General features: G+C 63.4%; 60 protein-coding genes (2 of these 60 running past the window's edge). 51 read left to right on the top strand and 9 right to left on the bottom strand.

Annotated elements, in window-relative coordinates:
- From E4T66_RS18060 to E4T66_RS18080, 4 genes are all read left to right on the top strand, one after another.
- A protein-coding gene (locus E4T66_RS18060; protein WP_136850879.1) for a UvrD-helicase domain-containing protein crosses the window boundary here: on the top strand, nt 1–1,400 show its final stretch. It extends 1,936 nt beyond the left edge of the window; only the last 1,400 of its 3,336 coding nucleotides appear in the window; its start codon lies beyond the left edge, outside the window; the stop codon is at nt 1,398–1,400.
- 542 nt (nt 1,401–1,942) lie between these two features.
- Entirely contained in the window at nt 1,943–2,458 is a 516-nt protein-coding gene (locus E4T66_RS18065) for a hypothetical protein (protein WP_211243016.1), read from the top strand.
- A gap of 469 nt (nt 2,459–2,927) precedes the next feature.
- Entirely contained in the window at nt 2,928–3,551 is a 624-nt protein-coding gene (locus E4T66_RS18075) for a hypothetical protein (protein WP_367396776.1), read from the top strand.
- A gap of 108 nt (nt 3,552–3,659) precedes the next feature.
- Nucleotides 3,660–4,055: a hypothetical protein gene (locus E4T66_RS18080; RefSeq protein ID WP_211243017.1), complete on the top strand. Its 396-nt coding sequence runs from the start codon at nt 3,660–3,662 to the stop codon at nt 4,053–4,055.
- Between the two features lie 205 nt (nt 4,056–4,260).
- Here E4T66_RS18080 and E4T66_RS18085 read toward each other — a convergent pair whose 3' ends face one another.
- Nucleotides 4,261–5,106, bottom strand: a complete 846-nt coding sequence (locus E4T66_RS18085; RefSeq protein ID WP_136850887.1) for a DNA-binding protein — start codon at nt 5,104–5,106, stop codon at nt 4,261–4,263.
- 226 nt (nt 5,107–5,332) lie between these two features.
- Here E4T66_RS18085 and E4T66_RS18090 point away from each other — a divergent pair, with 226 nt between their 5' ends.
- From E4T66_RS18090 to E4T66_RS18100, 3 genes are all read left to right on the top strand, one after another.
- Nucleotides 5,333–6,160, top strand: a complete 828-nt coding sequence (locus tag E4T66_RS18090) for an ATP-binding protein (RefSeq protein ID WP_136850889.1) — start codon at nt 5,333–5,335, stop codon at nt 6,158–6,160.
- 213 nt (nt 6,161–6,373) lie between these two features.
- On the top strand, nt 6,374–6,871 hold the full coding sequence (locus E4T66_RS18095) for a hypothetical protein (protein ID WP_136850891.1): 498 nt from the start codon (nt 6,374–6,376) through the stop codon (nt 6,869–6,871).
- A gap of 152 nt (nt 6,872–7,023) precedes the next feature.
- On the top strand, nt 7,024–7,425 hold the full coding sequence (locus E4T66_RS18100) for a hypothetical protein (protein ID WP_136850893.1): 402 nt from the start codon (nt 7,024–7,026) through the stop codon (nt 7,423–7,425).
- Between the two features lie 271 nt (nt 7,426–7,696).
- Here E4T66_RS18100 and E4T66_RS18105 read toward each other — a convergent pair whose 3' ends face one another.
- From E4T66_RS18105 to E4T66_RS18120, 4 genes are all read right to left on the bottom strand, one after another.
- Nucleotides 7,697–7,975: a hypothetical protein gene (locus tag E4T66_RS18105; RefSeq protein ID WP_136850895.1), complete on the bottom strand. Its 279-nt coding sequence runs from the start codon at nt 7,973–7,975 to the stop codon at nt 7,697–7,699.
- A complete protein-coding gene (locus tag E4T66_RS18110; RefSeq protein ID WP_136850897.1) occupies nt 7,972–8,532 on the bottom strand; it encodes a hypothetical protein in 561 nt (186 codons plus the stop codon). The genes E4T66_RS18105 and E4T66_RS18110 overlap by 4 nt, the downstream gene beginning before the upstream one ends.
- The gene (locus E4T66_RS18115) at nt 8,529–9,332 is read right to left on the bottom strand and encodes a hypothetical protein (protein ID WP_136850899.1); all 804 of its coding nucleotides are present in this window, start codon (nt 9,330–9,332) and stop codon (nt 8,529–8,531) included. Before E4T66_RS18115 ends, E4T66_RS18110 begins: the two co-directional genes overlap by 4 nt.
- Nucleotides 9,333–9,412: 80 nt before the next feature.
- Nucleotides 9,413–10,168: a hypothetical protein gene (locus E4T66_RS18120; protein WP_211243018.1), complete on the bottom strand. Its 756-nt coding sequence runs from the start codon at nt 10,166–10,168 to the stop codon at nt 9,413–9,415.
- Between the two features lie 1,267 nt (nt 10,169–11,435).
- On the opposite strand from E4T66_RS18120, the gene E4T66_RS18125 reads away from it, so the two are divergent.
- From E4T66_RS18125 to E4T66_RS18135, 3 genes are all read left to right on the top strand, one after another.
- Nucleotides 11,436–11,684 carry a hypothetical protein gene (locus tag E4T66_RS18125; protein ID WP_136850904.1) on the top strand — a complete coding sequence of 83 codons (249 nt, stop codon included), beginning with the start codon at nt 11,436–11,438 and terminating at the stop codon, nt 11,682–11,684.
- Nucleotides 11,685–12,123: 439 nt separating this feature from the next.
- Nucleotides 12,124–13,506 (top strand): RNA-guided endonuclease InsQ/TnpB family protein, encoded by a 1,383-nt coding sequence (locus tag E4T66_RS18130; RefSeq protein WP_136850906.1) that lies wholly within the window; start codon nt 12,124–12,126, stop codon nt 13,504–13,506.
- A 2-nt stretch (nt 13,507–13,508) separates the two neighbouring features.
- Complete coding sequence (locus E4T66_RS18135) at nt 13,509–14,609, top strand: FtsH/Yme1/Tma family ATP-dependent metallopeptidase (protein WP_169577705.1); 1,101 nt, start codon at nt 13,509–13,511, stop codon at nt 14,607–14,609.
- Between the two features lie 53 nt (nt 14,610–14,662).
- On the opposite strand, the gene E4T66_RS18140 is transcribed toward E4T66_RS18135, so the two are convergent.
- On the bottom strand, nt 14,663–14,926 hold the full coding sequence (locus E4T66_RS18140) for a DUF6471 domain-containing protein (RefSeq protein WP_136850910.1): 264 nt from the start codon (nt 14,924–14,926) through the stop codon (nt 14,663–14,665).
- Nucleotides 14,927–15,106: 180 nt separating this feature from the next.
- Between E4T66_RS18140 and E4T66_RS18145 the strand changes: the two genes are divergently transcribed.
- The 24 genes from E4T66_RS18145 to E4T66_RS18260 all read left to right on the top strand — a co-directional run bounded on the left by E4T66_RS18145 (nt 15,107) and on the right by E4T66_RS18260 (nt 38,057).
- On the top strand, nt 15,107–16,273 hold the full coding sequence (locus E4T66_RS18145; protein WP_136850912.1) for a cell surface protein: 1,167 nt from the start codon (nt 15,107–15,109) through the stop codon (nt 16,271–16,273).
- 115 nt (nt 16,274–16,388) lie between these two features.
- Entirely contained in the window at nt 16,389–17,132 is a 744-nt protein-coding gene (locus tag E4T66_RS18150) for an OB-fold-containig protein (protein WP_136850914.1), read from the top strand.
- 3 nt (nt 17,133–17,135) lie between these two features.
- Nucleotides 17,136–18,812, top strand: coding sequence for a flotillin family protein (locus tag E4T66_RS18155; RefSeq protein WP_136850916.1), 1,677 nt, complete (start codon nt 17,136–17,138; stop codon nt 18,810–18,812).
- A gap of 73 nt (nt 18,813–18,885) precedes the next feature.
- Nucleotides 18,886–20,343, top strand: coding sequence for a DUF6384 family protein (locus E4T66_RS18160; RefSeq protein ID WP_136850918.1), 1,458 nt, complete (start codon nt 18,886–18,888; stop codon nt 20,341–20,343).
- A 3-nt stretch (nt 20,344–20,346) separates the two neighbouring features.
- Entirely contained in the window at nt 20,347–21,735 is a 1,389-nt protein-coding gene (locus E4T66_RS18165; protein WP_136850920.1) for a hypothetical protein, read from the top strand.
- A gap of 235 nt (nt 21,736–21,970) precedes the next feature.
- Nucleotides 21,971–22,351, top strand: a complete 381-nt coding sequence (locus tag E4T66_RS18170) for a hypothetical protein (protein ID WP_136850922.1) — start codon at nt 21,971–21,973, stop codon at nt 22,349–22,351.
- A gap of 73 nt (nt 22,352–22,424) precedes the next feature.
- Nucleotides 22,425–23,063, top strand: coding sequence for a hypothetical protein (locus E4T66_RS18175; protein WP_211243019.1), 639 nt, complete (start codon nt 22,425–22,427; stop codon nt 23,061–23,063).
- 170 nt (nt 23,064–23,233) lie between these two features.
- Nucleotides 23,234–23,818, top strand: a complete 585-nt coding sequence (locus E4T66_RS18180) for a hypothetical protein (RefSeq protein ID WP_169577706.1) — start codon at nt 23,234–23,236, stop codon at nt 23,816–23,818.
- A 414-nt stretch (nt 23,819–24,232) separates the two neighbouring features.
- Nucleotides 24,233–24,724, top strand: coding sequence for a hypothetical protein (locus E4T66_RS18185; protein ID WP_136850928.1), 492 nt, complete (start codon nt 24,233–24,235; stop codon nt 24,722–24,724).
- A gap of 68 nt (nt 24,725–24,792) precedes the next feature.
- Entirely contained in the window at nt 24,793–25,215 is a 423-nt protein-coding gene (locus E4T66_RS18190; protein ID WP_136850930.1) for a hypothetical protein, read from the top strand.
- Nucleotides 25,216–25,272: 57 nt separating this feature from the next.
- On the top strand, nt 25,273–25,914 hold the full coding sequence (locus E4T66_RS18195) for a hypothetical protein (protein WP_136850932.1): 642 nt from the start codon (nt 25,273–25,275) through the stop codon (nt 25,912–25,914).
- A gap of 163 nt (nt 25,915–26,077) precedes the next feature.
- Nucleotides 26,078–26,764, top strand: coding sequence for a hypothetical protein (locus E4T66_RS18200; protein WP_136850934.1), 687 nt, complete (start codon nt 26,078–26,080; stop codon nt 26,762–26,764).
- Nucleotides 26,765–26,810: 46 nt separating this feature from the next.
- On the top strand, nt 26,811–27,320 hold the full coding sequence (locus E4T66_RS18205) for a hypothetical protein (RefSeq protein ID WP_136850936.1): 510 nt from the start codon (nt 26,811–26,813) through the stop codon (nt 27,318–27,320).
- Nucleotides 27,321–27,504: 184 nt separating this feature from the next.
- Nucleotides 27,505–28,869, top strand: a complete 1,365-nt coding sequence (locus E4T66_RS18210; RefSeq protein WP_136850938.1) for a hypothetical protein — start codon at nt 27,505–27,507, stop codon at nt 28,867–28,869.
- Nucleotides 28,870–28,895: 26 nt separating this feature from the next.
- Nucleotides 28,896–29,558 carry a hypothetical protein gene (locus tag E4T66_RS18215; RefSeq protein WP_211243020.1) on the top strand — a complete coding sequence of 221 codons (663 nt, stop codon included), beginning with the start codon at nt 28,896–28,898 and terminating at the stop codon, nt 29,556–29,558.
- Between the two features lie 4 nt (nt 29,559–29,562).
- Entirely contained in the window at nt 29,563–30,807 is a 1,245-nt protein-coding gene (locus E4T66_RS18220) for an AcrVA2 family anti-CRISPR protein (protein ID WP_136850942.1), read from the top strand.
- A gap of 252 nt (nt 30,808–31,059) precedes the next feature.
- Nucleotides 31,060–31,356, top strand: coding sequence for a hypothetical protein (locus tag E4T66_RS18225; RefSeq protein WP_136850944.1), 297 nt, complete (start codon nt 31,060–31,062; stop codon nt 31,354–31,356).
- A gap of 90 nt (nt 31,357–31,446) precedes the next feature.
- Nucleotides 31,447–32,637: an ATP-binding protein gene (locus E4T66_RS18230; protein ID WP_136850946.1), complete on the top strand. Its 1,191-nt coding sequence runs from the start codon at nt 31,447–31,449 to the stop codon at nt 32,635–32,637.
- 115 nt (nt 32,638–32,752) lie between these two features.
- Entirely contained in the window at nt 32,753–33,892 is a 1,140-nt protein-coding gene (locus E4T66_RS18235) for an AlbA family DNA-binding domain-containing protein (RefSeq protein WP_169577707.1), read from the top strand.
- Between the two features lie 85 nt (nt 33,893–33,977).
- The gene (locus E4T66_RS18240) at nt 33,978–35,066 is read left to right on the top strand and encodes a tyrosine-type recombinase/integrase (RefSeq protein WP_169577708.1); all 1,089 of its coding nucleotides are present in this window, start codon (nt 33,978–33,980) and stop codon (nt 35,064–35,066) included.
- Nucleotides 35,067–35,151: 85 nt separating this feature from the next.
- A complete protein-coding gene (locus E4T66_RS18245) occupies nt 35,152–35,547 on the top strand; it encodes a hypothetical protein (protein ID WP_136850952.1) in 396 nt (131 codons plus the stop codon).
- Between the two features lie 305 nt (nt 35,548–35,852).
- Nucleotides 35,853–36,131: a hypothetical protein gene (locus E4T66_RS18250; protein WP_211243021.1), complete on the top strand. Its 279-nt coding sequence runs from the start codon at nt 35,853–35,855 to the stop codon at nt 36,129–36,131.
- A gap of 153 nt (nt 36,132–36,284) precedes the next feature.
- The gene (locus E4T66_RS18255) at nt 36,285–37,253 is read left to right on the top strand and encodes an SPFH domain-containing protein (RefSeq protein ID WP_169577709.1); all 969 of its coding nucleotides are present in this window, start codon (nt 36,285–36,287) and stop codon (nt 37,251–37,253) included.
- A gap of 105 nt (nt 37,254–37,358) precedes the next feature.
- Nucleotides 37,359–38,057 (top strand): endonuclease, encoded by a 699-nt coding sequence (locus E4T66_RS18260; RefSeq protein WP_136850958.1) that lies wholly within the window; start codon nt 37,359–37,361, stop codon nt 38,055–38,057.
- Between the two features lie 50 nt (nt 38,058–38,107).
- Here E4T66_RS18260 and E4T66_RS18265 read toward each other — a convergent pair whose 3' ends face one another.
- From E4T66_RS18265 to E4T66_RS18270, 3 genes are all read right to left on the bottom strand, one after another.
- Nucleotides 38,108–39,070, bottom strand: coding sequence for a protein NO VEIN domain-containing protein (locus E4T66_RS18265; RefSeq protein ID WP_211243022.1), 963 nt, complete (start codon nt 39,068–39,070; stop codon nt 38,108–38,110).
- Nucleotides 39,071–39,090: 20 nt separating this feature from the next.
- Nucleotides 39,091–39,657 carry a hypothetical protein gene (locus E4T66_RS21460; protein ID WP_169577711.1) on the bottom strand — a complete coding sequence of 189 codons (567 nt, stop codon included), beginning with the start codon at nt 39,655–39,657 and terminating at the stop codon, nt 39,091–39,093.
- Nucleotides 39,658–39,743: 86 nt separating this feature from the next.
- The gene (locus tag E4T66_RS18270) at nt 39,744–40,988 is read right to left on the bottom strand and encodes a DNA replication terminus site-binding protein (protein ID WP_136850962.1); all 1,245 of its coding nucleotides are present in this window, start codon (nt 40,986–40,988) and stop codon (nt 39,744–39,746) included.
- A gap of 295 nt (nt 40,989–41,283) precedes the next feature.
- Here E4T66_RS18270 and E4T66_RS18275 point away from each other — a divergent pair, with 295 nt between their 5' ends.
- From E4T66_RS18275 to E4T66_RS18355, 17 genes are all read left to right on the top strand, one after another.
- Nucleotides 41,284–43,479: a helix-hairpin-helix domain-containing protein gene (locus E4T66_RS18275; RefSeq protein ID WP_169577712.1), complete on the top strand. Its 2,196-nt coding sequence runs from the start codon at nt 41,284–41,286 to the stop codon at nt 43,477–43,479.
- A gap of 31 nt (nt 43,480–43,510) precedes the next feature.
- Nucleotides 43,511–43,735 carry a hypothetical protein gene (locus E4T66_RS18280; RefSeq protein ID WP_211243023.1) on the top strand — a complete coding sequence of 75 codons (225 nt, stop codon included), beginning with the start codon at nt 43,511–43,513 and terminating at the stop codon, nt 43,733–43,735.
- Nucleotides 43,732–45,579, top strand: coding sequence for a type IV secretory system conjugative DNA transfer family protein (locus E4T66_RS18285; protein WP_136850968.1), 1,848 nt, complete (start codon nt 43,732–43,734; stop codon nt 45,577–45,579). Before E4T66_RS18280 ends, E4T66_RS18285 begins: the two co-directional genes overlap by 4 nt.
- 2 nt (nt 45,580–45,581) lie before the next feature.
- Nucleotides 45,582–45,956 (top strand): hypothetical protein, encoded by a 375-nt coding sequence (locus tag E4T66_RS18290; protein ID WP_136850970.1) that lies wholly within the window; start codon nt 45,582–45,584, stop codon nt 45,954–45,956.
- 66 nt (nt 45,957–46,022) lie between these two features.
- Nucleotides 46,023–46,421, top strand: a complete 399-nt coding sequence (locus tag E4T66_RS18295; protein ID WP_136850972.1) for a hypothetical protein — start codon at nt 46,023–46,025, stop codon at nt 46,419–46,421.
- A 14-nt stretch (nt 46,422–46,435) separates the two neighbouring features.
- Complete coding sequence (locus E4T66_RS18300; RefSeq protein ID WP_136850974.1) at nt 46,436–46,909, top strand: hypothetical protein; 474 nt, start codon at nt 46,436–46,438, stop codon at nt 46,907–46,909.
- 81 nt (nt 46,910–46,990) lie between these two features.
- A complete protein-coding gene (locus tag E4T66_RS18305; protein ID WP_136850976.1) occupies nt 46,991–47,275 on the top strand; it encodes a hypothetical protein in 285 nt (94 codons plus the stop codon).
- A 6-nt stretch (nt 47,276–47,281) separates the two neighbouring features.
- Nucleotides 47,282–47,893, top strand: coding sequence for a hypothetical protein (locus E4T66_RS18310; protein ID WP_136850978.1), 612 nt, complete (start codon nt 47,282–47,284; stop codon nt 47,891–47,893).
- Between the two features lie 123 nt (nt 47,894–48,016).
- On the top strand, nt 48,017–48,733 hold the full coding sequence (locus tag E4T66_RS18315; protein WP_211243024.1) for a hypothetical protein: 717 nt from the start codon (nt 48,017–48,019) through the stop codon (nt 48,731–48,733).
- A complete protein-coding gene (locus E4T66_RS18320; RefSeq protein WP_136850982.1) occupies nt 48,720–50,162 on the top strand; it encodes a TraB/TrbI/VirB10 family type IV secretion system protein in 1,443 nt (480 codons plus the stop codon). The genes E4T66_RS18315 and E4T66_RS18320 overlap by 14 nt, the downstream gene beginning before the upstream one ends.
- Complete coding sequence (locus tag E4T66_RS18325; RefSeq protein ID WP_136850984.1) at nt 50,143–50,481, top strand: conjugal transfer protein; 339 nt, start codon at nt 50,143–50,145, stop codon at nt 50,479–50,481. The genes E4T66_RS18320 and E4T66_RS18325 overlap by 20 nt, the downstream gene beginning before the upstream one ends.
- Nucleotides 50,466–50,939, top strand: coding sequence for a hypothetical protein (locus tag E4T66_RS18330; protein WP_136850986.1), 474 nt, complete (start codon nt 50,466–50,468; stop codon nt 50,937–50,939). The genes E4T66_RS18325 and E4T66_RS18330 overlap by 16 nt, the downstream gene beginning before the upstream one ends.
- 1 nt (nt 50,940) lies before the next feature.
- A complete protein-coding gene (locus E4T66_RS18335) occupies nt 50,941–53,739 on the top strand; it encodes a TraG/VirB4 family ATPase (protein WP_169577713.1) in 2,799 nt (932 codons plus the stop codon).
- Nucleotides 53,717–54,259: a hypothetical protein gene (locus tag E4T66_RS18340; RefSeq protein WP_136850990.1), complete on the top strand. Its 543-nt coding sequence runs from the start codon at nt 53,717–53,719 to the stop codon at nt 54,257–54,259. The genes E4T66_RS18335 and E4T66_RS18340 overlap by 23 nt, the downstream gene beginning before the upstream one ends.
- Nucleotides 54,249–55,385, top strand: coding sequence for a hypothetical protein (locus tag E4T66_RS18345; RefSeq protein ID WP_136850992.1), 1,137 nt, complete (start codon nt 54,249–54,251; stop codon nt 55,383–55,385). Before E4T66_RS18340 ends, E4T66_RS18345 begins: the two co-directional genes overlap by 11 nt.
- Nucleotides 55,386–55,388: 3 nt before the next feature.
- A complete protein-coding gene (locus tag E4T66_RS18350; protein WP_136850994.1) occupies nt 55,389–55,796 on the top strand; it encodes a hypothetical protein in 408 nt (135 codons plus the stop codon).
- A gap of 34 nt (nt 55,797–55,830) precedes the next feature.
- Nucleotides 55,831–55,895, top strand: the beginning of a protein-coding gene (locus tag E4T66_RS18355; RefSeq protein WP_169577714.1) for a transglycosylase SLT domain-containing protein. The gene runs 505 nt beyond the window's last position; only the first 65 of its 570 coding nucleotides appear in the window; it begins with the start codon at nt 55,831–55,833; its stop codon lies off the right edge, out of view.

Below are 55,895 nucleotides of genomic sequence, written 5' to 3' on the forward strand. Positions count from 1 at the left end.
TCGATGATGCGATTCGGGCGGAGCTGATGGGTTCCTCGCTCTCGGATGAAGGTCGGGCGCGACTGAATCGGCTGACTGCCGCGATGGATGCGGCGCGTCGTGATGCGCCGCTGGCGGGGAACTTGGCGGACTTTGCCGAAGCGGTATGGCTCGCACTGGGCGGCCCGGCCTGCGTTTCGCTGACCGAGGCCGAGGATGTGCGCCAGGTCTTTGCGCTGTTGCGCGAGTCGCTGATTGGCGGACAGCTGGAGAGCCCCGAGGCTTTCAGCGAGGCGCTGGCGGGGCTGTATGCCGCTGCCGGTGCCGGGCGCGTGCAGATCATGACCATCCACAAAGCCAAAGGCCTCGAGTTCGATCACGTGCTTCTGGCGGGTTTGTGGCGTGCGCCGCGCAACAGCGACGCGCCGTTGCTGGCCTATCGCCACACCGAGCATGGTCTGCTGCTGGCCCCAGCGGTTGAACGCTCGGGCGACGAGGCGCATGAGGCGTACTACAAGACGATTCTCGCGATGAACCGCCGCGCCGCCGACGCAGAGGCGCTGCGCGTTCTGTATGTCGCTGCAACGCGGGCCCGTGAGCGACTGGTGATCTTTGGTGCGGTATCGACCTCGGATAGCGGCTACTTTCCGCCGCGCGGGTCGATGCTCGACAAGGTCTGGCCATCGCTGGCGACACGGGTCGCCGGGATCACTGCGCATGCGGGGCAGGATGTTCCTGAGCCGCCGCGTGAGCTGGAGCCGCTGTCGCCGCGCCTGCCGGTGGACTGGGAGTGCCCGCTGCCGCTGCTGGGCTATGTGCCGCCTGAGTCGAAGGTGGTGTCGCCGAGCGAGCTGGTGGTGCGTGAATCGCTGGGTGTCGGTGCTGCTGAAGACGGCGTGTATGAGCGCGTGGTGGGTACTTGCTACCACGAGCTGATGGAGCGCGTTGCCAAACGTGGCGGCCCTGACCAGTTCGATGAGGTGCTGAACAAAGCGAAGGCTCCGTTGGCAGCGTCGATGCGGCATCGCGGGATGCCCGAACCGCGTCTGATGGAGGCCATGGCGCGCGTGATCGAGCTGGCCCGGCGCACGGTGACGGGGGTGAATGGTCGACGCATTCTGAGTGCCACCGAGGGGGCGCGCAGTGAAGAGCGCGTCGCCGGCTACGTCGATGGCGAATGGGTGTCGGCGATCATCGACCGCTGCTTCGTGGAGGGCGGCCGGTGCGTGCAGATTGACTACAAGACTTCGGGCGCTGGCGTGAGCGACGCGGAGTGGGATGCCTTTGTGGCCTCCGAGGTCGCGATCTATGGGCGCCAGCAGCGGCTGTATGCGCAAGTGCTGGAAGGCGCTGCGCGGATGCCGGTCGACGCCTATCTCTACTTCCCGGAACGCGACTTCCTGGCGACCGTGCCGATGTGAGCACGGGCGGCCTGCGGTGGCGCATGTGGGGCGTCTATAGGGGCAGGAGGGGCCCTTGCTTCGCGAACGCCGCAGACCAACTGACAGACCATCGCCCAGACCTCGTGCTGGGAGCGACGTGTGGGTGGAGATCTACGGTCCCGATTCAGGGCTCGTGGAGGACTTCAGTCGCCGGTTCAAGGCTCGGCTCAAGGATCGGGCGCTGTCGTACACCGGACCCGCGGCGAGCAGGGCATCGCGTTGGTTCTCCTTGCGCGATTACGCCGATCGGTACAACGGAGCGGAGGAGCGGAAGGCTAGATGCCTCGTTCACCGGTATGCGGTGCTGTCTATTACTCAAGCATTCGTGGATGAGCTTCTGCAATTCACGGCGCCGACAGGGCTTCGGGTCATGGTCCGTACCCGGTCGAAGAGGTTGCCAGCTGCGCCGATAGTCACCGGCGCGGTTTCCAACTGGCAGGACGAGTAGGATTTCTCTTACACGGGGGTTGATTGATATGATGACAAACTCAGTCTCACTACAGCCCAATACTGCCCTTCTTGTGTCGCAGAAACACAAAACACGCCTGTCCAGTCACGACATGATCACGATGGGCCAGCTCGAAGCCGCGCTTCACCAGGCGGGAGCCGGCTATGCGCGTTGGGAGCTGTGCGCTCAGTACGCGATCGTCGGACAACTCTCCTTGGTGGGGCTCGCTGTCCTGTTCGGCGTGCAGGTGAATCAGCTCGCAGCGCCAACCCTTCTGGGAGTCTTCCTGTGGGCCTGCGTCGCGGTGGGTTTCCACATTGCCCGCAATCGTCTGTGGATGTCGGAATCCTGGCTGTTGAGCGCCCTGACCGTGCATGCGTTCGAGGTCCCGGAAGACCTGATGAAGCACATTCGCCCAGGTGGCAGCGTCCGCTGGGGGGTGGCCCGGAGCTGGCTGGCGCGCTGGAAGGCGGCTGTGAGCCTGCCGGTCGCCGCGCGCGAGTCTGAGCCTACCGCAGCGCCGAAGGATGGTCAGCACCCGCCGCAGGTTCGCGTTCCGCGGACGAAGCTCGGGGATAGCCTCGACTGAGCTGTGCCCACGCGTCGGGCACAGGCCCCCGCTGCTGTCGACTCCCGGAGCGATCGCCCTAGTGTGGTCATTTTCTGGCATAATGACCACGTCAACAACGGAGTTATGCGTCGTGGCACATGTGATCCAAATTGAGTCGACGCGCGCTAAAGCGGGGTTTTCTCGACTCCCGTCTGAGGCTGCGGTTAATGATCTTGCGATTACCAAGCACGGGGCGATTGAAGCGTATGTGCTATCCCCGAGTCGGTACCGGAGATTGATTGCGCTGGATTTGGCTGGAGCTGAGCCATTGCAGCGTCTTGAGGCTGAATTTCACGAATTGGTTGCAGGCATGCAGACCCCGGAACATGCCGCTGCGGCGGACAGGTTGGCGACTGACTCGCTGGAAAACATTCTGGCCGGTGGTGCGGGGCCCAATGCTGCAGTGCCAAAGCGGAGCGGGCGCGCAGCCGGTCGGTAGTCGTTGCTGATGGCGGGGACTATTCTGGTTGCGGCCGGCACCAATGGAGCGGGCAAGAGCTCCATTGTGCAGCCTTTTATTGAGGCTCAGGGCGGCAGCTATTTCAACCCGGATACACAAGCACGTAAGCTGGTATCACTGGGGATCCCCCAGAATGATGCCAACGCCTTCGCATGGCAGCAGGGGCACGACCAGCTCACACGCTCAATTGAGAGTGATCAGTCGTTCGCGTTTGAAACCACGCTTGGGGGCCATTCGATCGCCTACCAGCTGATGCGTGCGCTTGCCTTCAAGCGGCGATTGATCATCCTGTACGTGGGGCTAAGCTCGGTTGACCTGCATATTCAACGCGTCCAAGCGCGGGTCGCAACGGGCGGGCACGATATCCCCGAGGACAAGATTCGACTCCGGTATCGGGAAAGCCGGGCGCGTCTGCTGTCGTTCATTGGAACTGACGCAACTGTGCGAGTATGGGACAACAGCGTGCAATCGGTCACTGGCCAGCCTTCGGGGGCGACTGAAGTATTTCGCGTGGAGGGGAGGCGCCTGGTGTTTCCCGTTGGGCGCGACATGACGGCAACACCGCAATGGGCGCAGCCGCTACTCGCACAAGCGATCCGGCTCCGGTTGTGACGCGGCTTTGGCTCCTTTCGTAGCGATTGCGAATAAACCGCGGGGCGTCAGCCATTCGGGGCTTGCTTTGTGCGCCGATTGTGCACCGATTTTCATTCCAGAATGCCCATGACGACACCTACGCTCACTCGCGCGCCAGCCAATATCGATGGCCTCCTGATGCAGCTCAAGGATGACTCCCGCCCGGCGACTATCTCCCCGGTAAAGTTTGCGTCGGCCTTGGACTATCAACTTCAAGACTTCGCCGCGCTGGCGCATGTCCATCGCAACACGGTGCGCAACAACCCGAATTCACCGGACCTGCAGCGGTTCATGCGAGATTCGGTGCGGGTATTGCAGGCGGCGGCCGATTTGCGTGGTAGCGTCGGCGATGCGCTGTTCTGGTTCCGCAATCATCCGATTCGCGACTTCGACCGCAAGACAGCGGATCTCCTGGTATCCGAGGGCAAAACGGATGCCGTGTTGGGATATCTGGATAGCCTTGAGGCTGGGGCGACTGGTTGAAGCTGGACAGCCTGCTGCCGGAGCTGATTTGATCCGTTTGCCCAAAAATGCGCCCTCTTCGAGAAAGCTGTTGTCACAGCGACAACTGAATTGCATAGATGTTGTCGTAGCGACACCGGCAAATGAGATTGTTGTCGCAGCAAGCGTACTTTTTGTCGCGAACGGATCCACGTCGTGTCGTTACGTGCCAGGCGCGACAAGCTGACTAGGTTTTATTGCCGTATCGGCTGCGCAAGAATCGAGGGGCACCCGCTTTGAGCGGATCGGCTCGCCGCAGCGCCTTGGTTGCCCGATCCAGCTGAGCTTGAAGCGCCGCTATCGTGGTGGCACTGGCCTGTGCCGCGCCTTCAAGGTTCTGTGCAGTGCTCGCGATCTGGTCGCGCTCCAACTCTGCCTTTACTGCACGGGCTGTGAGCGACTTCAGACGGAGTGCCGACTCAGCGCGTTCTTTTTCGATCGTTTCTGTGGCCGCTGACAACTGCTCCTCCAGTTTGGCGAGCTGCGTTGTCGCCTTCTGCAAGGCGTCGCCTCGCTCGTGGATCTCTGTGCGTGCAGCGGCGAGCTGCTGGGCGGTCGCTGCCTGCTCGCTCTTCGCATCCTGCAGTTGCCGGGATCGCTCGGTCAGGTCACGACGCGCCTGGTCGAGTTCCTCACTGATGTACCTGAGCGACGACTGCGTAACCGTGGCTTTGGCTTCTGCGGCTTTGGCCTGCTGATCTGCGGCATCCCGCTCCGCGCGCATGGCATCGCGCTCGGCGAGGGCCGCCGCAGACAGCGCCTGTGCCGCCCGCGTTTCGGCCTCGCGTACGATGCGCACGAGCTCCCGCGCGGGTTCAACGAGCTCCGGCGGCAACCCAGGCGGCACCTCGCCCTGCGCCTTTGACACGAGTTCCGCGCATACCTGTTTGAGGTGGCGGTGCACGGTCTCATGCGAACCGCTGCCGCGTTCGGCAATGACATCCCGCACGGAAGGGAAGAACCCATTCTTTTCCATAAACGACAGGACGGCAGCCTGCGTGTCCTTGTAGCTCTGCGTGCGCGATTCAGTCATTGGGGGGTCTCTCGGGCGCCTTCGGGCAGCGCTTTTGGCATAGACTAGCGTAACGCCAAACAGACGTACACTGTGTTACGCCGGATGGCTTGCGGTTGTGATAACCCTAATTATCACAACTGTAACGGCCAAACTTACTCACAGCCTTATGTGCAGTCGCCCCGACGGGCGCGGCGGGCGTCTATAGGGGGAACCGGCGATTTCGCCGGCCTGAATCGGAGTTCCTATGAATAGCACCAGCGAAGCCGCGTCCCGATCCCTGCCTTCGGCAACCACCGCCGGCCCGACCGTGCTGGCATTGCCGGTTGCGCCGGGAGGGTCGGGCGAGGCCATCACTGTCGACCTTGCCGGAGAGGCCACGACGATATTCATCGTTGGAGTTGCTGGGACCGGAAAAACGGTGGCTGCCCTGACTCTGGCGCGGCAGCTGCTTGAGCGTGGGGCTCCAGAGGTTCACTACTGCACTCCGGCAGCACCGGCGTACGTCACTATGGGGGCTGCCCCGTCGACACCCCGCGATTGCCCCAATCAATCATTCGCATCCATCGCAGAACCCTTGGCGAGCGATCTCGGAATGCGCCTTCTCAAATCAATGGGAGATGCCTTTCCGGATCGTGTACGAACGCATGTGGATGAAGGCCGCTCGGTTGAGGCTGTTGAGGCTGCGTGCAGCGGGGCCCCTGGTGGGGCCGTTATCGTCGTGGACGATCTCCACCCGACACACTGGACAGCCGATCGACTCCTCAACCTCATGAGTGGCTGCTCCGAGCGACGACAAACCCTCGTTTCCCCCTGCCAGGCCCTGCCGGAAATCCCGATGGAGCGTCTACCCGAGTTCTTTGGTCTCTTGTCGGCGTTGATGATGGGGCGGCTGTCTGCCTTCGCGTTGGGGCGGGTGTTCCCCACAACGTCAGAAGACATCTTGGAGGCCTTGGAGCGGCTCGACTACACAAGCCCGGAGTCGCGGGATTTTGTCGCCATGAGTTCGAATCCCCCGCAAGTTGGCATTGTCCGCATTGATGCGCCTGCGGGGTGGCGGGGCGCGCTCGTTTGATGATGATGGGCACTGGCCGTCGACCGATATCTAGCGAAAACTTAGGGGAATGGGATGAAGCGAGAAACTCACCCGCCGGCCAACGCCGACCGGGAGGATGACAATGCGTCCGGCGCAGACGATCTTTCACATTCGCAGCGGAAGGCGGCGCGAATTTCGCTGACGATCCTGCGGAACACCTTGGCACTCCCCCGCGCAGTCTATGTAACGCGCATGAACGCTCGGAATGCCGGCCCGTCGCCCGCACTGCGTATCATCGCCGCGCTCATTGGAGCGCTGGTGGCCGGCGTGATCGGGTGGCTCGCCCACGACGCCACATTCGGCGCCGCGTTTGCGAGCGCTACTGCGCTGGTTGTATCGGTGTTCGCTGGCGATCTTTGGATTCTCACTCCTTCATACAAACGCGATCGGCAGGCTGCGCTGGATGCACGCAGCGCGCTGGTGCAGGCCATCCGCGATGCAGAAGCGACAAAGGAGCGGGGCTGGCTGATCCGATTCAGTTGCTTCCCGACCGGAACGACCGCAGACGCGTTTATCCCGTACTTTGAGGCCGCGTCCAACTTCGATCCGGAACAGTATCTGCAGGCGATCGAGGCCCTAGATCGCGCTATGGAAAGTCGGTACAAAGAGGACCGACTCCGTGACGCCAAGAACTTCGCGCGTGTGGAATGGCAGGCCGAAGCGGCGCGGAATCACCATCCGTCGATCTAGCTCCTTCGACGTGCCGGACATAGGAGAGCTGAATGGACGGTACTGATTACGCGATCTTATAATCAACACGCGGCCCCACGCTGACCGCCGACTGTTTCTCGTTGACGAGCCACCGCCACTCCGGCGGTTGGCCCTTACACGGAGAGAAACAGATGAAGATCATCAACAGCGAAACCTTTCCCGCAATCATTCTTGGTTGCCAGTGCGACCATTGTGGTGCGCGCGTGGAGATGGGCGAGACCTACCGCCGCCGACAACTGGCCGATCCGACTGCTAAAAGCAGCGACGCCCAGCAAGGCCTGAAGCTGTCGCGCTATGTCAGCGTCGATATCGTCGAAGGTGGTCGGGTGGGGCGACTGGATATGTGCCCGACCTGTGCCGCCGGCTTCCTGCGGTCCGTCGCGGCCTACCTGCCGCGCCTGCGCTCCATTGGCGAGACGCAGGACGGAACTATCGGCCTCAACCGAATCGGACGCTCGTATCGCTACCACGCGATCGACGCAGAGACCGACCGTGTGTTCGAAATCAGTTCGTTCGTCGACGACGGGGCGTAACCTCATCGTCAATGAACGGCCAAAGCCCGCCAGCAAGCCGCTGGCGGGCCCGATTTGGCGCCAAGGCGCGCCCGCATGTTCGGCGGAGTGTCTGGCGGGTCCAGGCGTACCTGGTCGAGACGCAACGCCCAGGCAACCTGGCCGGAGGGGCCCGGGAAGTCCCGGTAGGGAATCCCATCGATAGGCGGTGCCGACGTTGCGGCAGCCCATCGATCAGCCCCGTCACCCCCGAGGCGCCGCCGCGAGGTGACCTGTGACGGTAGGCATGAGTTCAGACTTCGCCGCACCCCATCATGCCCCAGTAGATGGGCTCGACCGACGTGAAGATTCGCTGTGTGAGCAGCGGCGATTCGATGTGCCATTCGCCGTTGCGCGCCCAGACGCGCCACGGCTTGCCGTAGTGCTCCGCAGATGTGCAGCGGCCTTCGACCAGCTCGATCATGGCGCCGTTCTGAACGGTGGGGCCGACGCGGCGAGTGACGTCGACGGCCTGGGCCTGCGTGGCGACGAAGCCGAGCAGCGAAAGGCAGAGGGCGAGGATGTGTCTCATGAGAGCTCCTGACTAAGTGAGGGAGAATTCCGCTCCTGGGACGCACCGCGGCGTCGCCTCTGTTGCGGCCGCATCTGGTCGTGGCCCAGCTTCGCCAGCGCGATGGCGTGCCGGACCTCAGTCTTTTGCATGCCGTCGGCGACCTCGGCGCCGTGGTACTCAGCGGCCTGCAGATCCTCCTCGCTGGGCGGCTCATACATGCCGATCACAGAGGAGGCCTCCAGGCTGGTGAGCGCGTGGGCGTCGAGATCGAGCTGATGCTCGGCGCAGACACGGCGCAGCCTCCATGCCTGCTTCTCGCTCACCGCTCGGCGGTGCATCGTGCTGCCGAAGTAGCTCACATGCTCGTTCAGGAACGGGAGGTGGACTTCGAGCAGCCAGCGGCGTTTGCGGCTACGCCTGGCCTCCAAATCGGCCCTGCGAGCCGCAGCCTCCGCGCGTTCACGTTTTACCGCGGCGATTCGGGTTCGCACCCAGCCGTCGAGGCGGATCGCGAGAATGCCGCAGATCATCGCGGCACCCAGCAACCCAAGTCCGAGCAGGTCGTTCTCGCTCATGCCGCCATCTCCTGCAGGTCGTACGCGGGCTTGAAGGCGTGGTTGAATGCCGCGCCAGTTTGGTCGTAGGTATCGGCGTAGCCGGTGCTGTCGAGGCGCACGCGGACCTTGCGGACGCCCCACACGCGCAGCTCCAGCGTCAGCACACCGGGGAGGCTGCGGAGGTTGGCCCAGCGATGTCGGCGGAAGATCGCCAGGCAACGCTGCAGGTCGTCCGGCGCCAGCGTTACCTGATCCGGCATGTCGGCGTCGAGCGCGATCGGCACGATGCCGAGATCGACCTTGACCAGCTCGCCGTCGGGGTTGGAGAGCACGTGTGCGCGCAGGTTGCTGCACTGGGATGGGGCCAGATCTGGATCGCGCTCGGCGCAGTGCCATCGACGCTCTACCGGATCGGCCGTGGCTGCACACACGGCTTCCCACTTTGATGAACGCCAGGTCGACTCCAGCGGCGGCTCCGTTCGCTGGCCGGGCGCCAGCACCGTGGTGACGGCCCGGGTGTTTGCGTCGACGAGGATGCGGATGAACGTGCCAGTGGAAGCCTGATACGTCAGGTACTGGATGGTTTCGTACGCGTTGCCGGGTTTGGTGCTGCGGCCCTTGGTGAGAACCGCGTGGTTTACCAGTACCACCGCGGTCTGCGGGTCGGCTCCGTGGCGACCCTGGAACTGCTCCAGCGCGTGGAGCGGCAGCAACAGGCCCTGGGCGCTGTGGACGTCGCGAGTCGAGTCGAGCCCCAGGGCTGCGTAGCGCGCGATTCTGGTCTTCGTCGTTTGGAAGTTGTGCTTGTTGTTGGGCATGAGTTCCCCCTGCCGCGAAGGCGGCCTTGAAATGGAAAAGAGACTGGAAGGCCGCGTTGCCGCGGCGAGAGTGATCGCGCTTAGGCCGGTTTCAGCGGCGGCAGCACGTAGTCGCGGCTCGCGGTGATGCCATCACGCTGCACCGTGATGCGAATCACTTCTTCGAAAAGCTGCTCGGGGAACGGCTTCTCAGTCACCTTGGGTTCACGCTCTCCTTCGGGCTTTAGGACCAGGCCATCACCGTGGTCGTAGTCGATGCTGACTTCGACCAGCGTGTACACCTTCTTCGCGACATCGATGTGAGCATCCGGCATCAACTGGCGGATCTGATCCAGGACTGCGAGGCGAGCGCCGTCGATACGACCCGCCGCCTCGTAGCTCGATGTGACTGAGCATGCTGAGTGGTTGTAGTAGTCCTCGGACATGTGCGGCTGGTTGATCGCCAGCATCTTCTTGAAGGTCGGCTTGGTGGCCCGCTTCAGCGCCGATATGTCCTTGAGGGGCTCCCAGAAGTAGCGGCTGATGAGCTTGCTGATCTCGCTCGCCAGGGCTTCGTCGTCGAGGTAGAGCTGGTTCTCGATCAGCGTACCGTTGTCGAAGGCTCGCGCTTCGTCAGCAGTCAGCCGGGGGCGCAGCTGCTCCACGCGCTGATCGAGCGGCGTCTTCAGGACCGGGCGCACCTGCTTGCCGACCTGCAGCGCGGCCGTCCAGAGCCAGCGGCGCGTGACGAGGTCTTCCTCGTGCAGAGTCGGGTCAATGAACGCCGGCGAGGTCGGCGTCAGCAGCGCGTGCTGGGTTTCAGCGAGTACCGCTGCCACTTCATGGCGTAGTGTCATCGCCTCGGGGGTGGCTGATTCGAACGGCGACGCAAGGCGTACCGCGCGATGGCGGGAAAGCAAACTTTGGATTGATTGTGCCATTTGGGGCTCCTACATTTCAGAGGATTAAACCGAAACCAGCGCATGGCCAGCTATTCGGCGTTCGACAATTTTACAAGACTACATTGTCACTGTCCAGTGCCGCACGTCGATGGAGCGCTGGCGGCGCAGGCTGTCATTCAACCTTCCGCACCCAGAGGGTCTAAGTACAGACGACATCCATCTCGGCTACGGGTACATCAGGCGTCTTAGGTCTGTAAACGGGCTTCCGTGGTCGACCGTATTGCTCGGCGACGCGCTGCCCCCAGACACAGAGGACGAACGGATGACGCAGGGGTCCGATGATTTGAAACACTATGGCGCAGCTGCTGTACGCGCCCGTTGCTCAGCTGGACTACACGCAGGACGACAAACGGGACTTTGTTGCCGTTGCGCCGTTTGTCCCGCACGTAACGTTCGTCCGGGTGCCGCTCCGTGCCAGTCATAGATTTGGAAGCGATGCAGAGAGAAGACGCCGCGTTCGTAGACCGCCAACGCGCGAAGTGCGGCGGATACGACAATCCGGAGGGTGGCTGCAAGAACTGCGGCCGCGATCGGGTAATGCTCGGGGCCGACGGCAAACACCGCTGCGAGAAATGCGCCTGGTGCCAGGAGGATGGGGTGTACGACCTAGAACTTAGGTCCTACCTGCGGTGATTGTGCGCTGCGCAATTGGTTCAGTTGGATGACCTTTCAGTGGCGCCCCGGGCGTCGTTGCGCCGGCGATGGAGAACGCCAACCGCCCTGATGCTGGTGCTGCAATGGCAGCGGACACATCGCGGGAAAGCCGCACTGACTCTGAGGCGAGTTAGTCACTTAGTGACAGCGGCCTATCACGATGAAGGATATCGGAACGTAGCCGGGATCCTTCGGTTACCTATTCGAGGACGTGACATGACCATTTTGGGTTTGAATGCCGAGACACTTGTGGCGCCGCTCATGGCGGCATATTTCTCACTCGTGACTGTTCAGACCGTGCGTGATCCCGAGGCGCCCGGGATACTGCGTGCGGTGTACCCCTCCTGGCCGCAATCTTCTATGGCCTCACGGCGATCTACGCATTAACCGACTTGGGACTTTTGGCTGGCTGAGAACCCCGCGCCAATTTTCGTGGCCGAGCGGGGTGCATCTACCGGGGTTCGGACTGCTTGGGCGCTCCGACCCGCTGCACTGGAGACATACTGACATGAAAGACAAAGGCCTAATTGAATGGGCGGTGAGCATCTTCCGCCCGGTCGACTATCCCTCTGTTGAGTCCATCTGCAAAGACAAGGGCATCGATCTTAGCGGCCTCGCCAGCGAGGTCTCGAAGGTCTATGCGAAGGACGGAAAGGTCAAAGCCATCGTCCTTGTTCGCGAAAAAACTGGTGCCGCCCTGGTGTCCGCGAAGAACTTCGTCGATGCCATCGGGGCCAACATCGTGATCATCGGGTAGGGGTTCCCTGTTGTCAGCGGACAGAAAGCGTGCCTGCGATGCGCCCGCCGCATTTTGGGTCGCTGATGGCCTTGAGAAGCCGGGCCATTCGCTGAGTGTGAACCCTTCGAAGGTGTGTCGTCGCTAGGAAACTCAAGGTGTCTCCATGCTATCTCCCTTAGCCAAACTCCGAATGTCTATTTCCCCCGTGGCAACTCGACGGATCTGGGTCGCCGCGTCCACCGGCACCGTGGTGGCGCTCCTATACACGTGGTTATGGGATCGACCTCCGTTGCACGGCTCTATTGTGGGACTTTCTTCCTACATAGCCACGCCGAAACACGGACGTTTCGGGCCCGCCGGAGCGGATGCGTAGCCGGAACTTCACGGGCTCAGGTTTTGAGACAGTGAATCTGTAGGCTGGCAGCAGAGCGACGCAGCGGAGATTTTCAAGAGATCCATGCCGGACGGTTCCTGCCTTGTGCAACCAACCGATGCCGCGCCACCGAAAGGTGGCGTGGTTCAACGCGCATGTCGGCAGCGGTGCTACCCGAAGCGAAGCCAGCGCCAGCTGCTGGCCCGGCACTTTGGTGCGGCCCGCTTCGTATGGAACAGGTGCCTGCGTGCCCGTAGCGACGCTTACCACGATCCAGAACTGACCGAGATGTTCGGGCGCGGCCTGAGCATCGGCAGCATCGAGCTGTCCCGCTGGCTGACCGAAGTGAAGCGCGACCCGGAGTTCAGTTGGCTGTCCGAAATCGACAGCGGTGTCATCACCCAGGTGCTGCGCGATCAGGATGCGGCGTTCCGGAACTTCTTCGCGGGGAGAGCGAAGTACCCGAAGCGACGGAAGCGCGGCGGCTCCGCCGCCGTGCGTTTCGTCTTCGATCATCGCCACGCCGGCAAGGTCAAAGCGTGGGACGCCGGAACCCTGGTGCTGCCGCTGCTGGGACCGATCAAGGTCGTCTGGTCCCGACGCCCGAGCGTGATGCCCAAGCTGGTTACGGTGTCGATCGACAGCGCCGGACGCTTTCACGTCAGCATGGCCGTCAGCGAAACACTCCCGACTGCAGCACCGGCCTCAGCCGGTGCCATCGGCGTCGATGTCGGCGTCAAGGACCTCGCCATTCTCAGCAACGGCGAGAAGATCGAAAACCCGGCGCACCTGCGCCGCAAGACGCGGCACCTCAAACGATTGCAACGCGGCCTGAGCCGCAAGACCAAAGGCAGTGGGCGCTACCGCGCCCACCGCCGTCGGGTCGGGCGGCTTCAAGCGAAGATCGCCGATTGCCGGCGTGATGCGCAGCATCAGGCGTCCCGCCGCATCGTTGATGCGGCTCAGATCATCTGCATCGAGACGCTGAACGTGAAAGGCATGGTGAAGAATCACCGACTCGCCAAGTCGATCAGCGATGCCGGCGTTTCGGAACTTCACCGCCAGATCATCTACAAAGCCGATTGGTCCGGCCGCAGCGTCAGCCGGATCAGTCAGTGGTTTCCCAGCAGCAAGACCTGCAGCGCCTGCGGCGCTGTGAATGATGCCTTGCAGCTGAAGGATCGCAGCTGGACCTGCAGCAGCTGCAGCACGACTCATGATCGCGACATCAACGCCGCGAACAACATCCTTGCCGAGGGACTGCGAACACTCGCAGAAATCGGCGTAGGGCAAGGAGTGCCCGAACTGATGCGCGTGGAGGGTGATACCCACCGAAGGACAGCGGCGAAAGCCGCGGTACCAACGGCATCCGTCGAAACGCGAACCGTGTCAGCCCCAGACTCACCGTGTGAGCCAGCTCCAGTCATAGGCGTTGCGAACACATGGATCAGCGAGGCTGGGGATTAGGCATGGATTCCGATGAGTGGATGTTGGCTCCCGCGTCTGCGCGCCTCGCGCGACGGCAGTATCTAAAGGCGTTGCTCCGTCATCACTGGATGACCGCAGCATCGTGGGGAATCTATCTGTCGATGGCAGCGCTTTACTTCGCTTTCCGCATGGAGCCTTCGGAAGTCCCCGTCAAAAAGGTGCTTGCGCTTGTGCAGGTACTGGGTTCATTTGTGCTGCTCCTCGTGCCGGTCGCAGTCTACATGCTCAGCTCGGTCCCGTTAGATGCCGGGCCCGGCATCGCCGGTCTCGCCTTTCGATGCCTCAAGCTTTTCGGGTTCTATTCGCTGGCACTGTGGCTGATTGGGTATATCGGTGACGAGCTGTACACCTGGGTGCTCTCGCACCCTGTGGATGCTGCGGTAATCGCTGTCAGCCTAGCAATCGTCTGGATGATTGCTCACTTCAGCGGTGCGTTCCCAACTAGCGCAGAGAGTAGCGCCCGCATCTCGGGATTTGTGACGGCAGGGCCCGTTGAGACGCCGACAGAAAGAGACATCCAGTATGCGGCAGCGCATGAGGCCGGGCACGCGCTGGTCTACGCCGCGCTCGGAAGGCTGCCCTCGGACGTGATGGTGGTCCTGCATGCTCGCTCTGACGCAGGCGGTGTCCTCGGCTGTGTCAGCGCCATCCGTGACACGCACCAACTGACCGAGAAAGCGTTTGCCGAGTGGTACATGCTTGTCTTCCTTGCTGGCCAGCTTGGCGAATCCGTCCTCCGCGGCGAGTCGACGTTGGGCGGCTCCAGCGATCATCAACGCTGGCTTGAGGTGGCGCGCATCTATCTTTCCAACCACTACCGCGGTGTCTACTACGTCGCGCCGCAAAGCATGTTCGAACAGGCCCAGAATGATGCGAAGCTCGAGTCGCTGAAGGTCGAGCAAGTTGCCGCGCTTCGTAAGTTCTTCGATTTGAATTACGAGGTGTTCAAGCAGCTTGCTGACAGGCTACTTGAGGCCCGGCTGATGGGGCGCGAGCAGCTGATTCCGTTCCTGAGGCGCGTTCAGCTCCCCCCGGGGTTTCCTCTCCCGTTGGGCCCGTTCAAGACGTTCGAGGCTGAGTGATTCGATCCGTTTGAACCTCCTGACGGCGCAGTCGGCAGCGCGCCATCCCTGCCTCAGCGGTTCTGATTTCGACGTGGCTCAATGTCCTTGAGCAGATCCGGCAAATCCAAGGTTCGCACGCCCAACGCATCCAGGATCGCCAGGAACAAACCGGCATCCATCTGCCCGCGGGCGAACTTGGATTTCAGGTTGTTGCCTGATTGCTGAATTCCGCAGGCCTTGAGCCGCTCAGAGAGCTCCCCAAATGTCGCGCCGGCGCGCGCCTTCTCCGCCCTGAGCGTTGACGCAACCAACTCGCGATGTTGCTTCGACCCCACGGAGCGCTCCTGATGCTTTGGTCGCTCTATTGTTACTACCGTCGCACATAGTTGACAAGCGCCGCCCCCATTTATATCGTGGCGTCACACATACGCGACTTTCGTCGCGCATGCGTGCCTTCTCTGGCGCCGACACCCAAGGCGTCTATAGGCAAACCGTACTCACTGGGAGAGGCGTTGATGACAAACCAAGCCGTAGTTGCAGCACCGATGAAGTACCTGGATCGCGCCGTTGGCGCGCTGCGCAACCTGGGCCTTCCTGCGCCGCAGGAGGCGCATGTGCCCGCAGTCGCGTTGATCTCCAAGCTGGCGACGGTGGATGAGGCGCGGGTGGTGTCCATCGCGCGGGTGCTTCAGCACTCGAGTCACTTCAACGCGCTGATGCGCGACAAGATCACTTCGGCGAAGGTGTCAGATCGTTACACCGTGATCGTCCAGTCCTTCGACAGCATCCGCGAAGATGCGAAACGGATGGTCGATCAGCTGGCCGACGGCAAGATCGACTTCAAGGAGAAGACTCAAAACCTGTGGATGTCGGTAACGCGTGGAGACATCCCCTCGCGGTTTGCCAAGATCAAAGACACCTACCTCGAGGTCGCGCGCGACTCGGGACAGCAGATCGAAGTCGAGCAGGCGATGCTGAACATGTACGCCGACTTCCGCCTGGCCATGAAGGAGGGCGAGATCCAGGCGCACGAACTGCTCACTCTCCAGGAAGGCCACCTCAACGGCGCCAAGGCGGCGCTCGAACTGGCGCAAGCGGCGGTGTCCGCCGGCGACCCAACGGACGGCGCCGGCTATGGGCGACTGGTCATGGCGCGCGACGAGGCGCTGCGCGCGCTGCAGGACCAGGATCAGCTCTACCAGATCGCCAAGGACCTGGCCGAAAGCCTGCAGGTGGCCTACTCCACGTCCGAGGTCGTGATGGCGCGCCTGAACCAGTCCCACGAGATCAAAAAGCGTGTGTATGCGCGTTCCGTGACGTTCTTCTCGACCAATGAAACGGTGTTTACGGCACTCAACGCCGAGTTCACCGCACAGATGGGCCTGCACGAGTCAACCGGGACGCTCGATGCAATGACTGACGGCGTCAGCAAGGGTCTGGAGTCGATCGCCGACGTCGGCGACGACTTGCTCAAGAAGGGACTGAAAGCCGGATACGGCGCCACGATCCGCGCGGACTCGGTCAAGAAACTGGTCGACGCCGTTGTCACGTTCCAGGAGACGTCGCTGCGCGAGATCGAGGACCTGCGCAAGCAGGCCACGGCCGACGCCAACGAGATCTCCTCGTATGTCGAGGACGGCAAAAAGCGCTTCGCCGCGCTGATGCAGCCGACGGCGCAGTAGTCGCCGCTGCACTCAATGACTCGGCGCATCGACGCAGCGCGAGCAACGACGGAGCGGACGAGGTTAGTCACTTGGTGACGTGCGCGTTCTCCGTATCTAGGCAAAGGAGCGAATCGTGGACCTACTGGCATTTCTTACGAGCGACGGCAACCTGCCGTTCCTGGTCAGCAGCGTTTTCTTGGTGATGCTGCTGGTCCTGGAGATCATTGGGGTGCTGTTTGCTGGCTTCGGCTTGTCCAGCATCGGAGAGGCCTTCGGCATGGACCACGACATTGACGTCGATGGCGGAGCCGGCGTCGGCGGGCTCGCTGCAGATGCGCTGGGCTATATGCACTGGGGGCGTGTGCCTTTGATCGTACTGCTCGCCAGCCTCACCGGTTTGTTCGCGCTGGCCGGGTACGGCGTGCAGTCGATTTCCCAGTCGCTCCTGGGTTTCCAGCTTCCGTCCTGGCTGGCAAGCATTCCGGCCCTGGTCGGCGGTGTGGTGGGGACGCATTACGTTGCTAAGCCGATTGCCCGCCTAATGCCTCGCGACACCGGCGATGCGGTTCGCGATCGTGACCTGTTCGGCTTGGTGGGGCGCGTCAAGCTTGGCCCCGTTCGCCACGATCGTCCCGGCGAGGCGCTGGTGCGTGACATCAAAGGACGTGAGCACTTTATCCGCATCACTGCTCCACACGCGGGTGCCGTGTTGCCCCTCGACGCCGAGATCGTCGTCACCGGGCGTGCCGGTCCGTTCTACGTCGCTCAGCTTGCCAGTGCGCCTGAGCTTAGCGGTTCCTCATTTAGCCCTGTTCAGGAGGCCCCTCAGGTGGGCGCGGAGCAGGGTGCGGTCGACAACCTTCACAAGGAGAAGTAAGCAATGGGCAACTTGATTTTTGCGGCCAGTGCGGTCGTTGTTGGTCTCGCCATTCTGATGGTTCTGGGGCTGGCTCTTACGCGTCTGTGGCGTCGCGCTTCTCCTGAGCGCGCGATTGTGCGCACCGGTGGGGGGAAGGTCTTCGTCACCATGGAAGGCGGCTGCTTTCAGATCCCGGTGATCCACGAAATCACCACCGTCAATATGGCCACGATGCGTCTGGACATCGATCGTGCCGGTGAACGCTCGCTTATTACCAAGGATCGCATGCGCGTTGATGCGAGCGTGGCCTTCTTCACGCGTGTTATCCGTTCTGCCGAGGGCGTGGCCACGGCCGCCTCATCGCTGGGAAACCGAACCGAGGACCCCGAAGCCATTCGTCAGCTTGTGGAATCCAAGTTTGACGACGTGATTCGAGCCGTCGCGATGAGCATGACCCTCGGGGATTTGCTCGACAAGCGCGACGAGTTCCGTCAGTTGGTACTGGCGGCGGTGAGTGCTGACCTCGAAAAGAACGGACTTGAGCTCGAAGCCGTGTCGGTGACCACGCTCAACCAGACCGACGTCAAATACTTCAAGGCTGACAACATCTTTGACTCGGAAGGCCTGACGTTGATCACGCGCCAGACTGAGGACCGCCGCAAGGAGCGCAACGACATCACGCAGGAAACCGAGGTTGCGATCGCGCAGCGCAACCTGGAAGCCTCACAGAAGAAATTTACGATTGCGCAGACCGAGGAACAGGCGCGGCTCGAGCAGGAAGAAAAGGTCGCCAACATGACCGCGGAGCAGGCGGCGCGAGTGCAGGCGGTGAGAGCTGCCCGCGAGCAGGAGGCAAGGTCCGCTGAAATTCTTGCCCAGCGGGTGGTTCAGGAAGCTGAGATTGAAAGCCAGAAGGTCGTCGACATTGCTGATCAGCAACGCAAGATCGTAATTGCCCAGAAAAGTGAGGAGCAGTCAGCCGCGCAAGCTAGGGCGGACGAGGCTCGCGCGGAGGCCGTGCGTGCGCAGGAAGGGGTCCTCACCGCCACGGCGGTCGCCCAGGCTAACCGTGCGAAGCAGATCGCGGTCATTGCAGCGGAGCAAAGCGCCGAACAGGATGCGGTGCAGTTGCGCGTGACGGCGCAGGCTGAGCGCGCCGCGGCGGAGGACCGCGCAGCAGCAATTATCACGGAAGCCACGGCCCGGGCCGATTCTGCCGAACTCGAAGCACGTGGCAGTCGGGCCAAGGCGCTCGCCGAGGCGGAGGGCCAGCGTGCCATCAATGACGCCGAGAACTCACTGTCGCCGGCGATCATTTCGCTGCGCCAAACGTTGGCAGCCATCTCGGAACTCCCGGCGATTCTCGAAGCACAGGCGAAGCCGCTGGAGAAGATCAGCGACTTCAAGGTGGTGTCCTTTGCCGGAGCGGGAATGCCAGGCATCCACGGGGGCGCTGCTGGAGTTGCGCCGGCCGCAGGCGGCGTGGCGCATCAAGTGATGGATGCGGCGCTTCAGTACAAGCTTCAGAGCCCGATTGTCGACTCCATCCTGAAGCTCACGGGGCTGTCTGACGGACAGGGCGGCGTGAATCTGGGGGCCTTGCAGGACTTGGCGCGCGTGGGCGCTCAGGACGCCGCCGTTCCGGCGCCGGAAGCCGAAGTCGGTGCCTCCACACCTGCCGCCCAGGCCGAGGCGTAGCCGGCGCCTGTGGAGAGAAGCACCCGGTCGCCATTGGGGCGACCGGGTCAGTAAGCCCGGACCTGGAGAAGCCATGAACGCAGCAGCCTCGCCAAACGCCACGACTCGCCAATTTGAGGATGCGTTGTTGACCATGGATGTGGTTGACCAAATTCGCCACCACCAGGCCGCACTGGCTGAGATCGCGGCAAACGATGAAACCGCCCTCAAGGCGCGGCTGTCCGCGATCTACAAGTCGCAGGGAATTGATGTCAGTGACGCCGTTCTCCGCGCTGGCATCAAGGCGCAGCGCGAGAAACGGTTCATCCACAAGCCCTACACCGGCCCCGCATATTGGCTTGCGCGCGGATGGATCTATCGGGCGACCGTGGCCCTGCGGTTGGCACGCGCGATTGGAGTCGTGGGGCTTGTCGCGATGGCCATTTGGCTCCCGAGGGAAGCGTGGATCCACTGGCAAATCTCTTCGGCCAACGAGGCTATTGCTCTCGTGAAGGTTCGGGCAAAGGCCAGCACATTGGCCTATCTGAGCGCAACGGCATCCTTGACCACGGCTGTGTCGGCCGCGGCGTCCGCCCCGCACCCGGAGTGGCTGTCAGGAGTGAACGATGCGGCGGTGCGACTTGGCCAAGACGCGATATCGTCCGGCCGCGAGTTGGAAACCGCATTGACCGAAGCGAAACTCCGCCCGGTTACACGCGCCACTGTTCGCGACATCACTCCACTGCGCCACGAGATCGCCCGCCTGGACGCGCGCGCAACTGCATTGGTGACGGCTTCCGCTGCTTTGAGTGCCGCCGCCGATACGGTCGCTGCATCGGCGTCGGCGTCGACGCGCTTGGAGACTGCAAACGCCACCCTGCTGGCCGGTTCGCTCTCCCCCGAAATGGACCGCACACGCGAGACGATCTATGCAAGCGGGGTAGAGGGGCTACTCTCCGGACGCACGGCACAGACGCAACATGCGGTTGAACGCCTCGCCTCGCTGGTGGCCGATTTCGCCGCGCTTGAGCAATTACGCGGACGGGTCGGGGGGCTTTACCAACAAGGCATGAGCACTTCGCCGTCCACGGATGCACGCAAGCGGTTCGAATCGCTTCACGCCCAGGTGATTGCCTTGCTTACGCCTGAAACGTTCTCTGAGGCACGCGGGGCCATGACGCGCCTTGAGGAGGCGGTCCACACGCTTTCGCATGAGTTCACCTACCGTGTTGTGAACCGCCCAAATGTTCGATCCGGTGTCTGGCGCCACAACAGCGCCAGCCCGAATGCTCGCAACTACTACTTGATCGTCGAAGCACTCGATGAGGGTGGGCGCGCCGTGAAGCAGGAGGTGCGCAACGAGGAATCCGGCCGTTCGGTTCGTGCCGCCATTTTTGGGGTCCGGGTCTCGGAGTCCGCCTTCAATTCGGTCGCAGCCGACAAGCAGGACAACGGCATCATCGAGCGCGACGTGATCGGCTCCAAGCCGCGTGGTGCTTTCGATCCGACTTTCACTGTTGCCGCCCTGGGTGGCTACATCACGGAGTGGTAAGACATGGCCAGTGGAACCAAAATTCGTCGCTCCCTGGATGACGCTGTGGAGCAACTTCAGAGTCAGGCCTCAGCTGCGGCCAGAGAAGTCGCGCGGTTGCGCGACAAGGAGGCCCAGTACCGGCAGGGGATAGCTCGATGCCTTTCGCGAATTGCAGTGGCTCAGGCATCGGCGTTCGAGTGGGGGGAGCTTCAAGGTTACGACAGTCTCACCGAGGAGCTCGCTCGCGCGTTGGCCGAACGCGCTGCCGGGGCCGCGGGTGTGGACCGGATGATCGAACAGGAGCAGCGCGCATTGACCGCGCACCGGGACGCCGAGCAGCACGCACAAGCGGTCCTGGATCAGAACCAACAGTTGCTATTCGAATTGCACGAGCAGTCGATGCTCGAGCTCCGCGCAGACCCGGTGTTCGTCGACCTGAATGCCGCCACCTCCGTCGCGGCAGACCGCGCGCGAGCTGCCAGTGAGAAAGCGTCGTCCGCGCGCTCGGAAAGCGAAGCCAAGGTTAAGGCGTTTTACGAGGACGCCTTGTTCATGTACCTGCGCGATCGCGCCTTTGGCACGGGCCGATACCAGGCTAACCGACTGGTTCGGGCGATAGACTCATGGCTTGCCGGCCTGTGTAACTTTTCACAGGCCAGCCGCGATCTGGATGTGCTGGAGCAGCTGCCCGGCTATCTGGAGGCGCATGCGCAGGCGATGGCGATGGAGCACCAGCAGGCCGCTTCATCGCTGGATGCGCGCGTGCGCGAACACCTGCTCTCCCACAACGTTGAGACGCTGGAAGGTGACGTCGCGGATGCTCAGTCGCGTCTCACCGCCATCGTGGAAGAGCGCGATGCCTGCGTGACCCGTCTCGAAGCACTGCAGAACACGCGACGCGCTCACAGCGCGTGGTCTGACTCCGCCGGACAGGCGCTTCTGGAGTGGATGAGTGATCGGCTTGGCGACGAGGCCATCTCCCGCCTGCGCGATCGCGCCGCCCGCACGCGGGACACTGCGGATGACGACGCCGTAGAGGAAGTTGAAAGTTACAAGCGGGGGCTGGATGAGGTAGAGCGCGAGATTCCGGAAGCACAAGCGCGGGCGGATGAGTTGGCGTCCCGTGTGTCGGACCTCACCCACGTTCGTCAGAAATACCGCAGAAAGGGCTTTGACTCGTCTGCATTCTCCTTCCCCGATGCGCGCGTTGGAGACGCCCTGCACGGCTACTTGCTGGGGAGCGTGACGCAGACTCTGCTTTGGGATGCGCTCTCAGATAGCGCGCGGCACACTCCATCATCGCCGTCATCTGGCGGCAGCTCGCACTCCGGGTTTGGCTCCGGTGGTGGCTTCTCATCCGGCGGTGGCTTCGGTGGCGGTGGTGGCTTCTCAACCGGCGGTGGGTTTTGAGTATTCCGGCGCACAAGTTCGCGGTCGGGGTGGCCCAATCAACACGGTGCACAACGTGGGCTCCGAGCGGGTTGCCCAGCGCCAGTACGATAGCTTCGCACGAGTGCCGGGCCACGCGGGGGGGCGGCCATCTCAAGCTCACCATGCTGGAACTCGGAGGGCCAATGAACGCCTCGCCGCCGACTGAAGCTGCCCATACGGACGTGGCGTCCGGAGCGTTGTCGGAGGAAGCGTAATGAGAACCCCGTATGACGCGTGGGTGCGGTTTGGTCGCCCTTCGGTGGTTGAGTTAACTGTGCTTCAGCAAATCCTCGCCGTGATCCCGGCGCACTTAGCGATGGGTTTTGGAGCCGCGTTGTGCACGTATGCGGCTGCGGAAACCGCAGGCTTCGGCTGGGGCCTCCTTCTTCTGGCCGCTCTTGCGGTATTCATCTTCGTGTCCTATGCCGCGTCCGCAATGTTTGGCTTCCGCATGCTCCGCGCGATCGATCGTGACTACGGCCCGGGGTCGGCGTCGAAGGTCGTAACGTGGCTTCGCACCGCGGCCGACGGAGCCATCCTTGATCTCAATAAGGTGATTGGGCATCCGCCGCCGCGCGGAGGGCCGTTGACCTAGGAATGTTTGTGAATTGGCTCGGTGAGTACGGATGCTCGACGAGCACAGGCTATCAACAGAAGGGAGAGACGCAATGACGCACAGTTCATCTATCGACGACGATGTCGCGATTCTTCGGGCCGCCAGGACATCCCTCGATGCGTTGGAGACGCGGCTTTCGGTCCACGTAGCCCGCGCTTCCGCATCCCATGACCGTGTAGGCCGGTCTGACGTAACCGTCAGAATTGTGGCGCTGCTTGGCACGGTGGGCTATGTGGCGGCGCTTATCCTAAACAAGGAGCTCCTTCCACCTTTCGGTCTTGCCATGGGAGGCATGATGGCGTGGGTGGCCATATTGGCGGTATTCGCCGATGACATTGTGTGGAAACTACCGTGGCTGGGCTCTAAGCCTCGCCGGCTGAGGGAAGCCGCTCGCCGCGATCTTGCGGCCGCGATCCGAGAAGCGGAGGCCACAAAGGAGGGGGGGTGGTTGGTCCGCTTCTCCTGCTTCGCTGCGGAGTTACCCCAGTCGCGCTTTATTCGGACTTTCAGTGCAGACAAGGAGTTCGACCCAGAGCAGTACATCTCCGCGATCGCAGCACTTCAGATTGCTCTGCGGCAAGCATTGGAGGACGTCCCTTTTCGGAACGCTGCCGAGCGTTCCCTCGCTCAGTGGAGCTCGGAGGTCCATACCGCGGTCCCGCCGCCGGTGAGCGCTGGCTTGTCGCCATGACATGCGCGCACAACGCCGAGTGCGGCGCCGGATCTGATGATGAATGGAAAGCGCCATCGCGTGGTCACTCGTAGAACAGAGTGGAGGCGTTGCGCGTCACGTGCGGGGTGCTTGCACGAGGATTACGGTTGGATGCGTTTCAAGTCTTAGGGCAGCAGGGAGGCGTGAGTATGAACGCATGTTTGAATAATTCTGGGTCTGACTATCAGTCGCTCCTGAAGGCGAAAGCATCTGTTGATGATTTGGCCCAGCTTCTCATGCAGCCTGCGAACCGCCTGGCGGGGTGTTCGCCCCCTCGTCTGCCTTTGGCGCTCTGGCTTATCGCCGGGGCCGTCTGCATCACGGTGTATCTTGTTCCATTCTTCGCCACTGAGTCGCTTAGCCAGGACTGGGCTTCCTGCGGGATATTGATCGGCGCCTTTGGGGTGCTCGGCTGTTTCTTTGCCGGGCTACGGGCGTCGCGGCGCGAGCGCGAATTCCAAGAAGTCTGCGCCGAGGTTAGGGGCGCCATTCGTGCAGTGGAAGCGACGCAGAATGGAGGCTGGCTGCTGCGGTTTCGGTGCTTCCGTAGTACGCCTCGAAGCGACAGCTATATTCGCTCCTTCGATGTCGCTACAGAGTTCGATCCGTACGCCTATCTGACCGCAGTTTGGAACGTTCGGGCGTCGCTGGCAGATGCCTTGGCAGCGGCGCATGCCCTTGACGCGTGGCGGTCCGAGGGGCCGGAACATGACGCACCGCCCGGTGGGGCCTAGTCGGGCTCTAGTATCACAACGGCTGGGATTCGGACGAACAGCTGCGTTGGGCGGGCGTGGCCGAAATGGGCGTCTATCCTTAGGAAATTGAAAGGACTCTCAGGATGACTACCGCACCAAGGAAGAATGATCCGATCGGACGTCTCTTCGCCGTCATGACGCTGGGGATGATCCTTTGGGCATGGGCAATTGGATTCGAAGCGCGCTACTGCGAAGGAGAAGGGGCGCGCCTCAGCTTCAGCTGTCTCGGTACTCCGGATTGGTTCGGAGATGACGTTGGCCCCTTGATCGTTTTGAGTACGCTATACGTGCTGTGCTTCGTGTTATTCCTGCGCTCTCGCTCTGCAAGTACGGCGCATGAGGAGAATCCTGCCCGTGACTAGGGTCCATCGTACTTCCGCCGGAGCCCGCTGAATGTTCCCCATCAATTTCGGGATAGCAAGTGTTGGGCTCAATCACATGGCATCTGCGAGGCGCTTGAGAGCGCGCCTCGCAGTCGGGGCATGGCTGGAGGATGAGGTAGACCTCGACCCGCCGCCGCTTGATCCGCGCATCCCTGACTTCGACTCGTGGCCCGCGGTCAAGGCGGCTTGGCTCGCCGCTGGGTTGTTCCTGCAGTTGATGGGTGCGGTAGCGATCCTCGGTATTACGGGGATCTCCCCGTGCGCGTTGATGTTCTGGGGCTGGCTACTGCCCGTTGCTGGCCTGTCGGCAATCGTAGGCGGAGTGCTCGCGCTCCTCCTCAACGAACTGTTGATCATGCGTTGGCGACGCCGCGTAGCGGCAGTCGAGACGGAGGTGCTCATGCGCGAAGCGCAAGATGGCCGCCGACCGATGGCGACGCGCCGACAGTTGTACCTCCTATATCGCAAGCGCGCCGGCCTTGGCCCTCCCCTCTGGGGCTGACCGGTGCGTCGCAATTCTCGAGTGTGTGAGTGTTTCTATAGATAAGCCCAGGAGGGCGGATTCCTGACATGACCCAGCAAGAGCCCAAGAACAACGAGCCCCCGCGGTCGCCCGCATCGGCTCCCCAACTACCCGAGATCGGGGCGCCGCACGACGGGGAAATGCTGTCTCCCCGCGTGATGGAACTACGCGCGCGGGCCGCAACCAATTTGGTGTGCGCTATGCTGAGATCGGGTGATGTCTACGGAGTCCCGCCCAGTGACTTCGGGACGCTTCTGTATTCCATTGGGGTGGCGATCCACAACCTTCCGCTCTACGTTTGTGGCGTCCATCATGTATCACTCTACGATCTGATCGAGATCAACAAGCTGGATCCGCGTGCAGCCGGCGATTCCTGGGGGCCGTGGGTCACCGATTTCGCGAAGACAGTTGGAATCGACCTGTCCGGCATTCTTGCGACGCGACCGTGGGATGTGGCGCCGCGCAAGTGAGCGAACTTTTCAAACGGCCCGGCGGGCTGGCTATCTCAACTCAAGGGAGGCAGTGCAATGATTGATCGACCTGAGGAACGTCATTCGGCCACCGACATTCACGTCCTGAGCGCCGCGACCGAATCAATCAAAGAACTGCAACGGCGTCTACAAGGCCCGTACCTCAGGTGCCGATCGCACCAGAAGCAGATCAGCGACGCAAAGGAGCGGGCGCAATATGGAGTAATGATCCTGTCGGGTCTCCTCGGCCTCGTCGGGGCCCTTGTAGACGCAGCGGCGCGCCGCCAAGGAGCGCTACCGGACGTTGGGCCGAATGGATGGTTTCTGAGCGCGTTTGGAGGATTGATGTCGGCCGAGTTCCTTGGAAATCGACTGGCAGCCGTCTTGCCAAGTAGTAAAAAGGCACAGAGAGGGATCGCCGAGGCGCGCGTAGAGCTGGTTGCTGCTATTCGAAGCGCGGAGGCGACAATGGACCGCGGATGGTTGGTCCGGTTTAGCTGCTTCGCGACGGATACCAGCCCCGACAGTTTCATACGTTCATTCGATGTCGCAGCAGACTTCGATCCGATGGACTACATGGAAGCGGTTGACGCGCTTCACGAGACCTTGGAGGAATCCCTACAGATCGCCAAGGGGCACGAAGCTGAGGACTTCGCGCTGGGCACGTGGAGGACTGGCGGTGACCGCGCGCATGGGTAGAGTGTTCGCAACGCGGTGTGCTATCGCCGTGTGGCAAGCCTCCAGACATTGGGGGCAGCCACAACGTGTAGGCGAGTGCCCTGTGCGAATCCGGGTTGGCGCGGACTTAGTCAGTTAGCGCTCGAGCCGTGAACAGAGCCTGGTTTCTTTTCGGAGATAGCGGATGAGTGCATCGAACATCGAAGTAACGACAGATCGCGAGATTCTGACCCGCGCCAAGGCCTCCATCGAAGAGCTGGGGGCAGTTCTAGCCCCATCGATTGCCCGATACGAGGCGGGTGTGGTGCGAGTGCAATCCGACAGAATCTCCGCCGCCACCTGGATTCTGATTGCCTCGGTGGTCGTAGTGTTTGCCGCTGGCCTGGGGAGCGGCCTGATTGGGTCGATCTATGTGGGATCGATCAATGTGGTCGCTGTGGCCTTGGCGATTTCCTTTCTTGGAATCCTGACATCCGCGTTCGTTGCGGGTGTTCCTTGGCCCTACCCGCGCTCCAACACAAAGGCCGATAGGCGTTTGGGCGTATTGGTGGCGGGCCTCGTGGACGCAATCCGTGTAGCTGAGGCGACCAAAGAAAAAGGATGGCTGGTCCGGTTCAGCTGCTTTGCAACTGGATCGTCGCACGCCGGTTTCATTCATTCGTTCGACGCGGCATCCGAGTTCGACCCTTGGCAGTACCTCGAGGCGATTGCCGAGCTCCGCTCCACGCTAGAGGAGGCCTTGAAGGACGCGGCGGCCGCGGGGGCCGTTGCGTTTTCGATTGAGACGTGGCGCGCTGCGGGACGCGAAGCGGGCCCACCGCCGACGGGAGCCTGCGACACCGTCGCCTTGCGGCCATGTCCTCGGACCTGATTCCTAGCAACCGGAATTTTTCTCCGTAGCCAGCAAGGAGACTCAAATGAAGAGCCCCGCAATATCTTCCGAGTCGATCATCGCTCCGACGACGCGAGGCCAGACCTGTCTCATGGCGTTTGTATTCTACCGGCCGCTGTGGATCTGCTTGGCAGCCTATTCGGCCATGCACCTCATTGCATGGGGGACCCCTGGCGTGGACTGGGCATTGGGGGTCACCGTCCCGAGGTTTCACATCTGGGACGGTCTTCTCTTCCCGGTGGCGACCACCATAACGCTATACGTTCTCGGATGGTCTGTGTTCCGCGCCTCTCTCGCGATGCGCGTTTTGCCGAGCCGAGAGTTCGCGGCGGAACTTGAGGATTCACTTCGAGAGAATCCGGACGTCGCCACGCTCGTGCTTGACGTAGCCGCCCAACAAGGAGGCCGTCTATTTGGCTGGCAGTTTGACCTTGTTCAAGATGAACTAGCTTTGCGGCGCGTCGCAGGAATTGCGGCAAGAGCGGGAACTTCCGCGCTGCCCGAAGCCGCGGAATCGGCGGTGGGGAGCCAATGAACGTGTTTACGCTAGTCGCGATGACTCTGGCACCTCCAGACACCAATAGGCGCAAGGCACGTCCTGTCGGCATAGCTTTCTACCTGCGTTGAGCAGCGGGGCGCCTCTGGGTCCGTAGGGTCGCGCTGACACATGAGGTGTCTACAGCTAAACCGATCTGCGTTGGATCCGACAGGAGAGCGGCTTGAAAAAAGACTCACTGCATTCATTTCTTAGTGCCGCGCTGGCACACGCCGGCCCGATTCCCGACTCGGCCCTACAAGCGGATGTGGAAAGCCTTGTCGGTGGCGTCGATCTCGTCACGATCGCCGCTGATGTGGCGGCAGAGCGCGCGGACTTCTGGCTTTCTCAGGCGGCATCGAGCGAAGTGGAGGAGCGGGCACGGGCCGGCGTTGCCATGCTTGTCGTGCTTGCGTTTGCGCAGGCATGCCATCCTGTCTGTCTGCTGCATCCCTCGCTCAAGCCCCTGGCCGACATGACCATGAAGCCTGGTGGGAATCCACTGGACGCGCCCATCCTTCTGCGTGGACTGGAGGAGTACCTGAAGTTTCCAGCCGGCCCATGCGCGGGAAACGCTCAGGTGGCGCGGCATGTGGAGTCCCTGCGCGCGAACATCGCAAGCGCCCTGGATCGTTTGATCGGCGCGGCCGTGAGCGAGGCTCTCCAGCGGCAATTGAAGAAGCCAGTACACAGCGATCGCATTGCGCTGGCTGAGATGGATCGCCTCCTCGAGGATCGACCCATACGGCGCGTGTCGGCGGGCACGATTCGATTCGTTCACGCTGACCGGGTGCAGCTGAAGGTGCATGGCGCCCGCGATCTGGGCCGCAGTCCCGAGCCAGTGCCGGCGCCGGCTCTTCGCTCCGCAGCTCCGGCTCTTGAGCTGACACACAGCCGTGAGCGCGTCGCGCAGCTGGAAAGCGAGGTCGGGCAGCTGCGGCATCTGCTCGAAGTGGAGCGTGCTCGTCGGGACGCTGTTGGTCAGTCGTCGGATGCTGAAGGCGTGATGCGGTCACTGCGCGCGCGCATATCGCATCTGGAACGGGGCATCCTTCTGAACACATCCGACCTTCCGGGAGCCAAGGCAGGGGATGACCCCTTGCCGGACAGTTGGGATGCACTGGAACTATTCGCGGATCGGATTCTTGCTGGGAGTGTTGTCCTATCGTCCAAGGCGGTTCGCACGGCGAAACGAAGCTACTTTGCGAATATCCCCTATGCCTATGATGTTTTACGCATGCTGGCCCGCAGCTACGTGCCCATGCGCAACGGACTGAGTGGAGCGCGCGAGCGATTCGAGGCGGAGTGCGCCCGACTGAAGGTGAGCGTTGAGCCTACGGGGCGTGCGGCGGACGAACGACGCTCTGCAGGCAGCTACTCCGTTCTGCATCTCGGGGTGCGCCGGGCTCTCGATCTTCATGTGCGCGGGAGCAGCTCCCGTGATCCGCGCGAGGGGTTCCGGTTGTACTTCGCCTGGGTTGATGATCCGGCGGGTGGGTATGTAGTCGTCGGTAGCTTCCCCGGTCATCTGGAGAACGGACAGTCATGAAACCTGGCATTCAGACAGTCTTTGCGGTGACGAACGATCGGCGTGTGGTTCTGACCTGGGCCATCGTGCGCTGCTATGACGAGGCGCTGGCCTATGCGATGCGCGATGGCATCTTGGACATCCGACGCCTCATTGCTTTCGAAGACGCGGTGCAGGGGCTTTACATGGCGCACTTCCCGAAGAAAGTGGCTTCCCGGTGGGCCGCGGTGATGCGGGGCCAAACCACCGATGGCGAATTCATATCCTCGGAGTCCGTCAGCGGGCTGGATATGGATCAGGTGACCTCGGCCAAGATGGGCCTTGTGATTGGAGCTCAGAACATCGGGTTCCTTTACCTGGATCACGTTGAGGAAGCGGCTGGAGCTGGCCAGAAGGATCTGCACACCGGTGCGGTATGTGCAGGGATCATTCGACTTCGTGCCAAGGCGCAGGAAGAACTGGATCGTGCGGCGGCAGCAGCGGCTGTCGCGCTCGACGTGGCCTACTCGGGGCGGCGGGTGAGTGTCGCGGGGAGTGAGGCTTGCGCCCCGATTCTGGTGATCGAGGAGCCCGGCGAAAGTCGGTTGGTGCCGCTGGATGCAATCGAGGCGGAACTCCGCGCCTTGGAGGACGCCACCGCGTCATCAGAGATCGTTGATGCGACCCAGGCGGTGCTGGACCGCTTCTTGAATGAAGGGGAGGGCGGGTAGGGGAATGAGCAACGGAACATCACTGATGGAGATGTCGAGTCCCGACCTGTGGATTCTCGCGCTATCGCAGGGCATCCCTGGTTTATTCAATACCCTGACGTCGACAAAGCATCCGCCGTTGCTGGTCAATGTCGACCCCTACAGTCGCGCTGTTGGGGATCCACCATTTCCCCTCAAGCGCATCGTCAACGGTGCTGCAGCGTTGGTGATGTCGGAATCCGACTTCGAAGGCTACGAAGCGGAGCTCAAGGCTGGGGTCGACCCGGCACAGATCGCGGTTCGCCATGAAGGCAGCGTGCTTCACCGCCTCGGTGAGCTCATCACGATGCCATCGGTTCATCTTTCCTTGACGGCCCTGGCCAACTGGCAATTGACGAAGGGCGTCTATCGCTTTGACGCTGATCTGCTGCGCGCCCTGCTGCGCTCGCAGGTGAAATCGGTGGACGTGTCCGCGTTTCGTACGTTGCCCGAGTGGTCGGTCTATATCGATCTCAGCGAGTCACCCTTAGAGGGCACGGAAGCCGAGGGCGTACACGGTGTGTTCGCCCACATGCTGCAAGGGACGCGTGCGATCGCTACGACTCAGGCCGAGCGGCGCATCGACGCACTTGACGATGCCGGTGGTGGGAGCGATAGCGCGCTGCTGCTGGTGATCGAGTACGACGACATGCTGGTGCCTGTAGCGATCCCCTTGTTGCGAGGACAAACGCTTGAGGAGGCGATTGCAGAAGTCGATGCGACCTTCCAACGCCTTGCGGACACGATCGGAAGCGCAGACCGCCTCGTTCGAAGTGACGTGGAGACGCGTGCTACGCGCGCGGCGCTACTGTTGATCAACCTGGTGCTTTATCTGTGCAGCGAGGAGCCGGACGTGTCGGGCCGTCAGTGGCCGCCGGTACCGGCCCGCCAGAGCAAGCTGAAGCGGGACAAATGGGTGGTGCCGCCCAAGCCCAGTGAATGGGCCGTTGGGGTCCGCATGGGGGCTGCGTTGCGGCGATACGCGGAGCGCATTGCGAATGCGCCTGAGGAGGCCGGCGCGACCGGCACAACGCCGAAACCTCATGTCCGCATCGCGCACTTTCATGGGTTCTGGAAGGGCCCCCATTCTGAAGCGCAGAGGCGCTACATGGCGGTGAAGTGGCTTCCGCCAATTCCGGTCAATTTCGCATGGACTGACGATGACGTTGCGAGCATGCCAGCGGTCGTGCGTGACGCGCCCGCTGACCCGGCAAAGCGGCGCGGCGGCTAGGGCCCGGGCCGCGATATTCGCCAGGTCGGAGGCATTAAGACGCCGGGTAGCGGCCCAGCTCTTCGGTGAGTACGGCTGGCACTTCGCGGGGCGCCTCTGTGTGTCGTACGGTTGTTGGCGAGGATGTTTACTGAGGTTGGAGAAGGGGCATTGGAGCTAGGGCTATGAGTGCGACTAAGCGGACGTGGCGTGAGCAAGTGGATCGCGGCGTGGAGCTGTTGAAGCTCTGCCAGGTTTTACAGAGCGAGAAGGATGGCGTCGATCGCCCTGAAGTGCCTGCTCACTCGCGTTGGTGCGGTGGTCGACATTGACGGGCCCTTTGTGTTCGTGACGCGCGCGTCGCTCGGTGGCGTCGATCTTGAGGACCTGCTGGCGGACATTGCGGCGGCTCCGGTACCGGACTCCTCGGCACTACTCTCGGGGGCGAGCAATCTTGAGCGGCACAAGTGGGACCATGTGCTGCCGCCGGAGCTCCTTCAGCAGGACTTTGCGAGCGAGAACCTGGATATCCCCGGCGCCGTACGATGGATTCAGTCGCTGGGGCTTTGACCCTCAGTCGATGCGCCGAGCGCGCTTGTGTATGGACTTTATGTATTTTATGGTTGGACCATAACTTCTCTAAACTCCTTATATACTGCCATGGATCCTGTTACCAATCCCTACGCCCCAGGGGCAGGCACTCCGCCACCGGAACTGTCCGGGCGCGATCAGCTGCTCGAAAAGGTACGCGTGGCCGCCCAGCGGGTGCAGCGGGGGAGGCCGGCAAAAAGCGCGATGCTGGTCGGGTTGCGCGGCGTGGGCAAGACGGTGCTGCTGGATCGCATGCGCCGGGACGTCGAAGCGCTGGGGTGTCTGACCCTACGGATTGAGGCGCCCGAGGATCGGTCTCTTCCTGCGTTGCTCGCGCCGCAGCTGCGGCAGGCGCTGCTGCGGCTGTCGATAAAGGAAGCCGCCGCCGAAACGGCGAAGCGGGCATTGCGCGCGCTGGCAGGTTTCGCCAAGTCCCTGAAGGTGAAGTTCGGCGATATTGAGGTGGGGTTTGACGATGATCCGGAACCCGGGCTGGCCGACAATGGGGACCTCGAGCATGACTTGCAGGCCCTTCTTGAGGTCACCGGAACGGCGGCGAAGGAGGCCGGTACCGCGCTGATCATCTTCATTGACGAGCTGCAGTATGTGGAGGAGTCGCAGCTCGCCGCCCTCGTGATGGCCTTGCACAAGATGTCGCAACAGAACCTCCCGGTCATGCTCGTCGGTGCCGGGCTGCCGCAGCTGCGCGAGCGGATGGGGCAGGCGAAGTCGTATGCGGAACGGCTCTTCGACTTCCCTGAAGTGGGGCCCCTGCGAGAGGCTGATGCGAAGGACGCGCTCGCCAAGCCGGCGCTGGCCGAAGGTGTAGAGTTCGAACCGGAAGCTCTGACCCGCATCGTCACCGTGACCGAGGGCTACCCGTACTTCCTTCAGGAGTGGGGGAAGCATGTGTGGGATGCCGCGGAGCACTCCCCGATCGGTGCGGCGGACGTCGGGTTCGCCTCCAGATCCGCAGTGGCGGCGCTGGATGAAAGTTTCTTCCGCGTGCGCTTTGATCGCCTTACCCCGAAGGAACGCGAGTACCTTCGCGCCATGGCCGAGCTAGGCCCCGGCCCGCACCGTTCGGGTGAAATCTCCAAGTTGCTTGATCGCCCGACCAGCTCGTTCGGACCGGTTCGCGCGCAGTTGATTGCCAAAGGAATGATCTGGAGCCCGAGCCACGGCGACACCGCGTTCACGGTGCCACTGTTCGACCAGTTCATGAAGCGGATCATGCCGGGACCTGACTGGCGAACATGATGGGGCGTGGAGGCTTTTTTCAGTCGCTGTGGATTGAACGCGTCCGGGTCGCGGACACTGGCCTCCCCATTTTCCGAGTGCACTGATGCTTCTTTCTCACCTCGAAATTCAGCAGATGGACGAGCGCGGGTTGCGCGACTTTCTTGCGCAGCGCGTGCCCGAAGGCCCCGGGCTCGACTACAAGCGCACTGAATACGATGCCTCCGATCCGAAGGGCCGCTCCGAGTTTTTGAAGGATGTTTGCGGATTCGCCAATGCAACCGGTGGGCACATCCTGCTGGGGGTACGTGAACCCTCGAGTAAGCTCGGTGTCGATGACCAGATCGTCGGCTTTCCAGACGGCACCCGTGTTGCGCAGCGGCTTGAGCAGTTGGCACGCACCTGGATATATCCACGTGTACCGGGTCTGCTCTTCCGCGTTGTGGAGATCGCCGAAGCCAAACACTGTGTCGTCATTCATGTCCCTGCCGGCGCCAGCGCACCCCACATGGTGATGCTGGATGGTCGGAACGCGCTGTACACGCGCCATTCGGAATCCACCACGCTGATGGATCTGCATGAGATTCGTCGCGCGATTGAACGGTCCACGACGGCCCGTGCACTGGCACGGCAAGTCGCGGCGCAGCGGTTGTCCGAGGTTCGCGCCCAGGTTGGGGCTCGCGCACCGGCCCTCCTGATGCAAGCGGTTCCGTTGATCGCGCTTTCTGAGCCTCTGGACGTGTTGAGCGATGCCTTCGATGCTGTGATTCGCGGCAACGCCCGCGATGCGGCGGGGTTTGATAGCAGCCTGGCAGTGAGCACCAAGCCGCAGCCAACGCTGGAAGGCATTCGGGGGATCAATTTCCGCGACATGCCGACGGTCGAAACGCAGGTGCATCGCGATGGCTATGTGTCCGCGCTGTACCGCGAGATCCCCCTGGGGCCATTTCATCAAGAGCCTCGGGCGCCCTTCTTGCACCCCAAACTGTGCGAAGTGATGTCGGCCTTTGCCATGATGGTCGCGGAGGTTCGGTCAGCGGCGGGCATGGAGATTCCCTACCTCATCGTGGGGACGCTGCTCAACGCACGCGGCATGTATCTGGGCACGCAACTGCGAGGACACAGCGACAGCGACGCGTTCGCCGGCCCCTTCGATCGTGACGATCTGAACTGGCCTGAGCAGGTCTGCGAGGCCGGCGACGCAACGGAAGATTTCGCGCGGAACATGAAAAATCAGCTCTACAACGCGTTCCACCTGCCTGGTTTCCCGCGATAATATGGCTATGTCACTCGCTCCCGCCCTTGCTGCGTGCGCTGAATTCGATCTGGTCGCGTACGACTGCCCACCCGCGCAGGGGATCATGCGGTCCTCTGACGGAACCGCGTTCATCGTGGCCGGCGATGACTTCGAAGCAGCGCAGCTCTACCTGAACGATGTGCGCTTGACGCGCAGCGCCGCGACCTATCGCGCGTACAAGAAGGAGATTGGGCGCTTCCTCGGGTGGTGTGCGGCGGTTCGGCGCAAGTCGTTTTCCGACTTCGGTCCCAACGACTATGGAGAGTACAAGCAGTTTCTGTTGAACCCGCCCGCGGCTTGGGTCGCGCCAGCGGGGCAGGGACCCGGACGCGCGTGGCGTCCGTTTGCAGGCGAGCTGAGTCCGTCTTCGGTGACCTATGCGTTTCGGGCGCTGTCCGCGATGCTGACGTGGCTGGTGGCTCAGAACTGGCTCCGGGGCAACGTGATCTCTGCCAACCACGGTCTGATGAAACGACCCCGCACGCCCCGTGCGAATCGCCGCATCCCCCAGGGTGGCTTGGACGCCATACGCGATTATCTCGCCAGCCTACCCATCGAGACCCCGGCGCAGCTTGAAGCTGCACGCAGGACCCAGTTGGTGATGTCGGTCGGGTTGGGCATGGCGCTGCGTCGTTCTGAGATCGCTGCCGCGACGATGGGACAGTTTCAGATCGAGCCCGATCACGGGACGTGGACTTGGGTTGGCGTGCGCAAGGGTGGCGGCGAACACGGCGTCGGCGTCCCGCTGTTCGTGATCGACGCGCTCGTCCAATACCGCGTGGCCCTCGGTCTGCCGCCGTATCCGGAGCCGGCCGAGTCGATGCCGATGGTGCGCGCGCTTGGCACCGATAAGCCAGTAACAGGGGAGTGGGTGAAGCAGATGGTGCAACAGGTCTGCACTGCAGCCGCGGAGCGGTTGGCGTGCCTGCCTGTGACTGCGGAGCGTACGGAGGCGATTCGCCGTTTGCGCGCCGCAACGACGCATTGGCTGCGACACACACGGTTGTCTGAGCTGCTGGAACAAGGTGCGACCCTGAAGGAGGTCAGCGAGGTGGCTGGCCATGAATCCATCGCGACCACCGGCACGTACTTGCACGCGGAGGGACGACGGCTGTATCAGAGCGCGGCCTTCCAGCGTAGCCCGATTGCATAACTGCGGATGATGTAGGGATCTGACAGTTGCCGCACTTTTGTCGTTGCGGCGCGTCTATCCCACACAACAAGAAATGGAGAAGCCGATGTTGCTGTTCATTACCCTGTCTGTTTGTGCCGTGGTCGGGGCCGCGACAAGCTTGGCGCTGCGGCGCCTCAGGGAAGTCAGCGAGCGGACGAGCCAGTCGCTCAAGCAGGCTGGTGGCGGCCAGGAGATCAAGGTCGCGACGCGACCCGGATTCACTTGGGTGCAACGCGGTGGCTATGTCTTGCTGGGCGTGGTGGTGGTCACCGCCGGTGCCGAGATTACGTCCACGGCGGACGCACCCGCCATTTACGTTCTGTCGCTGCTGTGCGTTGGGGCCGTGTTTGCCAGTCTTGCCAAGACCCAGGCCAATGCGCGGATGACGGACACCCTGGCAGCCGTTCAGCAGCACCTGCGCCTGCGGCGCTGGCGATCGGGCGGTTCCGACTCCGTGTAGCAGGACGCGGGCCTGCTCTACGCAGTCAGCGCCCGCGGTATGCGCGACACGCGGTGAAGCTAGTCACTTAGTGTCGCCGGAGGTATACGGGCTCACACACCCGAATGAGGCCTGCCTGCCAGATGGTTACCCGATTCAGCCCCACCCGACGTCTGATCCCTCAAGCCGAGACGATTGCCGCCCAGCTGTCGCGGATGATTCTACGCGCTCAGGACCTACATCGGTCCGGCCTCAAGTATGGGGACGACGATCCCTCCGTGGTGGGGAACAAGCGGGCGCTTAAACTTACGCAACCCATTGACTACATGATCATGGGCGATGCCATCGAGATGAGCGTCCTGGCGCAGGCGAAGATCGAGGCCTGGATCACCCACTGCAAAGCCGGCGAGGGAGACTCGCAAATCCATGTGCTGGAGATCGCAGTGGAGCTGCTGCGCGACGCCAAGTCCGATTTCGAGGTGGCCACGTATGCGGACTGGGTGGGTCCGATCGACGGGCTGCTCGACAACCTGGTGGAGCTCGCCCACGCGCTCGCGCGCCGGTTGAACGCCAATACCGAACGGCAGCGCGCCAGTGGGGAGTAGCTGGTCAAATCCTGCTCAAACCGCAGCAGTTCCTGATCGGAACGCGGTTTGCGCAAACCCCAACCGGAGTTGTTGGCAAGTTATCCACAGAGGCTGTGGGCAAACCGTGCGTCTACTGCGAACACACCATCGGGTGCAGATCCCTTGAACGCCATGACGCATCCCCCGACATTTCTGGTTCAGCAATCGCCGGCCGAGCAGGAGCCTGAGACGCCTGTTGCGGCAGCGACGGTGCCCCCTGTGGTCGCGGTCGAGCGGACGCCCAGCATTGGCACGCGCGTCGCGCGCTATCTGCGCTCGGGCGGGGCACGCGGAGACTTCAGCTACTACCTTTCGCTGGTGCTGGTCTTGCTGGCGGTCGCGTGGTTCCTCTCGCATGCCTTGTTCACAGTGCCCTTGGGGACCGTGGGTGTGCGCACGGGCTTTGGGTCCAGCGCCGGTCAGGCGTTGGATCCGGGGCCGTATGTGGTCGTGCCAAAACTGAGCGAGATGCTGCTCTACTCGACCGAAGAGATTGAGTACCCGGTGCAGATTTCCGGATTGAAGGATGCCGCTGGGCTCCCGCTGGCCAGCGCGGAGGTGATGGTGGTGTACCGGGTGATGCGCAGCGCCGTAGATCAGGCGATCGCGCTGGAATTCTCTCCGGCACAGAATGCCAACGGCATTCGGCTGCCGCTGGCCAACAAGATGGTCCGGGACATCCCGAGGATTCTCGGTGCATTCGTCGGCAAGCTGGATGTGGCCCAGCTGGCGGTGCTCGGCCCGCAGCTGGGGCCCTTGGTACAGGACGAGCTTCAGCAGGAACTGAACGCGTGGCTCCCCAAGGGGGTTCAGGTGGTCTCCATAACGGTGCCGCCGATCCTCGAATACACCGAGCCCGAACCGGTCGCATCGGAGCCGGCAGGGCCGCAAACGGTCGCGCCGTCCGAAGCCTCGGCCGCCGAACCGGAGCCGGCGGCGCCCGCAGACGCAGCTCAACCGTCGTCAGTCCCCGCGGCCCCGCAGGGCGCGGCGGAGGTTCCCCAGCCCCCGGGGCCCGTTCCGGGCGCCATCGGAGTCAAGGCGGCGGACTCGTCCGTGAAGGGCAAATTGCCAGAAGCGGACGCCGGATTCGGCGGCTAGGTTCGGCGTCACTGGCCAACCCTGTGCTCTAAGGCAGGACGGTAGCGGGGCGGTGCAGCACCCGTAGGGTGTGACTGTACCCACGCACCAGCACGGAGAGTTCTCATGCGACGCTATGCACTACAGGCCTGCACCTTTATTTCCATTCTCTTGGCCGCCGCGACTGCCGGTGCCGCCGGCGGACTGGACTTCGAGACGGGAAAGAAGGTGATGTACGCCGTTCACAAGTCGCATCCCATCGATCTGTATTGCGGGTGTGCGTATCACGGCAAGTCGCTCGATGGCAGTTGCCCTGTGACGACCCCTTCCTATCGCGAGCGGTTACGGCGTGTTGAGGCGGAGCACATGGTTCCGGCGTCCGATTTCGGGCGTCAGCGGTCGTGCTGGCGCAGCGCGCCGAAGGGGACCAGCGGGCGAAATTACTGCCGGGAAGTGGATCCGGACTTCCGCGCCATGGAAGGCGATCCGCATAACCTGTGGCCTGTGGTCGGCGCGCTCAACGCGACGCGGAGCAACTATCGCTTTGGCGAGGTTCCCGGCGAAGCGCGCAACTTCGGCCAGTGTGACTTTGAACTCTCGGCGGATGGGGCCGGGCACTTCGTTGAGCCGCCTGAGGCGGCCAAAGGCGTGGTCGCGCGGGCCTATTTCTACATGGAGCGCCAATACGGCCAGCGCATTTCCAAGTCACAGCGGCGCGTCCTGGAGTCCTGGGCACGCTCGCATCCGCCGACGGTGTTTGAAGTTGAGCGCGCCCGGGCGATTGAGCGGCTGACCGGATTGCACAACCCGATACTGACACCCTGACCGCTGCGCAGTCTGCCTGCCGTCGGCGCCGCGCAGCGCGGCGTCGACGCTCACGGTTCGGTCGGATGTCGGATGTCGGCTCTTGCGCTGACCAGCGGGTTGAACACCAGGATTTCGCCGGACTCACAGGTCCATAACCCGGTGTCCACCTGATACTTGAAGCTTTGTGATCGTGGGGTCTTCGATCGCGCGTGGCTGACAACGAACAGCAGGTAGCGGTCGCGGTTGAGCTGCATCTTGCTGTACTCGTTCGCGGAGAGCTCCACCGACTTTGCGGGGCCGGCGAGACCCTTCACCCCGATCAGCGCGGGGGATCCGTTGCCGGGGGCTTCAATGTCCCAGCCCCAGTTCTCGCCGGAGACGTCGAGCCCGCCGAAATAGGCCAGCGCAATGTCCATGGCGGCGAGGTCCACCATACGGCGGTACTCGGGGTTGGGGTTGTGCGCGATCTTGCTTGACCGCCGGTGGGGCTTGAGGTGGCGCTTCAGGCGTGCCCGCACGCGTTCAACGATGTCTGAATGCTGGTCGGCGTACCACACCGGAGAGCGCACGCGCCCGGGTTGGTGCAATCCGTCTGGCAGCACCAGGTCGCGGGCGGCGACGGGGATCACGTAGGCCTCCGATGCGCCCGCACTGATCGCGGCCGTCAGCTTGAGCCCGCGGAGCGTCCGTGTCCGGGCCGGCGTTCGCAGCACGGTGGCATTCTGGTACCAGCCCACCACCTTGATGACATCGGCCAGTGGGTCGCGGGCGATGAAGACGGCGAGGACGCCGGAGACGGACTCGTCCTCCTTGCGTGCGCCCAGGCGCTCGACCTGGATCGGCGGGCTGTCTGCCACGCACCCATAGACCTTGCCGCGATAGGGCGCGAAATTCCACTGCTCCGGCGCGCTCGCAGTGTCCTGTGGCTGGCGGAAGCTGTGCGCGTTACGCGGGTACATCGGATCGGCGGTGCTGGGCCCGGCGTAGTGCTTCATCCAACCAATCTTGACGAACAGGACAGGAGAATCCACAGCCGAACTCCAGGTGGTTATCAGCGCCCCTCGGGCGGGGAGAATTGCGTATACGCAAGACCGCGCTGGTCTTGCATGAACTTGAGCGCGGCCTGGATCTCCGGCCGGAGGCTCCTTCCGCCGCGGGTGCGAGCGCCCATCGGCAGGTGCCAGATGGCGGTGCGGGCACCGCCGAGGCGCGCGTCCTCGATGGCGCAGAGCACCCGCACATCGAGCGACGCCAGCCAGCGGGCGGCGTCGCGTTCGGGCGCAGGCGCGCCCAGGTGCAACGCGCGCAATGCGGTCTGGATCACGGCGGTCGGCGGCAGCGCCTGTCCGGCGGGAGCCCACACGGTCCATCGCGCTTCGAACGATCGGGCCTGAAGGCGCGCGGCGTACAGCTGTCCGTTGGCGCGGCACGCCCGCGGACCGCGCCAATGCAGTCCGCGCAGGGCGGAGGCCAGGGCAGGGATCAGATCCAGCGCCCGGGTGGCGCTGGCGCAGCTGCGCAGCAGGATGGACTCACGCAGCCACTGCGCGTGCCACACCCGCAGAGCAGGCGGCTCATAGGCCAAGCGGCGCCCGCGCGGGGCGCGATTTGCGTGCATTGGACTCCCTCCGCCCGGCGCTTGAGCGCCCTATCGGGCCTTGCTTATATCCCGATTATTGAGCCGGCGGGCGTCCGAGGGCAAGGCTACAGCGCGTCGCAGGCCACCGCCGTCGCAGCATCGGCCCGCGGGAGCAGGCCGCTGTGCTGCATTTCACCGCGCGGATCGTGCAGGGAGATCCCCACGCCGTGACGCCGGCGCAGCAGCCGCAGCGTGCCTGCCGGCGTGGGCAGGTTCTGCACGCCCTGTCCGCGCAGCACCGCGCCCAGCGCGTCGACCAGCAGCGGCCAGGTCTGTGCGGGCAGCGACAGTCGCACCGGCGGCTGCGCCGGTCCGAACAGGATGTCCGGGCGCTGCAGCTGCACGCTGCCGGCGGCGCCGGCCTGGTCCGCTTCGCACTCCCGGTATTGTTCGCGATAGCGGTACAGATCCAGGCGCGGGATCAGCGGGTCGGACTCGCACCGGGCGTCGGAACGCGACGGCGCCTTGTTGCGCTGGACCACCAGGTCGCCGAGCTCGCGGATCGCGGGCCAGACGCCGGCGGCACCGGCCGGGAAGGCCAGCGGCAGGACCGCCTTAATCGGCTTTTCGGGGGTCTGGTCGAGCCACCAGTTGACCTCCGGGACGGGCTGCAGCGCGCGGCGGACCGCCAGCACTTCGTCATCCTGCAGTCCGGCGAGCGCGGCCATGTCCTCGGTCTGCATTTCCTGGCGCTGGCGCGCCGACAGCTCGAAGGCGCGGCCCAGCGAGGTCAGCACCAGCTCGCGGGCACGGCGCACGCTGAGGCGCTGGATCGAGACATTCTGGGACAGCCACGAGAACGAGACTTTCTCCGGGGCGCTGGCCAGCACCGGCACGCGCCGGTAGGCGTACAGCAGATTCACCCGCGCGTAGTCGGTGCGGATGCGCAAGGCCTTCCACTGCTTTTGCGTCAACGCGCTGGCACGCCTTTCAAACACGGCCTTGGCGGCATTGAGCGCTGTGAGCGTGTCGAGGGTGCTCGCCGAGCACGCCAGCACGCCGGGCAGTCGCTCCACCGCCTTGGGATGTTGCTCCTCGAGGTAGGTGAGCCGTGCCACCCCCTGGGCGATCACTTCCCGCGCCGGCGCGTCATACAGCGTCAGCACCTCGATCCGGCTCGGCAGCGGGGTGTCTTTGCTGCGCGCCTCGACATGGGCGAGATAGGCCGGCAGTGCGGCATCGTCGTACAGGATCGCCCGGCGCGCGGCCGTGGCCGCGTCCGTCAGCGCCAGCCACGCCTCGCGCAGCATCAGCCGATCGCCGGCCGCGACCTCCGGAACATCGGGCAATCCCTGGAAGGACTCGTTCATCGTCGCACCATTTCACGTTAAGTCATCATCTCTACTAGACGCACCCGCCGCCCGCCCCGCAACCACCCAAACCCCGTTTCCCCTAAGCCATCATCTCCCTATAAACGGCCCGGGTCGACCCCCACGCCACCCCGCGCACAGTCTTGTGCCGCTTTTCCCCCATTCTTTTTCCATTTTTGATTGGGGGGACGCGTGAAGGGGGTGGGGCCGGCGGGATTGGCGGTGTGGCTTTAGGGGGATGATGGCTTAAATGCTGGGTGGTGTCTGCCTGGGCGGGCGCTGCGTCTATAGGGGAATGAGCTCAGCCGCCCTCGCCAACGCCCCGCTCGACGGGGTCATTCTGTCGTCCTATCAGTCGTTGACCGGTCGCACCCTGGCCGTGGTCGAGGACCGGGCCGGGCATCGTGCCTTTGCGATCGGGGAGGGGCTGAAGTGGGTCGCCGGTGAGCGGGTTGCGCTGCGCGGACGCTGGAGCGAGGGCGTCGGCGCGGGCCGCTGTCTGCTGGTGGACTCCCAGCGGGCCGTGGTCCCCACCGACATTGCCGGCTCGGCCGCCCAGCTGATGTCGGCGCTGTCCATCGACTTTGCCGGCGCCACCAAACTGCTGTCGGCGTTCGGCAGCGACATCTTCGATGTGCTGGAACGCGGCGATGCCGAGCGCCTGGCCGACGCCAACTACTCGGGCCCGGAAGTGCGGCAGTTCCTCGAAAGCTGGCGCCGCTTCCGCTCGAACCAGTCGGCGCAGACCCTGCTCGACCGGCTCGGACTCAATGAGGCTCACCGGCAGACCCTGGCGCGCATGCTGGGGTCGGAGACCGACCTCGATGTCGCGCTTCGCGATAACCCCTATCTGGCGGTGATCCACCTTCCCGGGGTCGACTGGAGCCACGCCGATGAACTCGGTCTGGAGCTGGGCGTCCCGCGCGACAGCGCCGAACGCCGCAAGGCGGCGGTGGTCGCCGCACTGCGTGGCCTCGGCGATGCCGGACACAGCTTCCTGCCCGCCCCAGTCCTGCAGACCGCCGCCAGCCGCCTGCTCGCGCTGTCGCCCAGCCAGACCGAGTGGGACAGCGCGCTGCAGCACCTGCGCTCCCGCCGCCTGATCGCCTTTGACGCCGACCGCGTCTACCTGCCCGAGGCCTTCGAGGATGCCGCCAATGCGGCCCGCGCGGTGCTGGACTGCGCCCGCGCCGCGTCGCTGAACGATCCGCCCGAGGACTTCGCCGCGATGGAGCGCGCGGTCAACCAAGCCGACTTCCGCTTGCCGCGGGCCCACTTCGACGTGCTCGCGCCGGCGCTCGGGCGCGCCCTGACCGCCATCGACGTCGTCGGTCACCCCACCGCCCAGCACCTCGCCGAATCCTTCGTGCGCATGTGTCAGGCCCTGCGCCTGGTGCCGGTGGTGCTGTGCCCCGCGTACTGGGTCGCCCAGGCGCTGCTGGAACGCTGCCCGGATGAGCGCATCGGGACCGCCGGCGCGCTGCTGGGCGTCAACGACCAGGGGGAACCGCTGTACGAGAACCTGGCCAGCCTGCAGCCCGACGCGGTCCTGGTCATCGGCGCCGAACGGCTGCCGATGCCGGCGCTGACCTATCTGCTGACCCGCCGCACCGACGGCTGCGCCGTGATCCTGGCCGGCGATCCGGCCGCCGACATCGGCGTGGTCCGTGGCCGCCCGTTTGCCGAGCTGGCCCGCGCCGCCAGCGCCGCGTCACCGCCCCTCAAACTCGTGCCGCTGGGCATCGCCCCCGATCGCGACTCGCCGCTGGGCGCCGTCCGCGCGCTGCTGCGCAACCCCGCCGCCGCCTCCGCGCTGGTCGGTCGCTTCGACCTGCCGGTGTCCGTGCTGCAGCTGGGGGAGCCGGCCGACGCACTGACACGCTATGCCGCGGAGGTCCTGCCGAAACTCGGACTGGGCCCGGCGCCGGAACTGGTCTGCGTGACGCCCACGCGCTCGTCGTTGCCGCGGGCGATGTACGCGGTGCGCAACCTGCGCCGCATCCTCAATCCCGATCACGCCAATACCGTCGGCGCCGTGGGCCGCACGCAGCTGGCGCCCGCCGATCCGTTCCTGGTCACCCGCGACCTGATCGACGGCCTCTACATTCCCGCCGGCACGCGGCTGCGCCTGATCACCGCGCACGACAGCAAAGGCCCGGTGGCGGCCTCGCTGGGCGGTCAGCGCATCCTGATCAGCGCCGATCGCGTCAACGACATCCTGCAGGGCTATGTGCTGATCACCGCGCACATGCACTGGGAACGGGCGGACGTGGTCGTGCTGGCTGTCCCCGAAGGCGGCGACGTGCCGCTGGGGGCGAGCGTGCTCTACACCATCGCCGCTTCGGCCACCCGCAAGCTGGTGCTGCTGGGCTCCCCCGATGACGTGCAACTCCTTCTGCGCCAGAGCGTCAAGGCGCCGTACTCCCTGTTCGAGTCGCTGTTGCATGACTTGCACGCCCAACGTCCACCGGAGGCGACCGCCGATGCCTAATCCGCCCGTTCGCCTGAATTCCCCGCACGTCATGGCCTCTGACCACCGGCGACCGCAGCCGCAGGCGTCGACCGCCGGATTCCGCGCGCTGACGGCGCCTCTGTTCACCTGGGAGGTGGAGCGCTTCGACGCGCGCCGCAACGGCAAGACCGCACGCCTATTGGCGGCCTGCGAACACCACGCCGGGGAAGGGGACATCTTTGATCCGAAGGCGGACCGGGCCGTGCTGACTCGACGGACGTTGATCCCGAGATGAACCAGTTTGACCGCTACACCAGCCAGGCGCGCCTGCAGGTTCGTCTACGCAACGCCCAGCGGCGCTTGCTGGGGAGCCTGTGGACCCCCGCGCTGGCCGCCGCCGCGCCCTTCCTTCCCGCGCCGCTGTACGGGGCGCTGGGCGCCGGGGCCGGACTGTTTGCCGCGCGGCGCCTCGCAGAGATCCACCAACTCGAACAGCCGCCGCCAGTCCACGAGTCCTACGCCTTCGCGCCGCGCGTGGTGACCGGCCCCTCCAATGGCATGTACTTCGGGCAGTCGCTGGACTTTCTGTCGTACAAAGCGGGCCTCGAGTCGCTTCGCGCCGAGCACGGCCGCGTCACCCCCGAGCAACTGCGCGGCTACAACAACGCCACGATCTCCGCCATGAAGCCGATGTTCATCGCGGACGCGGAGTTGGCTGCGCACGTGGCGATCATGGGCTCTCCGGGACAAGGCAAGACCGAGCTTCTGCTGGCGCTCTGCGAGCAGCAGGTGAAGCGCGGCGGGGGGATGATCATCTTTGACCCGAAATCGGACGAGGAGGTGTTTGCCCGCGTCGCCGAGATCATGCGCGTGTGCTACCGCGAGCACGATCTGCGCTACTTCAATCCGGATCGCCCGCAGCTGTCGCACACCTACAACCCGCTGCTGTACGGCGGCACCCGTCACATCGTGTCAACCGGCATGAAGCTGGCCAAGACGCCCTCGGGCGGGGATGACTTTTTCTATCGCATGACCCGCCTGGGCATGCTGGCCGCGATCGTCTGCCTGAAGTCACAGCCCAGCCGCACCCCGATCAGCTTTGCCGATCTTGCGCCGCTGTTCTCGGACCTGCCGACCTTCATCCGCCTGTGGCAGCAGATCCCCGAGGAGAACCGCGAGGCCCGCGAGTTCGTATACCAATTCCTCAGCATGTGGCTGACCGAGGATTCGAAGGGCAACCTGAAGATCAACCGCACCCGCTACCTGGAAATTCTCGCGGGCCTCAAGCAGATGGTGATGGACTTCTGTCACAGCGAGTATCGCGCGCTGCTGAATTCCTATAACCCGGACATCAACCTCAAGGATGTCATCGAGAACGGGCAGGTGCTCTACGTCGGCTTCAGCGCGCTGACCGACAAGCAGGGTTCGAATGTGTTTGGACGCCTGATGCTGGCCGACCTGGCGCGCGCCATCGGTGAGATTTTCACCGAGCGCACTCGCCCGGCCATTCCGCCGCTGGTGTTCATGGACGAATACGGATCCAGTGCGGATGAAGCGGACCTTGAACTGTTCCAGATGGGACGCTCCGCGCGCGTACCCATCATCGTTGCGGTGCAGGGTCGAGGCTTTCTGGACAGCGTCAACCAGCAGTTCATGCCCAAGCTGCTCGACGCCACGGCCAATCACATCTTCATGCGGGTGTCGTCAGAAGAAACACGCTCCACCGCGGCCAAGCTCGCCGGATCGACGATCACGCGCTTTGCCCAGACCAGCGACAGTCGCAACTTCGGTCGCAGCTACAGCAACTACGAGACCGGCCTTCTGCATGACGAAAGCCATGGCCGCTCGGTCAGCACCGGCACAAAAGAAACCCGCGAAGACCTGATTCAGCCCGAGGATTTCATGATGGAACGCGGTGACGCGATCATCATCAACTCAGCAGGCTCGCACAAATTGCGACTGCCCCTGATCCAGATTTCCGGCGTGCCGCACTCGTCTTCCGATGTGTGGCTGCCCCGGTTTGCCCGTCACAAGGTCAAGGGACTGGACCTGATGTCCTACACGATGGAGCGCGACAGCGCGCTACTGGACAGCCTGCTGAGCGGTCCCTCCGGCATGCCCAGCCCCAAGGAGGACTGATCATGCTTCCGGTCTACATCGAGAACCGTACGTTTCTGGAACGTTTCCGCGATTGGGATCTTGACCCCACTGACGTTTGGCACTGGGCGCTCGACACCGCTCAGTATTACCTGAACGCGTTTGGCCCCTGGGGCTACGTGATCGTGTTTGTGTCCGTGGTCATCGCGCTGCTGTCCTTCGACATCACGCACAGCATGACCAGCCTGGTGCTGGCGGGTGTGATCCGCTCCGTCGGCTCGTTGGTCTTCAAGTCCATCGGCTTGGTCCTGGCCCTGGTGTTCCAGCTCACGCACAGCGCGGTGATTGCCCGTGCGCGCGACGCCATTCGCTTCTGGGAGTCCCGACTCCGCAAGAGCGAACCGGCCGAGGACGCCTAGCGCCTCGACCGTTTGCTCGTGAATGGGCGAACGCTGCGTCTATAGGAGCAACAGAAGGAGCTCCTGATGCAAAAGATTGCCGCACTGCTGTTCGCGACCGCGCTTTGGCCGGGCCTGGCCGCCGCCGAGACCATTGCCACGCTGCCGATGAATGGCCCTTATGGCACGGCCTACGCCGGACCTACGGTGCTCGATCAGCGTGACGCCGGATATCAGATGGCCCTCGAGCACGCCGCGAATGCGCAACGCGCTTTGCAGCGCGCGCTGGATGAGATGGCGCAGTCCCAAAGCCTCTACGCCTTCCCCGGCTTCCAGTATTCGGCGCTCGCGCGAGAGCTGACGCTCGCGCGGGATGCCGTGGCAGTGATGGTGACGCCAGAACAGCGTCGCCTTCGCTACCAAACCCTGACACCCGACGGCATGTACATGCGCGTGCCGGGTGCTGTCGCGTCCCCTACCAAGTAACCCGGAGTTAGACCATGCGTACCCAAGTTGATGACCGTAACTCTTCGATGCCTGAGCGCATCGCCAACGCCATGTATGGCCTGATGGCGTCCCTGACCACTCGCGCGGCGCTGCGGGCCGACGGGGGTCTGGCGCCGATGGATCCCGCCACCGAGCAGCAGCTGCAGCGGATGGGCAACTTCCTGGTGGCCGCGCTGGTCCTCACGGTGTTCGCCCTGATGCCGCAGCTGGCGCTCGCCGACGGCGGCGGCTTCCTTCCCGACAACACCGAGGGATTTCGGACTGACGTCAAAGGCAGCTGGACGCTGATCTCCTATGTCGTGATCTTCCTTGGGCTGGCGGTGCTGGTCATCGGCTTGTTCGTGCCGATGGCGTCTTGGCTGAAAGGTGGCGCGATTGCAGCCGTAGGCGTTGGTGCCTTCGGCGAGTCCGTCGTGACGTGGCTGTATGAGATCGGCGGCAACAGCGCCGGCACCACGGGCGGTTGATTCGTCGCCATGGCCGCCCGTCGATGTCCTGTAAACGCCCTCGAGCCGTTCCGGTTCCTGGGCATTCAGTACGAGTACCTCGTGCTCTCCGTGATTGTGTTCGTCGCGGCCCACATGGGCTTCCGCGACGTCCTGGGGACCCTGGGGCCGTTTGTGTCGCTGGCTACTGGCATTGCATTCGGTCAGCTGTTGCAGAAGGCGACGCAGGACCAGCCGGGCGGCTGGCTACAGCATGTGGTCCTGGTCTGGGTGAGCGACCCGAAACGGTCGCGTTGGGTGCCCGGACTGGCTCCCATGATGGAACAGGAATTCCAGACGCGGGGCGCGCTGCCCCCGTCTGGAATTCGCAATCACTATGAAGCGTAGATATCGATGAGCGATCTATCCAAACGTGGCGAAGGCTGGACACTCTGGGCGTCCCAGCAGATGGAAATCGAGCGCGAGCGACGTAACAAGATTGTGATGGGTGGCGTGGCGCTTTTCATCGGGGTGGTCGCATCCCTGTACATCGGCCACCAGAACAAGCGCATCGACTATCTGACCGCGAATCGCCAGATGTACTGCGAGAACAGCGGGGTCGGTTTGTACCGGTCCACGGCCAAGCGTCCCCAAGAAATGGTGACGCGCTATGCCCGCGAGTACCTGAACAATCTGAAGCAGTTCGACCAGCGCAGCGCCAAGATCAACTTCGAGCGCGCGCTGTCCATGATGTCTCCCGATGTGGCGGCGGCGACGCGGCCCACACTCGAGGCGCAGATCGAAACCGTGCGCAAGCAGTCGCTCTCGCAATGGATCACGGTCACCACTGAAGACGTCACCGAAGACGCCTCTACCTACACCTATACCGCGACCGCGAAAGTGGGGGGCCATACGGGCACCACGCCACTGCCGACCGGCGTGGCGAAGGTGACGGTTGTGCTCCGAAAAATCGCGCCGAGCGATTCCCGTCCGGAAGGCCTGATGGTGGTTGAGAGTCGCGGTTAAGTCGCGCGTCTATAACGACAAGCTCTGGCGGATTGAACAGACATCGTGATCAGCAAACCAATTGTTATGGGCCTCGCACTGGCTCTCGCATCCACTACTGTGCATGCCGCTGCGTGTGAACGCGTGCAGCGGCAAGTCGTCTTCGCCGGCACGCCGGTTGACGTCAACGTCGCCCCCAACCAGTTCACGGAAGTCGTCTTCCCTGAAACGCTCGCGGCGGTTCTCCCCGAGAAAACGGAGGGGCTGCAGTATCATGAGAACGCATTTCCGGACCGCCTGTTCTTCACGGTCGAGGACCCGAAGTATCGCGGGATCGTGATCCTTCAGGGGGTCAGCGGGAACACCTACCATCTGCGCCTGCTGGGCGGGAACTGCGCCGACCTGACCATTCACGGCAACGCACGCTCAACGTCCGAAGCGTTGGTGGCACCGCCAGCCTCGGCGCAGAAGAAGGGACGCAAGCTGATCGAGTACATGCTGACCGGTGAAACACCGCCAGCGTACTCGCGCACCCAGCTCACCGACCCGCTCCCAAGCCGCCTGGTGCTGGAACAGGGTTCGGTGAAGTTCTATCTGTCCGAGATCTACAAGGGTCTCAACTACACCGGTCTGGTGCTGATGGCGGTCAACGAAGGGCGGGTGCCCTACCGGGTGGCCCTGGAGGGCATCGACTTCTCGACGCCTGAGTTACGCAACGTGCTGGGCCGCGTCACCGAAATCACCATGTACCCCTACGACTTCCGCCTGGGCCCTGCGCCGGAGTTTGCGGCGGACGCGGCCCATCCGAGTCACCAGGGGCTGGTCTTCATCGTCTCGGAGACGCGCCGTGGCCTCCGCTAAGGGCACCGCATCGCCGACGGACCTGAGCGCGGCGCCGACCGAAGGCGGGAAAGCCCGCTCGCGCCCGCCGGTGCTCGTGGTCGCCGTCCTGGTGCTCGGCGTGGTGGTATTCGCTTGGAAGATCAGCGGCGCTACGCGCAAAGCTGCTCCTCCAACGCCTGCAGCCACCGAGACCAAGGCGGTCGACAACCAGACCCTGACCCAGAGCGCGATCGATACCCAGCGGCAGGTCGAGATCGATGCGATGAAGCAGCGCATCGCCGGACTCGAAGAGCAGCTTCGCAAGCAGCCGGGGGAAATCAAAGCCCACATCGACGACGTCGAAAGCAAGGTGACGCGAGAAATCCAGGGCATTGTCACCACGCTCGAGGAACGCAGCGAGGCAAACATCCGCGCGCAGAAGCCACCGCTGGGCGGTAGCGCGGCCAGCCCTCGCCTGGATGGCGGCATCACCAACATCCCTCTGCCTGCGGGCGGCGGGGAGTATGGCGAAGAGACTCCAGAGGACAGTTCGTTCCCGTACCGGCGCCTGGGCGGCGCTGCTTTGGTCTCTGCAAACAATTCGGTGGCGTCCGCGTTGCAGAACCTGCCGGCAATGCCTGCGCCGGTGACCCCGACCGGCCCTGATGCAAGGCCCGCAGCCGCGGCCTATTCGCCGGAGTCAGGCACGGATCCCGAAGTGGCTGCCCCCGACAAGCCCGCCCGTGGCCTCAGTGGCACTGACGCCAAGCTCGAGCATTCGTTTGTTGTTCCGGCCTACTCGTATGCGGACCTTCGTACGCTGCATGGGGTGACGTGCCCGGTTCGAACAAGCGCTACCGCGTCCCTGGGACTCTCCGACAAGCCGGCGCCGATCGTGCTGCCTGTGGTCGGTCCGTTCCGCGGACCGCAAGGCATTGAGATCCAGACGGGGTCCATCCATCTGTTCGGCTTTTGCGAAGGCATGGACCGCCTGCGGCCCACGGGAATGATCAAAGTCGAAGGACTCTCGATGGTGCGCGCCGATGGCAGCAATTACACCGTCTCGATCAACGGCTACGTGATTGACGCTCGCGACAACGACCTCGGTGTGCGCGGCGTCAAGGAATCCGTGAAGGGGCGCCAGCTGGCCGCCGCGATGGCGTCATCAATGATTGCGGCCGCCGGAGATGTCTTCAATCAGGGCTCGTTCGACACAGTCGAAACCCAAGGCGGCAATCTGCGTCAGGTCCTCAAGGGCGGCAAGTTGGGCAGCGCCATCGGCGGCGCGGCAATCGCCGCGCCGGCGCGCGAACTGGCGAACTTCTTCCGTCAGTACGCCAACACGCTGTTCGATGTGATCTCCATCGAAGGCGGCACGCCGCTCAAGCTCATCCTCGAAGAACCCATCCAGTTGCCGGACGACACTGCCGGCGCCGACGAGATTCCTGATGGCCGACCGTTACTCTAAATTCACCAAGATCCTTGCGGTGTCCCTCGCGGCACTGGCGCTCTCCGGCTGTGCGGCCCGCAAGGGCCCGGTGCGTTCGATCGATGAGATCTACGACGAAGTGCATCGCAAAGGGGGGCAGGACGCCGTCTCGATGCTGCGCGCTGGAATGCGTGAACGCATGGTCTACGGCGTGGCTGATCCCTACGTTCCGCTGCGCACTCCAGACGAAGTGGTCCCGATCTGGGTGCCTCCCTACGAGGAGCCGCGCACCGGTCGCCGAATCGACGGTCATTGGGAACACACCGTGACCCGGAGAGGCGAATGGTTTACCGAGTGATCGCTCTCGCCGGCACGCTGGCGGTGTCCGCCTGCGCCCACGACCGTTGGCTCCCCGACCATGCGGCGACGTACGACCGTGCCAGCATGCGTGCCGAGGCCATGGCGTATTACACGGGTCGCGCGATCGATGACAGTCAGCTCTACCAGCTGCCGCTGATTGCGGCGGCTACGCGATCCAATTTCGCAACGCCTCACGCGGCCCCGCTGTATCTGCATGAGCCCTTGGCCATGATCATGGTCCGCGGGACGCGCCTTGGCGACGCCGTCACGCTGTGGGGGCGCGCCTGGGGCTACTCCCCGTTGTTTGCCGACAGTGCCGCGCGCGACATTCGCCTGCAGGACACCTGGAACGGTACAGGGAGTGCCGCTGACCTTTCGGATTGGCTGCATGCCCAAACGGGGCAGCGCGTCACCATTTTCCCGGAATCCCGGCTACTCATGGTTTCGGAGGGATGACGTGCTGAGCGATACCGCAACGATTGACGAGGCGGTGGCCAAGCTCGGCTACTCGCCTGAACTGCGTATTCAGGATGTCCTCGACGCCTACAAGTACGTCCAGGACGGCGACTACTTCCTGACGCGCGACGCGCGCATGGTGGTGGTGTGGGCGCTTCCCGCGATCCCCGGCGACGCGCTCTCCGAAGACACCAAGACGGGAATTGCGGACAGCCTGGCGGGGATCATCGATCACTTCCCCGAGGGGTCCACCGGGCAATACATCCGATTTTCCCACCGCGACGTCACCGACCGTCTTGACCGGTTCCGGGCGGGCGTTCGGAACGAGGGTTTCTTTCCCCAGGTCGGCGAGTCCATCCTGCGTGTTCAAGAACGCGCTGCGCGGTTTGGATTCTTCGCGCACCCGCTCGATGCCGACGCCAGCATGCGTCAATTCGAGCGCATGCGTGAGAGCGGCGATGACGGCAGCGTCATCCAGGCGCCCCGCGAACTGTCGCCACAAGGCATTTCCCGCGGACGCTATGCGCTGGTCACCGAGCACTACCTGATCTTCTCGGTGGATACCTCGCGCACGGACAAGCGCGGGCTTTCTTCCGTCGTCGAGCAGATCCGCAGCGCGGTCGTGCTGAACAAAGGCGAGGACGCGCTCAAGCGCATGCTGGAGGATGAGCGTCGCTTCAAGAATATCCTCGAGGAGATTGAATATGCGATGACGGCTGCCGGCCTGACCGTGCAGCGCCTGGACGGCAATGCGGTCACCCAGTTGCTGTACCGCATGCTCAACCCGCGTCGCTCCGTGCTCTCGGGCGCGCCCGAGAACAGTGGCTACGAAACACTGACCGACGCATTGACCCTTGGGGACTTCCGCCCGGGCGTTGCGCAGTGCTCCGTGGGCACGATGATCGCCACGTCGCGGGAGGGTTGGGCGATCGACGGCTACCAGCACTACGTGACGAGTGTGCGCGTCATGCCGGAAGAGACGCGGCCTGCGATGCTGCTCCGGTCCCTGCGCGAAACCGAAGGCGAGGGCTGGTGCACGATCAACTGGTCAGTGCCGAAGCAGGCTACCTATCGTCGCAACCTGACGATGAAGCACGTACTCCTGTCCAACCAGAAGGACATGCAGCATATCCCGCTGCTGGCCTCGGATCCTATTAAGCTGGCGAAGCGTGAACAGGACCTGGACTACGTGCGCAACGCCATCAACCAGGAAGAAACGGTCTATCACAAGGTCGTTCGCGCCTCGGTGCACTTCGTTTGTCGCGGTCAGGATGCCGTGGCCGCCCTCAAGCGTGCGAAGCAACTCGAGAAGCTGCTATGGAACGCCGGCTATCGCGAAACCCTGCGTGGGGAAGCGGTGATTCACCATTCGCTCCCCATGAATTTTCGCGCTGGCGCCCAGCAATTCATCCGACGCGACTTCCCGATTCTCACGACCAACCTGGCCGATCTGATCCCGGTCTACTCCGGCTTCCCCGGCTTGGATGACGGCCGCTTGATGTTCAATAACTCCAACGGTGAGCCGGTCCCGTTCGACGTTTTCACCAAGCATGCGACCGCTGGACACGCCCTGATTTCCGGGGGCACCGGTACCGGTAAATCCTTCTTGATCAACGGGGTGGTGTCCCAGTCGCGTGCGCAGGCCCCGACAAAGACGTTCGTCATCGACAAGGGCTTCAACTTCTCGGAGCACTGCGAAGCGGCCGGCGGCCAAACCATCGTGCTGGTTTCCGAGCAGACGGGTGACTACACCCCCATTTGCCTCAACCCATTCTGGATTGACGAGTCGGGCAGTGGGGCGGGGGGCTCAGGCTTCCGTGAGCCGTCGAGCTCCGAGTATGGCTACATGCTCGGCATTCTGATCGGCATGCTCAAAGCGGGCACGGCCAATGAGCAGGGTGTGACCGAACCCGTCACCAAGGAGGAGATGAACCGCCTGATGGCGCACTTGCAGGCCATCTTTTCGGCGCGGCAGGCCGGGCAGGAACTGACGCTCAGCGACTTGACGCGATCGCTGGAACACAACCTGGACGACACCCTGGCGCAAAGTCTGGCCCGGCGTCTGCACGACTTCACGCGCGGCGGCATCTGGGGGGCCATTTTCGATGGTCCGCTGGAAGTGAACTGGGACGCCGAAATGATCGTGCTGGAGACGTCCTTCCTCGCCGACGCGCCCTGCATGGACGTGGTGATGCTGGCGTTGTTCAGCCAGATCGAGGCGTACATGAAATTTCGCCTGCCGCGTAGCTATCGCAAGTTGATCGTGATCGACGAAAGCTGGAAGGTGCTGGCCAAGCAGCATCTGGCCCGAACCGTCGCTGGCTTCTTCCGTGAAGCCCGCAAATACCAAGCGGCCATTCTGTTGATCAGCCAGACCCTCAGCGACTTCCGTTCTCTGGTGAATGCCGAAGGCGGACGCGATGACGGCATCCTGGCCAATACCCGGCACTTCTTCATGTTGGGCAAGTCCAAACAGGACATGGACGATGCCGAGGAAATGTTCGGCATCACGCAGGAAGAACGCGTGATGTGGGATGGGGTGAAGTCCGCCTTGCCCCAATTCTCGGAGTTCTTCTATCTGCTGCGCCACAAATCCAACATCAACTACACCGCGCTGATGCGCTATTGCTCAGATCCGGTGACCTACTGGATGAGCTCCACAACCCCTAGAGATGTTGATCTGCGGCGCGAGCGTCGCAATCACTATCTGGTCGATGGGGTGTCTCCCATGCAGGCGCTGCAGAGCGCCATCGTCGAACTGTCAGAGGAACTGCCGTATGGCACTGAATACCCGCTATAAGCTGTCGGCACTGGCTCTGTGCTTCGCGCTGACGGCGTGCGCTAGCGCTCCGGCTGCGCGCGACACCACAGGTCCGACGCATCGGAACCTCGGCCCGCGCAGCTTGACGGCAGACCAGCAGGAACTCCGGCGCGCGCGCGCCGAGGCCTCCGCCGCCAAGGAAATTCGGGCACTGCATCAGCAGCAGATCACCCAGGCCTATGACACCGGTGTGCGCGACACCCTTGAGGAGTTCCGCGGGCGCATGCAAGGGCGCGATGGATTCGTGTTCCAGCCCCCGGTGCTCGACTGGGTCGACATGCCTTCGCGTGTCGTCAACGGTGCTTTGGTGCCGGCGCACAAGGAGCAGGTGCTGGTCGCCCCCGGTCGCTGGGTGGAAGACAGTTACGCCTCGATTCCGGACCAGGCCCTGGGCCTGTCCGCTGCCCCCGCTGATGCGTATACGCAACGCCAGAACTACCTGGCACCGTCTGCGCCCATGGCATCGCAGTCCCGTTTCGAGTATGTCCATGGCGAATAAAGACCCCGATCCGATCGCAGCGTATCTGCATCAGGCGGACCGCGGTGTGACCCCGCCCAACCCGCTGGACATGGAGCTGCCTGACAATGCCCCCGACCTGGATGTGGGTCGGGATACGGTGGATGCCGCGGAGCCGCTGGATGACCAGTCCTCGGTGATCGACGATTTCGACACTCCCTACCCCGATGAGGTGGAGGCGCCACACGCGGCTGATTACGCCTACGAAACCGCCCCCGAGAATGTGTCCCCCGAAGATGTCGCCGCTTCGGCCTCGACTCCCGGCCGCAAGTCCCTTGCCGGAGCCGTCATCGCGGGGCTGTCCGCACTCCGAAAGAAGGCGGCCAAACCTGCCGCCGCCGCGGCCGAGAACGCAGCGGCACCGTCGCCACCGGAGAAGGTGCCGTTACGCGCGAAGGCGCGCAAGTTCGCCATGGTGGTGGTTATCGTCCTCCTTGGCGGCGCTGCGCTGGTCTCCAAGATGTCCGGAAAGCAGTCTCCGTCCGAGGTCGATGTCGCCTTGCTGGACTCCATGGGCTCGGGACTTGAGGACGTCACCCCCAGTGCTGATGAATCCGCTGAGGAACCCGATCAACAACCGGTGGTTACTGGCGACGCACCGGACACTCGCCTGCTTCAGGTCGACGTAGCGCCCGCATTGGATCTCAGCGTCCCTCAGAATCTTGACGACGCGATGGCGCCTTTCGAGTCCACTCCATCCGACGCCGGCTCGGCCATTTCCGTCACGTTGCCCTCGATCGACTCTGTTACACCAGAACCTACGCCCGCACCCGTCGAGGCCGCACCGGTCGTTGCTGCCGCCGCTGCAGAACCCACACCGGCGCCAACCCCCGCGCCGCCGCCAACACCCAGTTCGTCCAGCCCTCGCGCGAAGGCCTCCACATCCAAGAAGGGCAGTGCCGGCGGCGCGCCGCAGCTGCGCGTCCTCGGGATCGCGGCAGCACCGTCCTGCTGGAGCTGCGGTGCGTCCGCGATTCTTGCATCGAAGGGCGTCAACTCGGTGGTTAACGATGGCGATACGTGGAACGGCTACCGCGTCGCAATCTCCGGTGACCGTGTGACACTGAGTAGCAAAGCCGGGCAGTGGAGCTTTCTGCCTGAGCACTGACCCATGGGCAACAGAGAGTTGCTAACCCTTGCCCGTAAGTGCTTGCGCTCCGTCGAGATCTACTACGTCCGGCAACCCGTTCCTGTGGTCATTGCCGTTGCGCTTCCAGAGCGCATGCAGGAGGTTGTCCTCGACATCTCGGTGGGCGGCGTCTCACGGCAGGTCACCCGGCGCCTGACCTCCTCGTACGACGTGCGCAATCTGCGCAAGCTTATCCGGGTCCATCCCCAACTGGCCGCTGATCGGGCGCCACGCTACGTGGTACTGAACGTCGTCTATAGGGCATGTGTGGAGTATCTGAAAATCAACGGCGTGCCAGCGGAAGCCATTCAGGGCTTCACGGTGCCCAACCGCGCGGCGGATGCCAGTGAGTGGCTGCGCCGCCATGAGTACCCGGCGCTGGGTTCTTAGCCGACTCGCAGGATTGGTGCTGTCGTGCTGGCCGGTGCTGCCGGCGCACGCGGGCGCCATTGAAGATGCGGCTACGGCTGCCGGCGTCGATCCCCTGGT

This window comes from Sinimarinibacterium arenosum, from assembly GCF_005047655.1.
Taxonomy (GTDB): Bacteria; Pseudomonadota; Gammaproteobacteria; order Nevskiales; family Nevskiaceae; genus Solimonas.

Excerpts from the sequence above, each read along its gene's own strand:
- E4T66_RS18105 (WP_136850895.1), bottom strand. The coding sequence starts at position 7,975 with ATGAGACACATCCTCGCCCTCTGCCTTTCGCTGCTCGGCTTCGTCGCC.
- E4T66_RS18160 (WP_136850918.1), top strand. The coding sequence starts at position 18,886 with ATGAACGCAGCAGCCTCGCCAAACGCCACGACTCGCCAATTTGAGGAT.
- E4T66_RS18125 (WP_136850904.1), top strand. The coding sequence starts at position 11,436 with ATGAAAGACAAAGGCCTAATTGAATGGGCGGTGAGCATCTTCCGCCCG.
- E4T66_RS18180 (WP_169577706.1), top strand. The coding sequence starts at position 23,234 with ATGAACGCATGTTTGAATAATTCTGGGTCTGACTATCAGTCGCTCCTG.
- E4T66_RS18310 (WP_136850978.1), top strand. The coding sequence starts at position 47,282 with ATGAGCGATCTATCCAAACGTGGCGAAGGCTGGACACTCTGGGCGTCC.
- E4T66_RS18285 (WP_136850968.1), top strand. The coding sequence starts at position 43,732 with ATGAACCAGTTTGACCGCTACACCAGCCAGGCGCGCCTGCAGGTTCGT.
- E4T66_RS18155 (WP_136850916.1), top strand. The coding sequence starts at position 17,136 with ATGGGCAACTTGATTTTTGCGGCCAGTGCGGTCGTTGTTGGTCTCGCC.
- E4T66_RS18270 (WP_136850962.1), bottom strand. The coding sequence starts at position 40,988 with ATGAACGAGTCCTTCCAGGGATTGCCCGATGTTCCGGAGGTCGCGGCC.
- E4T66_RS18235 (WP_169577707.1), top strand. The coding sequence starts at position 32,753 with ATGGACGAGCGCGGGTTGCGCGACTTTCTTGCGCAGCGCGTGCCCGAA.
- E4T66_RS18170 (WP_136850922.1), top strand. The coding sequence starts at position 21,971 with ATGAGAACCCCGTATGACGCGTGGGTGCGGTTTGGTCGCCCTTCGGTG.
- E4T66_RS18260 (WP_136850958.1), top strand. The coding sequence starts at position 37,359 with ATGCGACGCTATGCACTACAGGCCTGCACCTTTATTTCCATTCTCTTG.
- E4T66_RS18245 (WP_136850952.1), top strand. The coding sequence starts at position 35,152 with ATGTTGCTGTTCATTACCCTGTCTGTTTGTGCCGTGGTCGGGGCCGCG.
- E4T66_RS18080 (WP_211243017.1), top strand. The coding sequence starts at position 3,660 with ATGACGACACCTACGCTCACTCGCGCGCCAGCCAATATCGATGGCCTC.
- E4T66_RS18325 (WP_136850984.1), top strand. The coding sequence starts at position 50,143 with ATGGCCGACCGTTACTCTAAATTCACCAAGATCCTTGCGGTGTCCCTC.
- E4T66_RS18220 (WP_136850942.1), top strand. The coding sequence starts at position 29,563 with ATGAGCAACGGAACATCACTGATGGAGATGTCGAGTCCCGACCTGTGG.
- E4T66_RS21460 (WP_169577711.1), bottom strand. The coding sequence starts at position 39,657 with ATGCACGCAAATCGCGCCCCGCGCGGGCGCCGCTTGGCCTATGAGCCG.
- E4T66_RS18120 (WP_211243018.1), bottom strand. The coding sequence starts at position 10,168 with ATGACACTACGCCATGAAGTGGCAGCGGTACTCGCTGAAACCCAGCAC.
- E4T66_RS18350 (WP_136850994.1), top strand. The coding sequence starts at position 55,389 with ATGGGCAACAGAGAGTTGCTAACCCTTGCCCGTAAGTGCTTGCGCTCC.
- E4T66_RS18165 (WP_136850920.1), top strand. The coding sequence starts at position 20,347 with ATGGCCAGTGGAACCAAAATTCGTCGCTCCCTGGATGACGCTGTGGAG.
- E4T66_RS18255 (WP_169577709.1), top strand. The coding sequence starts at position 36,285 with ATGACGCATCCCCCGACATTTCTGGTTCAGCAATCGCCGGCCGAGCAG.
- E4T66_RS18295 (WP_136850972.1), top strand. The coding sequence starts at position 46,023 with ATGCAAAAGATTGCCGCACTGCTGTTCGCGACCGCGCTTTGGCCGGGC.
- E4T66_RS18190 (WP_136850930.1), top strand. The coding sequence starts at position 24,793 with ATGACCCAGCAAGAGCCCAAGAACAACGAGCCCCCGCGGTCGCCCGCA.
- E4T66_RS18225 (WP_136850944.1), top strand. The coding sequence starts at position 31,060 with ATGGCGTCGATCGCCCTGAAGTGCCTGCTCACTCGCGTTGGTGCGGTG.
- E4T66_RS18240 (WP_169577708.1), top strand. The coding sequence starts at position 33,978 with ATGCGGTCCTCTGACGGAACCGCGTTCATCGTGGCCGGCGATGACTTC.
- E4T66_RS18130 (WP_136850906.1), top strand. The coding sequence starts at position 12,124 with ATGCCGGACGGTTCCTGCCTTGTGCAACCAACCGATGCCGCGCCACCG.
- E4T66_RS18175 (WP_211243019.1), top strand. The coding sequence starts at position 22,425 with ATGACGCACAGTTCATCTATCGACGACGATGTCGCGATTCTTCGGGCC.
- E4T66_RS18115 (WP_136850899.1), bottom strand. The coding sequence starts at position 9,332 with ATGCCCAACAACAAGCACAACTTCCAAACGACGAAGACCAGAATCGCG.
- E4T66_RS18195 (WP_136850932.1), top strand. The coding sequence starts at position 25,273 with ATGATTGATCGACCTGAGGAACGTCATTCGGCCACCGACATTCACGTC.
- E4T66_RS18330 (WP_136850986.1), top strand. The coding sequence starts at position 50,466 with ATGGTTTACCGAGTGATCGCTCTCGCCGGCACGCTGGCGGTGTCCGCC.
- E4T66_RS18230 (WP_136850946.1), top strand. The coding sequence starts at position 31,447 with ATGGATCCTGTTACCAATCCCTACGCCCCAGGGGCAGGCACTCCGCCA.
- E4T66_RS18135 (WP_169577705.1), top strand. The coding sequence starts at position 13,509 with ATGGATTCCGATGAGTGGATGTTGGCTCCCGCGTCTGCGCGCCTCGCG.
- E4T66_RS18095 (WP_136850891.1), top strand. The coding sequence starts at position 6,374 with ATGAACGCTCGGAATGCCGGCCCGTCGCCCGCACTGCGTATCATCGCC.
- E4T66_RS18100 (WP_136850893.1), top strand. The coding sequence starts at position 7,024 with ATGAAGATCATCAACAGCGAAACCTTTCCCGCAATCATTCTTGGTTGC.
- E4T66_RS18205 (WP_136850936.1), top strand. The coding sequence starts at position 26,811 with ATGAAGAGCCCCGCAATATCTTCCGAGTCGATCATCGCTCCGACGACG.
- E4T66_RS18275 (WP_169577712.1), top strand. The coding sequence starts at position 41,284 with ATGAGCTCAGCCGCCCTCGCCAACGCCCCGCTCGACGGGGTCATTCTG.
- E4T66_RS18340 (WP_136850990.1), top strand. The coding sequence starts at position 53,717 with ATGGCACTGAATACCCGCTATAAGCTGTCGGCACTGGCTCTGTGCTTC.
- E4T66_RS18075 (WP_367396776.1), top strand. The coding sequence starts at position 2,928 with ATGGCGGGGACTATTCTGGTTGCGGCCGGCACCAATGGAGCGGGCAAG.
- E4T66_RS18290 (WP_136850970.1), top strand. The coding sequence starts at position 45,582 with ATGCTTCCGGTCTACATCGAGAACCGTACGTTTCTGGAACGTTTCCGC.
- E4T66_RS18110 (WP_136850897.1), bottom strand. The coding sequence starts at position 8,532 with ATGAGCGAGAACGACCTGCTCGGACTTGGGTTGCTGGGTGCCGCGATG.
- E4T66_RS18300 (WP_136850974.1), top strand. The coding sequence starts at position 46,436 with ATGCGTACCCAAGTTGATGACCGTAACTCTTCGATGCCTGAGCGCATC.
- E4T66_RS18280 (WP_211243023.1), top strand. The coding sequence starts at position 43,511 with ATGGCCTCTGACCACCGGCGACCGCAGCCGCAGGCGTCGACCGCCGGA.
- E4T66_RS18185 (WP_136850928.1), top strand. The coding sequence starts at position 24,233 with ATGTTCCCCATCAATTTCGGGATAGCAAGTGTTGGGCTCAATCACATG.
- E4T66_RS18090 (WP_136850889.1), top strand. The coding sequence starts at position 5,333 with ATGAATAGCACCAGCGAAGCCGCGTCCCGATCCCTGCCTTCGGCAACC.
- E4T66_RS18250 (WP_211243021.1), top strand. The coding sequence starts at position 35,853 with ATGATCATGGGCGATGCCATCGAGATGAGCGTCCTGGCGCAGGCGAAG.
- E4T66_RS18200 (WP_136850934.1), top strand. The coding sequence starts at position 26,078 with ATGAGTGCATCGAACATCGAAGTAACGACAGATCGCGAGATTCTGACC.
- E4T66_RS18145 (WP_136850912.1), top strand. The coding sequence starts at position 15,107 with ATGACAAACCAAGCCGTAGTTGCAGCACCGATGAAGTACCTGGATCGC.
- E4T66_RS18085 (WP_136850887.1), bottom strand. The coding sequence starts at position 5,106 with ATGACTGAATCGCGCACGCAGAGCTACAAGGACACGCAGGCTGCCGTC.
- E4T66_RS18345 (WP_136850992.1), top strand. The coding sequence starts at position 54,249 with ATGGCGAATAAAGACCCCGATCCGATCGCAGCGTATCTGCATCAGGCG.